This window comes from Duganella sacchari, assembly GCF_900143065.1.
In the GTDB taxonomy this organism is placed as follows: domain Bacteria; phylum Pseudomonadota; class Gammaproteobacteria; order Burkholderiales; family Burkholderiaceae_D; genus Rugamonas; species Rugamonas sacchari.
Genome location: NZ_FRCX01000006.1, coordinates 283,118 through 339,798, shown reverse-complemented (window position 1 = coordinate 339,798; position 56,681 = coordinate 283,118). Strand labels below are relative to the sequence as shown.

At 61.6% G+C, this 56,681-nt stretch carries 53 protein-coding genes and 1 tRNA gene (2 of these 54 running past the window's edge); 26 read left to right on the top strand and 28 right to left on the bottom strand.

Translation table 11 applies throughout. The features are described 5' to 3' along the window. Positions 1–1,330 carry the 3' portion of an AAA family ATPase gene (locus tag BUA36_RS15540; protein WP_072786055.1) on the top strand. It extends 557 nt beyond the left edge of the window, so the window shows 1,330 of its 1,887 coding nt (coding positions 558–1,887); the start codon falls outside the window, past its left edge; the stop codon is at positions 1,328–1,330. 163 nt (positions 1,331–1,493) lie between these two features. Next, a complete protein-coding gene (locus tag BUA36_RS15535; RefSeq protein ID WP_072786054.1) occupies positions 1,494–2,204 on the top strand; it encodes a DUF4386 domain-containing protein in 711 nt (236 codons plus the stop codon). A 34-nt stretch (positions 2,205–2,238) separates the two neighbouring features. Here the strand turns inward: BUA36_RS15535 and BUA36_RS15530 are convergent, their stop codons facing one another. Together BUA36_RS15530 and BUA36_RS15525 are read right to left on the bottom strand one after the other, a co-directional pair. Next, the gene (locus BUA36_RS15530) at positions 2,239–2,511 is read right to left on the bottom strand and encodes an NIPSNAP family protein (protein ID WP_072786053.1); all 273 of its coding nucleotides are present in this window, start codon (positions 2,509–2,511) and stop codon (positions 2,239–2,241) included. 32 nt (positions 2,512–2,543) lie between these two features. Then, on the bottom strand, positions 2,544–4,502 hold the full coding sequence (locus BUA36_RS15525; protein ID WP_072786052.1) for an APC family permease: 1,959 nt from the start codon (positions 4,500–4,502) through the stop codon (positions 2,544–2,546). 155 nt (positions 4,503–4,657) lie between these two features. Between BUA36_RS15525 and BUA36_RS15520 the strand changes: the two genes are divergently transcribed. Both BUA36_RS15520 and BUA36_RS15510 read left to right on the top strand, forming a co-directional pair. After that, positions 4,658–4,742 (top strand) — tRNA-Leu (locus BUA36_RS15520). Between the two features lie 283 nt (positions 4,743–5,025). After that, a protein-coding gene (locus BUA36_RS15510) for an IS3 family transposase (RefSeq protein ID WP_139260585.1) occupies positions 5,026–6,113 on the top strand; the annotation gives its coding sequence in 2 pieces (ribosomal slippage) (positions 5,026–5,287 and positions 5,287–6,113; 1,089 coding nt in all). Positions 6,114–6,199: 86 nt separating this feature from the next. On the opposite strand, the gene BUA36_RS15505 is transcribed toward BUA36_RS15510, so the two are convergent. From BUA36_RS15505 to BUA36_RS15490, 4 genes are all read right to left on the bottom strand, one after another. Beyond that, the gene (locus BUA36_RS15505; protein ID WP_072786049.1) at positions 6,200–7,042 is read right to left on the bottom strand and encodes a response regulator; all 843 of its coding nucleotides are present in this window, start codon (positions 7,040–7,042) and stop codon (positions 6,200–6,202) included. Next, complete coding sequence (locus tag BUA36_RS15500; RefSeq protein WP_072786048.1) at positions 7,039–9,117, bottom strand: hybrid sensor histidine kinase/response regulator; 2,079 nt, start codon at positions 9,115–9,117, stop codon at positions 7,039–7,041. The genes BUA36_RS15505 and BUA36_RS15500 overlap by 4 nt, the downstream gene beginning before the upstream one ends. Before the next feature lie 61 nt (positions 9,118–9,178). Beyond that, positions 9,179–9,892, bottom strand: a complete 714-nt coding sequence (locus tag BUA36_RS15495) for a Crp/Fnr family transcriptional regulator (protein WP_072786047.1) — start codon at positions 9,890–9,892, stop codon at positions 9,179–9,181. A 233-nt stretch (positions 9,893–10,125) separates the two neighbouring features. Further along, positions 10,126–10,341: a cold-shock protein gene (locus tag BUA36_RS15490; protein WP_072786046.1), complete on the bottom strand. Its 216-nt coding sequence runs from the start codon at positions 10,339–10,341 to the stop codon at positions 10,126–10,128. Between the two features lie 346 nt (positions 10,342–10,687). Here BUA36_RS15490 and BUA36_RS15485 point away from each other — a divergent pair, with 346 nt between their 5' ends. Together BUA36_RS15485 and BUA36_RS15480 are read left to right on the top strand one after the other, a co-directional pair. Then, on the top strand, positions 10,688–11,080 hold the full coding sequence (locus BUA36_RS15485; protein WP_072786045.1) for a response regulator: 393 nt from the start codon (positions 10,688–10,690) through the stop codon (positions 11,078–11,080). Continuing rightward, complete coding sequence (locus tag BUA36_RS15480; protein WP_072786044.1) at positions 11,077–12,231, top strand: sensor histidine kinase; 1,155 nt, start codon at positions 11,077–11,079, stop codon at positions 12,229–12,231. Before BUA36_RS15485 ends, BUA36_RS15480 begins: the two co-directional genes overlap by 4 nt. Here BUA36_RS15480 and BUA36_RS31625 read toward each other — a convergent pair. Next, positions 12,179–12,610, bottom strand: a complete 432-nt coding sequence (locus BUA36_RS31625; protein WP_371851454.1) for a type VI immunity family protein — start codon at positions 12,608–12,610, stop codon at positions 12,179–12,181. The two genes, BUA36_RS15480 and BUA36_RS31625, sit on opposite strands and share 53 nt — an antisense overlap. A gap of 452 nt (positions 12,611–13,062) precedes the next feature. Here BUA36_RS31625 and BUA36_RS15470 point away from each other — a divergent pair, with 452 nt between their 5' ends. Further along, positions 13,063–14,163: a trypsin-like serine protease gene (locus BUA36_RS15470; protein WP_072786043.1), complete on the top strand. Its 1,101-nt coding sequence runs from the start codon at positions 13,063–13,065 to the stop codon at positions 14,161–14,163. A 28-nt stretch (positions 14,164–14,191) separates the two neighbouring features. Here the strand turns inward: BUA36_RS15470 and BUA36_RS15465 are convergent, their stop codons facing one another. Next, a complete protein-coding gene (locus tag BUA36_RS15465; RefSeq protein WP_229255720.1) occupies positions 14,192–15,409 on the bottom strand; it encodes an MFS transporter in 1,218 nt (405 codons plus the stop codon). A 146-nt stretch (positions 15,410–15,555) separates the two neighbouring features. On the opposite strand from BUA36_RS15465, the gene BUA36_RS15460 reads away from it, so the two are divergent. Then, positions 15,556–16,023 carry a glycine zipper 2TM domain-containing protein gene (locus BUA36_RS15460; protein ID WP_072786041.1) on the top strand — a complete coding sequence of 156 codons (468 nt, stop codon included), beginning with the start codon at positions 15,556–15,558 and terminating at the stop codon, positions 16,021–16,023. On the opposite strand, the gene BUA36_RS15455 is transcribed toward BUA36_RS15460, so the two are convergent. From BUA36_RS15455 to BUA36_RS15440, 4 genes are read right to left on the bottom strand one after another with little or no spacing between them, the layout of a single operon-like run. Then, positions 16,024–16,746 carry a TorF family putative porin gene (locus tag BUA36_RS15455; RefSeq protein WP_072786040.1) on the bottom strand — a complete coding sequence of 241 codons (723 nt, stop codon included), beginning with the start codon at positions 16,744–16,746 and terminating at the stop codon, positions 16,024–16,026. Next, positions 16,698–17,975, bottom strand: coding sequence for a S8 family peptidase (locus tag BUA36_RS15450; RefSeq protein WP_208861896.1), 1,278 nt, complete (start codon positions 17,973–17,975; stop codon positions 16,698–16,700). The genes BUA36_RS15455 and BUA36_RS15450 overlap by 49 nt, the downstream gene beginning before the upstream one ends. Then, complete coding sequence (locus BUA36_RS15445) at positions 17,972–18,628, bottom strand: zf-HC2 domain-containing protein (RefSeq protein WP_072786039.1); 657 nt, start codon at positions 18,626–18,628, stop codon at positions 17,972–17,974. The genes BUA36_RS15450 and BUA36_RS15445 overlap by 4 nt, the downstream gene beginning before the upstream one ends. Further along, complete coding sequence (locus BUA36_RS15440) at positions 18,625–19,182, bottom strand: RNA polymerase sigma factor (RefSeq protein ID WP_229215610.1); 558 nt, start codon at positions 19,180–19,182, stop codon at positions 18,625–18,627. Before BUA36_RS15440 ends, BUA36_RS15445 begins: the two co-directional genes overlap by 4 nt. Positions 19,183–19,340: 158 nt before the next feature. On the opposite strand from BUA36_RS15440, the gene BUA36_RS15435 reads away from it, so the two are divergent. Genes BUA36_RS15435 through dsbD form a run of 5 tightly spaced genes read left to right on the top strand, consistent with a single transcriptional unit; the run spans position 19,341 to position 23,872 of the window. Beyond that, positions 19,341–19,829 (top strand): TlpA family protein disulfide reductase, encoded by a 489-nt coding sequence (locus BUA36_RS15435; RefSeq protein ID WP_072786037.1) that lies wholly within the window; start codon positions 19,341–19,343, stop codon positions 19,827–19,829. Next, positions 19,826–20,041: a DUF4266 domain-containing protein gene (locus tag BUA36_RS15430; RefSeq protein ID WP_072786036.1), complete on the top strand. Its 216-nt coding sequence runs from the start codon at positions 19,826–19,828 to the stop codon at positions 20,039–20,041. Before BUA36_RS15435 ends, BUA36_RS15430 begins: the two co-directional genes overlap by 4 nt. A gap of 11 nt (positions 20,042–20,052) precedes the next feature. Next, positions 20,053–21,183, top strand: a complete 1,131-nt coding sequence (locus BUA36_RS15425; RefSeq protein WP_072786035.1) for a DUF3570 domain-containing protein — start codon at positions 20,053–20,055, stop codon at positions 21,181–21,183. Next, complete coding sequence (locus BUA36_RS15420; RefSeq protein ID WP_072786034.1) at positions 21,177–22,073, top strand: FAD:protein FMN transferase; 897 nt, start codon at positions 21,177–21,179, stop codon at positions 22,071–22,073. Before BUA36_RS15425 ends, BUA36_RS15420 begins: the two co-directional genes overlap by 7 nt. Continuing rightward, the gene (dsbD, locus tag BUA36_RS15415; RefSeq protein ID WP_072786033.1) at positions 22,070–23,872 is read left to right on the top strand and encodes a protein-disulfide reductase DsbD; all 1,803 of its coding nucleotides are present in this window, start codon (positions 22,070–22,072) and stop codon (positions 23,870–23,872) included. The genes BUA36_RS15420 and dsbD overlap by 4 nt, the downstream gene beginning before the upstream one ends. Before the next feature lies 1 nt (position 23,873). On the opposite strand, the gene BUA36_RS15410 is transcribed toward dsbD, so the two are convergent. Further along, on the bottom strand, positions 23,874–25,406 hold the full coding sequence (locus BUA36_RS15410; RefSeq protein ID WP_072786032.1) for a S10 family peptidase: 1,533 nt from the start codon (positions 25,404–25,406) through the stop codon (positions 23,874–23,876). A 180-nt stretch (positions 25,407–25,586) separates the two neighbouring features. On the opposite strand from BUA36_RS15410, the gene BUA36_RS15405 reads away from it, so the two are divergent. Beyond that, complete coding sequence (locus tag BUA36_RS15405) at positions 25,587–26,045, top strand: hypothetical protein (protein WP_072786195.1); 459 nt, start codon at positions 25,587–25,589, stop codon at positions 26,043–26,045. Here the strand turns inward: BUA36_RS15405 and BUA36_RS15400 are convergent, their stop codons facing one another. Genes BUA36_RS15400 through BUA36_RS15390 form a run of 3 tightly spaced genes read right to left on the bottom strand, consistent with a single transcriptional unit; the run spans position 26,046 to position 29,259 of the window. Beyond that, positions 26,046–27,269 (bottom strand): ABC transporter permease, encoded by a 1,224-nt coding sequence (locus BUA36_RS15400; protein ID WP_072786031.1) that lies wholly within the window; start codon positions 27,267–27,269, stop codon positions 26,046–26,048. Positions 27,270–27,274: 5 nt separating this feature from the next. Beyond that, a complete protein-coding gene (locus tag BUA36_RS15395; protein ID WP_072786030.1) occupies positions 27,275–28,018 on the bottom strand; it encodes an ABC transporter ATP-binding protein in 744 nt (247 codons plus the stop codon). After that, the gene (locus BUA36_RS15390) at positions 28,015–29,259 is read right to left on the bottom strand and encodes an efflux RND transporter periplasmic adaptor subunit (RefSeq protein ID WP_072786029.1); all 1,245 of its coding nucleotides are present in this window, start codon (positions 29,257–29,259) and stop codon (positions 28,015–28,017) included. Before BUA36_RS15390 ends, BUA36_RS15395 begins: the two co-directional genes overlap by 4 nt. A gap of 233 nt (positions 29,260–29,492) precedes the next feature. Here BUA36_RS15390 and BUA36_RS15385 point away from each other — a divergent pair, with 233 nt between their 5' ends. From BUA36_RS15385 to BUA36_RS15375, 3 genes are all read left to right on the top strand, one after another. After that, on the top strand, positions 29,493–30,452 hold the full coding sequence (locus tag BUA36_RS15385) for an alpha/beta fold hydrolase (protein ID WP_084560175.1): 960 nt from the start codon (positions 29,493–29,495) through the stop codon (positions 30,450–30,452). A 165-nt stretch (positions 30,453–30,617) separates the two neighbouring features. After that, complete coding sequence (locus tag BUA36_RS15380) at positions 30,618–33,890, top strand: MHYT domain-containing protein (RefSeq protein ID WP_229255718.1); 3,273 nt, start codon at positions 30,618–30,620, stop codon at positions 33,888–33,890. After that, positions 33,887–34,885, top strand: coding sequence for a response regulator (locus BUA36_RS15375; RefSeq protein ID WP_072786027.1), 999 nt, complete (start codon positions 33,887–33,889; stop codon positions 34,883–34,885). Before BUA36_RS15380 ends, BUA36_RS15375 begins: the two co-directional genes overlap by 4 nt. Here BUA36_RS15375 and BUA36_RS15370 read toward each other — a convergent pair whose 3' ends face one another. The 8 genes from BUA36_RS15370 to BUA36_RS15335 all read right to left on the bottom strand — a co-directional run bounded on the left by BUA36_RS15370 (position 34,886) and on the right by BUA36_RS15335 (position 45,119). Further along, positions 34,886–36,106, bottom strand: a complete 1,221-nt coding sequence (locus BUA36_RS15370; protein ID WP_072786193.1) for an aminotransferase class I/II-fold pyridoxal phosphate-dependent enzyme — start codon at positions 36,104–36,106, stop codon at positions 34,886–34,888. Between the two features lie 113 nt (positions 36,107–36,219). After that, positions 36,220–37,581 (bottom strand): sensor histidine kinase, encoded by a 1,362-nt coding sequence (locus BUA36_RS15365; RefSeq protein WP_072786026.1) that lies wholly within the window; start codon positions 37,579–37,581, stop codon positions 36,220–36,222. Beyond that, a complete protein-coding gene (locus BUA36_RS15360; protein ID WP_072786024.1) occupies positions 37,571–38,278 on the bottom strand; it encodes a winged helix-turn-helix domain-containing protein in 708 nt (235 codons plus the stop codon). Before BUA36_RS15360 ends, BUA36_RS15365 begins: the two co-directional genes overlap by 11 nt. A gap of 48 nt (positions 38,279–38,326) precedes the next feature. After that, a complete protein-coding gene (locus BUA36_RS15355) occupies positions 38,327–39,442 on the bottom strand; it encodes a glycosyltransferase family 4 protein (RefSeq protein ID WP_072786022.1) in 1,116 nt (371 codons plus the stop codon). A gap of 3 nt (positions 39,443–39,445) precedes the next feature. Continuing rightward, on the bottom strand, positions 39,446–40,612 hold the full coding sequence (locus BUA36_RS15350) for a glycosyltransferase family 4 protein (RefSeq protein ID WP_072786020.1): 1,167 nt from the start codon (positions 40,610–40,612) through the stop codon (positions 39,446–39,448). Further along, the gene (locus tag BUA36_RS15345; protein WP_072786017.1) at positions 40,609–41,514 is read right to left on the bottom strand and encodes a GDP-mannose 4,6-dehydratase; all 906 of its coding nucleotides are present in this window, start codon (positions 41,512–41,514) and stop codon (positions 40,609–40,611) included. Before BUA36_RS15345 ends, BUA36_RS15350 begins: the two co-directional genes overlap by 4 nt. A gap of 14 nt (positions 41,515–41,528) precedes the next feature. Further along, a complete protein-coding gene (gmd, locus tag BUA36_RS15340; protein WP_072786015.1) occupies positions 41,529–42,572 on the bottom strand; it encodes a GDP-mannose 4,6-dehydratase in 1,044 nt (347 codons plus the stop codon). A gap of 228 nt (positions 42,573–42,800) precedes the next feature. Next, positions 42,801–45,119 carry an NADP-dependent malic enzyme gene (locus BUA36_RS15335; protein WP_072786013.1) on the bottom strand — a complete coding sequence of 773 codons (2,319 nt, stop codon included), beginning with the start codon at positions 45,117–45,119 and terminating at the stop codon, positions 42,801–42,803. Positions 45,120–45,430: 311 nt separating this feature from the next. On the opposite strand from BUA36_RS15335, the gene BUA36_RS15330 reads away from it, so the two are divergent. Together BUA36_RS15330 and thiL are read left to right on the top strand one after the other, a co-directional pair. Further along, positions 45,431–45,832, top strand: a complete 402-nt coding sequence (locus BUA36_RS15330; RefSeq protein ID WP_072786010.1) for a hypothetical protein — start codon at positions 45,431–45,433, stop codon at positions 45,830–45,832. Between the two features lie 23 nt (positions 45,833–45,855). Further along, positions 45,856–46,830, top strand: coding sequence for a thiamine-phosphate kinase (gene thiL / locus BUA36_RS15325; RefSeq protein ID WP_072786192.1), 975 nt, complete (start codon positions 45,856–45,858; stop codon positions 46,828–46,830). Here thiL and BUA36_RS15320 read toward each other — a convergent pair. Continuing rightward, entirely contained in the window at positions 46,815–49,430 is a 2,616-nt protein-coding gene (locus BUA36_RS15320; protein WP_072786008.1) for an EAL domain-containing protein, read from the bottom strand. The genes thiL and BUA36_RS15320 overlap by 16 nt on opposite strands. Positions 49,431–49,602: 172 nt before the next feature. Here BUA36_RS15320 and BUA36_RS15315 point away from each other — a divergent pair, with 172 nt between their 5' ends. The 6 genes from BUA36_RS15315 (at position 49,603) to BUA36_RS15290 (ending at position 53,624) form a co-directional block, all read left to right on the top strand. Continuing rightward, complete coding sequence (locus tag BUA36_RS15315) at positions 49,603–50,091, top strand: CinA family protein (protein WP_072786005.1); 489 nt, start codon at positions 49,603–49,605, stop codon at positions 50,089–50,091. A 62-nt stretch (positions 50,092–50,153) separates the two neighbouring features. Beyond that, complete coding sequence (locus BUA36_RS15310; protein ID WP_072786003.1) at positions 50,154–50,894, top strand: P-loop NTPase family protein; 741 nt, start codon at positions 50,154–50,156, stop codon at positions 50,892–50,894. Positions 50,895–50,900: 6 nt separating this feature from the next. Continuing rightward, positions 50,901–51,467: a hypothetical protein gene (locus BUA36_RS15305; protein ID WP_072786001.1), complete on the top strand. Its 567-nt coding sequence runs from the start codon at positions 50,901–50,903 to the stop codon at positions 51,465–51,467. A gap of 8 nt (positions 51,468–51,475) precedes the next feature. Continuing rightward, the gene (locus BUA36_RS15300; RefSeq protein ID WP_072785998.1) at positions 51,476–52,132 is read left to right on the top strand and encodes a hypothetical protein; all 657 of its coding nucleotides are present in this window, start codon (positions 51,476–51,478) and stop codon (positions 52,130–52,132) included. 140 nt (positions 52,133–52,272) lie between these two features. Next, complete coding sequence (locus BUA36_RS15295; RefSeq protein ID WP_072785995.1) at positions 52,273–52,599, top strand: ArsR/SmtB family transcription factor; 327 nt, start codon at positions 52,273–52,275, stop codon at positions 52,597–52,599. Then, the gene (locus BUA36_RS15290) at positions 52,596–53,624 is read left to right on the top strand and encodes a cation diffusion facilitator family transporter (RefSeq protein WP_072785993.1); all 1,029 of its coding nucleotides are present in this window, start codon (positions 52,596–52,598) and stop codon (positions 53,622–53,624) included. The genes BUA36_RS15295 and BUA36_RS15290 overlap by 4 nt, the downstream gene beginning before the upstream one ends. Here BUA36_RS15290 and cysK read toward each other — a convergent pair. Genes cysK through tcdA form a run of 3 tightly spaced genes read right to left on the bottom strand, consistent with a single transcriptional unit; the run spans position 53,621 to position 55,979 of the window. Next, on the bottom strand, positions 53,621–54,553 hold the full coding sequence (gene cysK / locus BUA36_RS15285; protein ID WP_072785991.1) for a cysteine synthase A: 933 nt from the start codon (positions 54,551–54,553) through the stop codon (positions 53,621–53,623). The two genes, BUA36_RS15290 and cysK, sit on opposite strands and share 4 nt — an antisense overlap. 42 nt (positions 54,554–54,595) lie before the next feature. Next, entirely contained in the window at positions 54,596–55,093 is a 498-nt protein-coding gene (locus tag BUA36_RS15280) for an FKBP-type peptidyl-prolyl cis-trans isomerase (protein WP_139260581.1), read from the bottom strand. A gap of 46 nt (positions 55,094–55,139) precedes the next feature. Further along, positions 55,140–55,979: a tRNA cyclic N6-threonylcarbamoyladenosine(37) synthase TcdA gene (tcdA, locus tag BUA36_RS15275; RefSeq protein ID WP_072785989.1), complete on the bottom strand. Its 840-nt coding sequence runs from the start codon at positions 55,977–55,979 to the stop codon at positions 55,140–55,142. Between the two features lie 31 nt (positions 55,980–56,010). Between tcdA and BUA36_RS15270 the strand changes: the two genes are divergently transcribed. Continuing rightward, a protein-coding gene (locus BUA36_RS15270) for a hypothetical protein (RefSeq protein WP_072785987.1) crosses the window boundary here: on the top strand, positions 56,011–56,681 show its 5' portion. It continues 124 nt past the right edge of the window; the window shows 671 of its 795 coding nt (coding positions 1–671); it begins with the start codon at positions 56,011–56,013; the stop codon falls past the right edge of the window.

Below are 56,681 nucleotides of genomic sequence, written 5' to 3'. Positions count from 1 at the left end.
CGGCATGGAAGACATCAAGCAGGAAGTGCTGCACCTGGAAGACATGATACGCAACCGTGCCGCCTACAAAGAACACGACATCGACAAGCCGTTCAACGTCATGCTGACCGGTCCGGCCGGCACCGGCAAGACCAAGCTGGCCGGCTACCTGGCCAAGCGTCTCGACATCCCCTTGATCCAGGCATCGGCCTCGGCGCTGGAATCAGGCTACATCGGCGGCGGCTCCAAGGCGCTGCACGCCCTGCACAAGAAAGCCTGCGCGCGCGGCAGCTGCATCATCTTCCTGGATGAGGCGCAAAGCCTGTTCATGCCGCGCGGCCGTGGCGAAAAAAAATGGGAAGACGATACCGCCAACACGCTGTTGGGCCTGCTCGACGGCGTGCGCAGCAACAAGGGCGAAGGCGTGATCTGGGTAGTCGCCTCCAACTTCGACGATGCCTCCACGCGCATGGACGAAGCCATGCTGCGCCGCTTCTCCGTCAAGATCAACTTCCGCCTGCCGAACAAGAGCGAACGCCGCGAGCTGCTGCGCTCCTTCCTGGCGCGCAAGGCAGATGGCTGTGTGGACTGGAACGATCTCAACCTCGACAACGTGGCCGAGATCACCGCCAACCTGAGCCCGGCCGTACTGCAGACCGTGGTGGAGCGCGCCAGCATGCTGGCGATCCAGGAGCACACGGTCATCACTACCGACCTGCTGTTCCGCGCGTTTGAACGCGCCACCATCGGCCTCACCGACCGCGCCACCACGGCAGAGAAAACCCGCCAGCGTGAACGCGTGGCCTTGCACGAGCTGGGCCACTTCTTCATGCAGATCGATCCATGGCTGCGCGAAGGCCTGTCGCTGGCCGAAGTCAAAGAACGCTCGCCGCTGCTGAAAATCTCCACCGAATCCGTGTCCAAGCTGGGCGCGCTCGGCTACGTGCTGTCGGCGTCGGACGACGTGGCCTTGCGCACACTGGAGGAACTGGAGCGCGACGTGATCCAGCTGTATGGCGGCGTAGCGGCGGAAGAATTGTTCTACGGCGCGCGCGGCATTTCCGTCGGCAGCCAGAACGACATCGAGAAAGCCACCTCGATGCTGAACCTGATGGTCAACAAGCTGTCGATGTACTCACGCTCCAAGATCGACCACAGCCAGTTCAAGGACAAGGAAGCCGACCTGGGCCAGGTAGAAGCCAAAGCCGACGAGCTCTACAGCTACACGCTCAAGGCCATCGCCGACTACCGCGAGCAGATCGCCGAACTCAAGGAAGTGCTGATGGACCAGTACGTGCTGTCCAAAGACGCCATCTTCGCGCTGCTGGAGCAGCAACAGGCACACGCTTGACCAAATACCTTTTTACCAATATCTCTTGCATTTATTTCACATGTCAGTTATTTTTGACACATGAAACAAAAATGCTCAAGTGGCCATCAGCCGGTGTTCGCCGCCGATGCCTGCCACTTAACTCAGGCGCAGTCCGGCGCCGCTATTGGAAAAAGGTCACAGCATGCACACGCTCAGCACGAAAGCAAGGATTGCAGGTTTCTTCTATTTACTGGTGATCCTGATCGCACCATTGCGTCTGGTGTACCTTCCCAGCAAATTGTTTGTCACTGGCGATGCGGCGGCGACCATCCATGGCATCACGGCGCATGAGATGTTGTTCCGCATGGGGATCGCCAGCGATCTGATCACGGGCGCTGTCAGCCTGATACTGACCTTCACGCTGTACCGACTGTTCAAGGATGTGAACCGGTACTGGGCCCTGCTGATGCTGATGCTGGGCTTCATGGACACGCCGCTTTATTTTTTCAATACCCTCAATGACATGGCCACCTTGATCCTGGTCCAGGGCCCCGATTTCCTGGCAGCCTTCGATCAAGCCCAGCGCACAGGATTGGCCATGATGTTCCTGCGCATGCACAGCATGATGACCTATGCATCGGAAATCTTCTGGGGACTCTGGCTGTTCCCGCTGGCCGTGCTGACGTACCGCTGCGGCTTCCTGCCGAGGTTCCTGGCTATCTGGCTGGCCATCAATGGTGTTGCCTACCTGGCGCTGAGCTATGCTGGCCTACTGCAACCGGCATACAACGACCTGGTAGCCAGCCTGGCGTTCCCTTGCCAGTTGGGCGAGGTGGCCTTCGCCCTGTGGATACTGATCATGGGCGCGCGTCAGCGACAAGCGGTAGTACTGCCGGCGTCGACCATCGCCTGATCTACTGAAAGACTGGGCGGAAGAAGCTGCGCTCCTAGCTCATGATGCAGCGCGTTTCTTCCGCGTAGTTAAACGCCGCCAGACAGTCGGCATCCTGCAGCGACGACGTCCGATACGTTTCATAGGATGCCAGTGACGGAAACGTGAACATCGCCAGCGCGACGTTATTGGCGCCCTCCGACGGCAAGAAGTAGCCGTGGTGCTGACCGCCGAATTTTTCCACGAGCGGTATCCACAGCTTCCCGTAATGCTCGAACTCGCTGAGCTTATACGGGTCGATGATGTAACGCAGATAGCAGGTAACCATACAATCCTTTCAGTAAAACAGGGGCCGGCGTCCTAGACCTTCATCGGCAGGATCACCATTTGCAGGCCTTCCAGATGCAAACGGCGTTGCGCGGCCAGTGCGGCCTGGTTGTGCAGAAGACGCGTGAACCAGTTGTCGGAGGCGAAGATCAGTTTGCTGGTGAAGAAAATCGCATGCGGGAACTCGTGGCTGATCTCTTCGCACAAGCGCGTGACCTCCTCCACCGCATCCGTGCCAAAGCCCAGATACGACGAAGCCGCCATGCCATGGCTGTGGCAGAAATCGACAAAGAACTCCAGCGTCTCCGCTGCCTCCTCGCGCATCTGCTCGAGTGCGCCCTCGCCGCCGTAAGCATGCGAATCGACGGTGCGCGCATTCACAAACAAAAAATTCTTGAAGTGGTTCGGGAACATGCGCTGCACCCACAGCAACGCATGCAGGCCACCGCCACGCGAAGTGCCCACAATGAACACCGCAGTCTGCTCTTCCGGATTCGGCTCGATCGGCTCCGTCCCCGCGCCAAACGGCTGGCTGGCAAACACCTCATCCACCGAATGGATCGCCTGCTTGGTTGCGCGATAGTGCTTGCGGATGTAAAAGCAGAACGCCGCCATCGCCGCAATAATCACCGCCGTGGTCCAGCCGCCTTCGGCAAAGCGCTCGACCAGCAGTATCGCCAGGATGCCGGCGCAAATCACAAACCCCAGCGCCGACAGCAGCCAGCGCCGCTTCCACTGCGTGCCCTTCTTGCGGTTGCGCGACCAATACAGCACCAGGCCAAACAGGGAAATCGCAAACGTCAGGAACACCGAAATCGAATACAGCACCACCAGCAAGGTCACGCTGCCGCCGGTCCACCACAGGATCGCCAGCGCCGCCACGCCCATGACGAGGATGCCGTTCTGCGTCACCAGGCGCGTGGACAGATAGCGGAACTTGTGCGGCACCCACGAGTCCGCCGCCATGTTCGACAGCACCGACGGGCCGCCCAGGAAACCGGTATTCGCCGCCACAAACAGCAGCCCCGCCTCAAACGCCAGCACCACCACCAGCAGCATCTGGTTCACCATCTCGCCGCCCAGGCCCATGCTGGCAATGATGGTCTTGAAGGTGGACGCGTTCAGCGTCTCGCCCGGCACGGGCTGCGCATCCCACAGCAAATACAGCAGGATGATGCCGCCCGCAGTGAACGCCAGCGACAACGCCATATAAATCATCGTCACCTTGCCGGTGCGTACACGCGGCTCGGCCAGCAGGTTGACGTTGTTCGACACCGCCTCCAGCCCCGTGTACGTACCGCCGCCCTGCGAATACGCCAGCAGCATGCCCGCCACGCCGGCCCAGCCAATGTGGCTGGCCAGGTCAGTGGTCTCCGCCATCGTGCCCGGAATCAGCGCCGGCAAATGCGAGGCATGGGCGAAAATGCCATACACGATCAACACCAGATGGGTGGCCACAAAGCCGAGGAAGATCGGCAGCAGGATCTGGATTGCTTCCTTGAGGCCGCGCAGATTCATCACGATCAGCAGCCCGATGAAAAACGTCTCCGCCCAGAGCTTGTAGGGCTGGAAGCCCAGCGGCAGGAACGAAGCCAGCGCATCGACGCCGGACGCAATCGAGATCGCAATGGTCAGCACATAGTCGAGTATCAGCGCACAGCCGGAGATCAGGCCCATGTACGGCCCCACCAGCTTGGTCGCCACACGGTAGCCGCCGCCACCGGTGGGGAACAGCTCGATCACCTGGTTGTAGGCCAGCGCAATGATGAACACCGTCACCGCCGTGGCGATCGCCATGTACAAGCCCAGATGCGTATGCCCGCCCAGCGCGCGGAAGGTTTCCTCGGGACCGTAAGCGGAGGACGACAAGCCATCCGCCCCCAGGCCGACCCAGGCCAGGAAAGCCACCAGCGCCATCGAATGACGCGTCTCGCTCTTCAGAGGATCGAGCGGCTTGCCCAGGATGATTTCGCGTATCTTCTTATTTTTCATGCGTCTCGGTACCGGCGCGACCGGCAAAGCTGGCGGTAGCCATGATGATACCCGCTCCAGCGGCGTCGATTACTTGCCGAAATAGAAAAATTGTTGTGCAGGGTTGCGGCGGGGTTGCAAATCGGTGATAATGCGGGTCGCATTGCAATACACCTGCCTCGGTGGTGGAATTGGTAGACGCAGCGGACTCAAAATCCGCCGCCGCAAGGCGTGCCGGTTCGATTCCGGCCCGGGGCACCAACAGCTGTATTGCGGGTTTCAGCGCATTTTCTTCACTGAACCCATTCCAAATTAGTTCCGCAAAAAACGGACAGTTCCGCAAAATAGATGATGAACCCAGATTCTGGCTCTTTGGGAATTTCTAGTGAAGCGAAAATCAAGCTGCCGTTGGCGGCTTTTTTTTCGTCCTTTTTCTCACGCATGGAGTACGAATGGTTACTGCAAATGCCCTCCGGTAATCCTCCCACCAAATGATCGCGTTTAAAAGTAGAATTTTTCAAACTCAGATTTTTGAAAGTTCTACATGAAGACGTCCCGTTTTACCGATAGCCAGATCATCGCCATCCTCAAGCAAGCCGAAAGCGGCTCCCCTGTCCCGGAACTATGCCGCGAGCATGGCATCAGCAACGCCACGTTCTACAAGTGGCGCTCCAAGTTCGGCGGCATGGATGCCTCGCTCATGGCCCGCATGAAAGAGCTGGAAGATGAAAATCGTCGCCTGAAAAAAATGTATGCCGAGGAACGCCTGAAGGCAGAAGTCGTTGCGGAGGCTCTGGCAAAAAAGTGGTGAAGCCATCTCGTCGACGTGAGATGGCGAAGCACTACGTGGAGGCAGGTCGCCTGAGCATCAAACACGCTTGCCTGGCCTTCGGCATTAGCCAAACCTGCTACCGCTATGAAGCCAAGCTAAACGCGGAGAACGAAGTCATTGCGGACTGGCTGGTGCGCCTGACGACCAACCAACGTAACTGGGGCTTCGGGCTATGCTTCCTGTACCTGCGCAACGTGAAGTCGTTTAGCTGGAACCACAAGCGCGTCTACCGGATTTACCGCGAACTAGAATTGAACCTGAGGATCAAGCCGCGCCATCGCTTGGTACGGGAAAAGCCGCTGCCACTGGCCGTGCCCACACAGGCCAACCAGACTTGGTCGATGGACTTCATGCATGACCAGCTGGCCGATGGCCGCAGTATCCGTTTGTTCAATGTGATCGACGACTACACTCGCGAAGGACTCGGTATAGAGGTGGACTTCTCGCTGCCAGCTGAGCGGGTAATCCGATCGCTCGATAGGATCATTGAATGGCGGGGAAAACCACTGGTGATTCGTTGCGATAACGGCCCTGAGTACATCAGCGCAGTGACCATGTCCTGGGCTGCCAGGCGCGGTATCCGCATCGACTTCATACAGCCGGGGCAGCCGCAGCAGAACGCTTACGTTGAACGCTACAACCGCACCGCGCGCTATGACTGGCTGGCTCATCACCTATTTGAAACACTGGACGAGATCCAGGATTTTGCAACCCGCTGGCTGTGGACTTACAATCACGACCGGCCCAACATGGCACTTGGTGGCATAACACCAAAACAGAAGCTTGCCTTGGCCGCTTAACCTCTACTTTTAGCGCGCTCTAAAAATGGGGGGATTACCAGAGGATTAAGAGACGGCAGGCTTAGTTTAGGTGACCCGACGGTAATTTACGCATCATTTTGCGCAGTAGGCTGGCGCGCGGTAATGTCAATGCCGATACCCCGATACCCGATGAAACGACCGGCCTCATCAAAGCGAGGTTCGCCGCTGACCTGTAAGAACTGGCGCCTCCCATTCGCGTCTGTGCGATGGTAAATAAAGTCAATGAAGGGCTCACGTTGTGCTATCAAGCGGTCCAGCTCTTTACGCTGTTCCACATCAAAGTCACCATCAGGTATCGCCAATGCAGTAATGCCGTCTTCCTCCAGTGCCAGATCCAACATTTCCAACACCGGCCCTGAGATATTAGTGAAGCGTCCATGTGCGTCCTGTTCCCAGTACCAGTCCGACGACAGCTCGGTAAAGCGCTTGAAGCGCGCTTCGCTTTCCCTCAACTCGGCAGTACGTTGCGCCACCGTCTGTTCAAGCAGCACATTTTGCTGTTCCAATTCCTGATACAGCAGCCGGACCTCCAGCATGTTGCGGATGCGAGTTTCCACTTCAATCAAATCGAACGGCTTACTGATGAAGTCCCGCGCCCCAGCCTGGAGCGCGCGCAGCTTGTGGTTGGGCTGCGCCGTCAACACCAGTACCGGTAGATAGCCGCTTGACTCAATTGCCAGGAGTTGCTCAAGGACGGTAAAACCATCCATGACAGGCATTTGCAAGTCGAGCAAAATCAAGTCGTACCGGTGGGTCTGGTGAAGTGACGTCACCTCGGTCGGATCCATGGTACTGCTGATGCGTTGGTAGCCTGCATTACGCAGCAATTCGCGCAATAAAAGCACATTGGCCTCCTGATCATCAACAATGAGCAGATGGGCGTTGAACATGTCGGCGCTTGCGATCATAAGGTATTCTCCGTTTGCTGGAAGGACTGGCTAGCCGCGAAATCGAGCGCGATATCGAGGGCTAGCATGAATTCGTCTATCTTGATCGGCTTGGTCAAGTAGCGAAAGAACCCCGCCTTAAGACCTTGATCGATATCGTTCTGGATCGCATTGGCAGACACGGCCAATACAGGAATATGGGCAGTTCTGGGGTCGGCGCGCAATACCTTCATGGCGTCGACACCATTCATGCCAGGCAAGTTAACGTCCATCAGAATAACATCAGGCAGGGATCCCCGGGCTACTGCTATCCCCGCCTCGCCATCCAACGCCACCAGCAAGTTCAGATCGCTGCGCCGCTCGATCAGCTGCTCGACCAGCTTCACATTGGCACTGTTGTCCTCCACATACAGCAGCGTACGCAGCGCGGCGTGCGGCGCAGCACTCAGCGGCACGCCCGCGATGGACAGCGCTTCGTCTGGCATCGCGACCTCGGCGACGGCGGTGATCAATTCAAACCAGAACGTGCTGCCGGTATCCACCACACTGTCGACACCGATGGCACCGCCCATCAGCTCGACCAACTGTTTCGTCACCACCAGTCCGATTCCAGTCCCCTCCGTGCTCCCCACCTCCTGCCCCAGTCGGTTAAATGGCTGAAACAATTGCAGCAACTGTGCTGGAGACAGTCCGATACCGGTATCGCTGACACTCACGCGTAGCCGGCCGCCAGACACAGGCTCGCACCGCACACTGGCTTGGCCGTGATGGCGGTTGTACTTGATCGCGTTCGACAGCAGATTGATCATGACCTGTTTGATGCGCGTGCGGTCGGCATACACATAGTGTGGCGTGTCACCAATCGCGAAGGTGATGTCGACGTTGCGGGACGTTGCCTGGGGCGCGATCATGACCTGGCAATCCTTCAGAACGTCGGTCAACGACATCGGCTCCAGTTCCATGGCAAGCTTGCCTGACTCGATCATGGCCAGGTCGAGGATCTCGTTAATCAACCGCAGAAGGTACCATCCCCCTTTGAGGATCTGCTCGATCGATAATTTCTGTGCCGGCGACGGTTGCGGCGTCGCAGTTTCCATTAACTGCGCAAAGCCGAGCACGGCATTAAGCGGTGTGCGCAACTCGTGGCTCATATTCGACAAAAACTCGGACTTGGCCAGATTCGCCTTTTCGGCAGTTGCGCGTGCCAGTTCCAGCTCGACGTTCTTTTCCTGCAGCGTCTGTTCCAGTTGCTTGCGCTCAGCGATGTTGCGAGCGGCAGCGAACACCCCCTGCAGCTGGCCACTGCTGTCATGGTAGGTCGTGGCGTTGTACGAGACCGGCGTCTGCACGCCATCGTGATCGACAGCGATCAGTTCGCAGTCCATGACCCTGCCTTCGTGTAGTACACGGCGAATGGCAGCTTCAGCCAGCCCAGGTTCAACAAAATAGGTTTTGAATGGGGTGCCGATGAGCTGCTCACGGCTGTGCCCGGTTAGCAGCACCATCTGGTGATTGACGTCGCTGATGATGCCGTCCTGATCGCAGGTCATCAACGCGTCGATATTCGATTCGACCAAGCTGCGCGTATAAAACTGCTGGTCTCGCAGGCGCTGGTCCAACAACGCCTGCTCGGCTTCGGCCAGCTTGCGCTTTGTGTTGTCGGTGCCAATCAGCAGATAACCAATAATCACGCCTGATCCATCACGCAGCGCACTGATGGAGACGCTTGCGGCGAGGCGCGCTCCGCCCTTGCAGACGAAGGTTAACTCGACAATATCTTCAACACCGCGCGCGGCCCTCACCAACAGCGTTGGCAACCCGGATGGGAAGTCAGTGTGCAGTTCGGCATACAGCAGGTGCATCCTCGCGCTGATTTCATCAGGATCAACTAGGTGATCTGGCGTGGCAGCGTCCACCATCTCATGCCCGTCATAACCAAGCATGCGTTCAGCACCGACGTTAAAGATCTGAATGATTCCAGCCGCGTCCGTCGCGATATAGCAAAAGTGCGCGTTGTCGAAGATGGCGCGCTGTAGCACGTCAGTCTGGAGCGTGGAGGATAGGTGGCAAGTACTGGTAGGCTCGGGTTGGGTCATTGGGCACTCGCTAAAGGTGATTCAGTCGTGGCAAAAAGGGATGCTGATGGCGGATGGCGTGTCATGCGGTAGCAGGAAGCAGACGCGCGAATTCCCGCTTAACCACGGCATAGCATTCGCACACATCATCTTCCAGCCCACTGCGGTCGACCACGGTAATGTGGCCGCGCCGATAGCTGATATACCCTTTTTTTTGCAGATTGCCGGCGGCGACCGTCACGCCTTCGCGGCGTACGCCCAGCATGTTCGAAATGAGTTCTTGCGTAATTTTCAGCTCATTGGTCGACAGGCGATCAAGTGTCAGCAGCAGCCATCGGCACAATTGTTGCTCTACGGTGTGGTGCCGGTTACAGACCGCCGTTTGCGACATTTGAGTCAACAACGCCTGGGTGTAGCGCAGCAGCAGCCTTTGCAGCGGACCGCTGCGCTCGAATTCCTGAAGCAGGATGGACGCGCTGAGCCGATAGGCGGCACCGCTGGCCTGGACCACAGCGCGGCTGGGCGTTGAATGTCCACCCATGATGAGCGCCACACCCAGCATGCCTTCATTGCCAACCCCGGCGATCTCGGAAGATCCGCCATTTTCGAGCAAATAGTGAAGAGAGATTACGGCGCTGACGGGAAAATAAACATAATGCTGGCGATCGCCCGATTCGTACAAGACATCTCCGACCAGCAGTGCTGTCTGCTCCAGATGCACCGTCAAGCGCGAAAAATCTTCTGCAGGCAGAGCTTTCAGTAGAAAGTTACGCTGTGGATCATTCAAATGAATCATTTAATATTCCAAAAATATGGAATATTTCTTCATGAAAAATTCCTATTATTATTCCCAAAAAAAAGCCCGCGTCATCGCGGGCTCTTAAATAAGCATGTCAATATTGGACTGAGAATTCTATCGTTCTCATTAAAATAAATGGACGGCGATTAAACCATTTTCTACGAACCAAGGCTATCTGCCAAGTGTGCGCAGCCGGTTGGAATCGGCCCATGACAAACTTTATAGATGTTTTAGCTGACTACTTGAATGTTGCCCGCTTTCTCGCCTTTAGGACCAACGCTGCGATCAAAGGAGACCCGTTGGTTTTCCGACAGGCTTTTAAAACCGTTGGACTGGATGTCCTGGAAGTGTGCGAACAAATCTTCACCGCCAGCGTCGGGGGTAATGAAGCCGAAGCCCTTGGCATCGTTAAACCATTTGACAGTACCTGTTTGTTGAGTGCTCATGAATTTTCCTTCAGTTATGAATGTAGGCAAGATCGCCGTAAAGGCACTTGAAACCAAGAATTAAAAACGAAGGAGAGAAAACTGGACGGCTTAAGTTAGAGCCATGCGGAGTTGAGACCAACAAGATTACCACTTGATGCAAGTACAGAAATCAATATACATGGTTCTGATCAAATCACCTACCTTTTTATTTATTTTTATTAGAAAGATCAGCCGCATAATTTACTGAGGGAAATGTACGCTAGCGTACTGAGGAATATCAAGAGTTGCCGGACACTTCGCCGGGGCTTGCTTTCCCCTGCCGGATCATTTTCTTCGGTATCAAAGGCAATAACCGGAGAGAAAGATGAAGATTTTAATCGTAGAAGATGATGTGGATCTGGCGGAAACCTGTCAGATGGTTTTGGAAACTTGCCATGAAGACGTCCAGGTGGCGCACAGCGCCGAAGAGGCGTTGGTCAAAATCGCCGAGCGCAAGCCCGATCTTGTCATTTCCGACTGCGTGCTCCCAGGCCGCTCTGGCTTAGAGCTATGCCAGCAGTTGCGCTCTCATTACCCTCGCAACACGCTCCCCCTTATGTTGATGAGCGGGTCTTTGCGTAGCCAAGTCGCACATGGCGATAGCTACGATGCGTTTCTCACTAAACCTTTCCTTGCGGAATCGTTGCTAGCGGAGGTCGAACGCCTGTTACATCCCAGTGACATAGTCCCAGAGAGCATTGTGCGAGGCGCTCAATGAAATTGTCAGCGTTCATATTAGAAAATCTGGAGCCGATCCTCAATGAATGGGAATCGTTCGCCGCTTCGCTGGCCCCACTCGAAGATGCGACGAAGGTCGAACTTCGGGATCACGCAGCAGCGGTGCTACACGTTATTGCAAAGGATTTGGATACTCCACAGGCAGAGCATCAAAGCATTGCAAAGTCCAAAGGCCTGGCGCTGGCTGCCAACGGCAATACCGCAGCGCAGTTGCACGCTGAGGAACGCGTTGCCGCCGGATTTTCCGGGGAGCAGGTCATGGCTGAATACCGGGCGCTCCGCTCCAGCGTGTTGCGATTATGGGCTCTCGATGCTGCAATCACGACACCCAGCGACATCCAAGATATGATCCGTTTCAATGAATCCATTGATCAGGCTCAAACTGAATCCATGGCGCGTTATTCCAGGATGTTGCGAGAAGCGCAGAACCTGTTTTTGGCCATCCTGGGGCATGACGTTCGCACGCCACTAGGCGCCGTTAGCATGGGCGCGCAAGTACTATTGATGGACCAAACCTTGCCCTCCAAAGCACTGAAGGTCGGGCTACGGATTCTGAACAGTTCAAAGCGGATGGATGCCATAGTCCGTGACCTGTTGGACTTTTCCACAACCCACTTAGGTGAGGGCATACCCATCGATCCACGCACGGTCGATTTATTGGAAATTTGCCAGCACACAATTGACGAGGCAAAAACTTTCCATCCCGACCGCAAGTTTGAAATGACATCAGAAGGGATACTTACAGGTGCGTGGGATGGGCAGCGCATGGGCCAAGCATTTTCGAATCTGATATCGAATGCGATCCAACACAGCACGCCAGAAAGCATCATTAGAGTCTCCATATCGGGTTTCATCGATGAAGTCGTCTATGAGGTTCAGAATGATGCGGAGATGTTCTCGCAGACGAAGTTAAGAACTCTATTCGACCCAATCAAGCGATTTGCCATCCGGCCTGCTAGTGAACGTGTGGGTACACGCATGCAGAACTTAGGTCTCGGTCTATACGTGGTCAAGGAAATCGTAAACGCGCACGATGGAGAAATTTCGGTGGCTTCGACAAAAGATGGCGGCGTAACTTTTACTGTACGCTTACCCCGACAGGTTCCACATCGTAGGAGTGGCGACTGTTAGACATACCACTATACCTTGGCTTACTGGATTCGCTGCATTGTTCGTTTGCGCGCCGAATCCACACACTCCGTTCGCCCCCCTGCATTGCTTGGCCAAAGCCGCCACACGGTCTTAAGCCCCTTTGAACTCCAAGTCGGATATAGGTCAATGCGAACAGGTCGTTTTCTTTCATGCGTTTCACCGTCGCACGGATCGGCGGTGCTTCCGCGTAAGAAAACTTGTCTGGTCCCTCGGACGGTTCTTCACGCCACAACCAGGTCAGGTGGGCCTTGGCCAAGACTTCGTACTCGTCGAAGCAGGCATAGATGGCTTCCCGCACATCAGGTAGGTGTGCATCCACGAAGAACAGTGTTCCGGTAATGGCGGGGACGCCCCACATAGTCTTGCGGCCCCTGCTTGGTCAGCAGTCCGCCAGCGACACGCATCTTTTCTGGACGTTGGCGCATCAACTCGATTGGATCAAAAGGGAGTTCGCTCATTACATTTCCTTGCTTAATATGCCGGTATCCTGCCCAGTGGCGGCTGCTTGATCATGTCGTAATTCACTTCAGGTTTGTAGGGGCTGTGCTGATCGAGCACGCCATCAAGCGCTTTGAGCCCTCCAGATCCTTCTTGAGCCCCATTCATTGTAATTTTTACATACAGTAAAAATATACATATTGGCAATGCCATTTTTGAAAATGTAGCTTTTGACCACAAACGGTATCTTTTTATTAAGCTGGTGATATATTGTTATTTCCTTACCGTTCTCTGCGTAAGCTTACATCGCCAGCGCATGCCAACGGCGGGGGCCATCTAATCAAACAATAATCGCCACAAGGGGTACTGCTCATGATTCAGTCGAAAGCTTTGAAGTTGATTGCTGTTGTTACCGCCCTGCTGGGTGCTTCCGCCGCCCAGGCAAATAATTCCGATCTGCTGACCCCGCTGACGGGGAACACCACGGCACCATCCAACTGGCGCTTCACGCCAGGACAATCGTTTAACGGCGTGGTCGGTGCGCTCGACGGCGTGGCGCGTCTGAGCTTCTCGAACTCGGGCGGCAACTGGGCTTGTTCCGGTTCGCTGCTGGCGGGCGGCCAATATGTGCTGACCGCTGCGCACTGCGCGGATGACTTCACCAAAATGAAGGTGGATTTCGGCTGGGCAGACGGTAAGGCCAGCGTCACCCGTACCGTGGCGGTGACCAACGCCTTTGTGAATCCAAAATGGAATGGTACCCTCGACACCGGCGCCGACATCGCGATCCTGAAGCTGGACCAGGCCGTGACCACCATCAAGGGCTACAACCTGAGCACCACCAACGACGTCGGCAAGGATTACCTGATGGCCGGCTACGGCACCACCAGCCGCGGCGGCAGCAACGTCGATCCGAACTGGAACGACAGCGCCTGGGGCCACTATGGCTACAACACCTTCGATATCGACAGCAAGACCTTCAACAAGGTCGGCGACCAGGCCACTGGCTGGGGCTACGATCCTGCCTTCTACGCGCCAGGCACCACCTATATGAGCGACTATGACGATGGTACGGCTGCCCACAATACCCTGGGCCGCATTGCCGGCGCCAGCGGCAATGCCTGGACCAGCGGCACCGGCCTGGGCAATAGCGAAGCCCTGATCGCGGGCGGCGATTCCGGCGGTGGCGACTTCGTGTGGAACGGTAAAGAGTGGCTGCTGTCCGGCGTGCACTCGTGGGGCTGGCAAGGCAGCGATGCCTGCTCTTACTTCAGCCTCAACGGCTGCGATTCGAGCACCAAGAACTCGTCCAGCTTCGGCGACCTGTCTGGCTCCACCGCGACCTTCTCGCACATCGGCTGGATCAACTCGGTGACGGCAGTACCGGAACCAGAAACCTACGCCATGATGGTATCGGGCCTGGCACTGGTTGGCTTTGCCTCCCGTCGTCGTCGCGCAAAAACTGCGGCGTAATCAAGGCAACCCGGCAAAACCCGCAGGCTTAACGGCCTTGCGGGTTTTTTAGTTTCTGCGCATCGAGCCAAGGCAGCGGCGACATCCACAGCAACACCACTTCGAGCGTAAAAATGCCGGTGACGACGTACAGGCAGGCTTCCATGCCAAACGCGGTGCCAATCACGCCTGCCAGCGCAGCGCCCAGTGGGCGCGAGCCGTAGGTCGCCAAAGAATTAATCGAGGTGACGCGTCCCATCAGTTCATCCGGCGTAATGAGCTGGCGCAGGGTGGTAAAGCTCACGGTCCACAATACTGGTCCGCCGCCCAGCACAAAGAAACACAGGCCGGCCAGCCAATGCGCGGGATGCCACAGCGTGACCAATAGCGCCAGCACCGCCACCAGGCCGGCCATCGAGCCGCCTGCCAGCATCTGCCCCATCGACATGCGCCGCACCATCCAGGGCACGCAGAATCCGGCCGTCACCATACCAATCCCATACATCGACAACGTGACGCCGATCTGCGCGGCGTTCATGTTCAGCCGTGTCACTGCGTACGGCATGAACACGGTTTGCAGGATGAAGAACGCGGTATTGAATACCACCGACAATCCGAACGCCGGCCGCAGCAAGGGATGCTGCAGCGCGAACCGGCCGCCCTCCACCAGCTCGGCGATAAAATGACGGCGTGGTGCGTCACCGCGCGGCGCCTCCGGGATGCCACTCAATAGCACGATCGCCGCCACCGACAGCGTTGCCGCCAGCATGAAGGCCTGGTTCACGCCAGTCCACGCCACCAGGGCGCCAGCCAGCGCGGGGCCGCCAATAAACGCGATACTGCGGGTCAGCTCCAGGCGGCCATTCGCAATCGGCAGCACGTCCCGGCTGACCAGGCCTTGAATCAGCGCCGACACCGACACGCTGTAGGCCAGTGCGCCCATCGAGCCGATAAAGCCCAGCAGCGCAAGAAACGGGATATTCATGGCGCCCATCATCACGATGAACGGCACGCAAAGCAGCGACAGCGCCCGCAAGGTTTCGCCCGAACGCATGAGCCATTTGCGCGATACCCTGTCAGCCAGCACGCCTGCGGGGATGGACAGCAGCAGGAACGGCAGCATCTGCGCCAGCTGTATCCATGCGGTTTGGCCGACATCGGCGTGCAGCGCTGTCACGGCGATCAAGGGCGCTGCGGCCATGCCGACCTGCTGCGCCGCGTGGGCTGATAAATTGGAGATGGTCAGTCGATGAAATGAGGAAGGCAATGAAGACATCCCTCAACAATAACATCCCTGTCGAAATCGTGCGTAACATCTGCTTACGCTAGAAACACTTTTTGTGTCACCGTTTTTTCTTCCTGGTCCGTTATACAGACAAGCGCCATACAAGGCGAACTTCAGGAGAAAACAAAATGGAACACACTGCACGCACCCGTATTCATCCCATGATGGCTGTCGCCGCAGCGTCGGTAACGCTGGTCAGTTTGGTGGGCGCCGCATCGATTGCTGGACTGCTGCCTAGCTCCCATGCGACGACTTCGCCGAATGACGCGGCCGTGCCAGTGGCAGCGGTGAGCGCACCGGCACCCATGGTCGCAGCAGCACCAGTGCCGGCGCCAGAACCACGCCGCGTGGTGGAACACAAAACCGTGGTGCACCACACGTACGCGCCTCCTGCACAAGTTGCACAAACCCAGGCCCCCGCCCCTGCTCCGGTAGCGCAGAATAGCCCGCTGGGTATCGGCATCGGCGCCGTCGTCGGTGGCTTGCTCGGCAATCAGGTCGGCAGCGGCAACGGCCGCAAGCTGGCCACCATCGCGGGCGCGATAGGCGGCGGCTACGCCGGTAACGAAATCGCCAAACGCAACCAGCAGCAGTAATCAGAAAATCCGGGCGACAGTGATGACCACCTTATGGCGGACATCACTGTCGCCGCGGTTGTTGCTGCCATAGATATCGGTGGTGCTCCCGCCGCGCTGGCGCGTGAGGTCGAGCGACAACTGCGCCTGCCAGTCCTTGTACGAGGTAGCCAGGCCAATGCGCGATTCGGCGCGATTGGTGCGCGCGTTATCGCGGGCGTAGTAATAGCCGCCATGCCAGAACGCCTGCAAGCGCGGCGCCAGCGGCCAGCCGCCATTCAATTCGCCGTAAAAGGTGTGATCGCCAAAGCCCAGGTAATTGGGCGAGTAGTGCAGGCGCCCGCTCACGGTGTCGCCTGACAGCCCAAAGAACACTTCCTGGAAATTCCAGTGCGGCTTGTTTGGAAAAGCATAGGCGGTGAGACCCGTTTCCCACGCCAGTCCGGACGGCAGGCGTTGTGCATAGCCAGCATAGCCAGTCCACTGCGCGCTACGGTGCGATTCCACCGCCAGCTGCCCCGTCACCACCTGTCCGCCGGCAAACCAGCCAGACGCGCCATCGTAGTTCAGCGCCAGGCGCGCAGCCGGCCGGTCATCGCTGAGTGTGACGCCGCGATACATGTAATTGGACAGCAGGCCTGCACTGCCGCTTAACTGCGCATGCGCGGCGGGCGCCAGCAACCAGGCCAGCACGCTCAGGGCGAGCGGACGAATCGGCTGTTGGAGCTGGTAGGACAAGCGCATGTACATTTTCCTGTGAGTCGGAGGATGGTGGCACAGAGATCAATGCCGGTCAAAACCGCGCTGGCGTCGCCGGGCACGATTCCTTCCCGCAGCCGGGCAGCGGAGAGCTGCGGTTTCAGTTCATCGAGCAACGCCAGCATACCGGATACATGGGCCGCCGCATATGACGATCCACTGACCACGCCCCAGCGTCCGCCGGGCAGCGTGGTGGGGATATCGCGTCCTGGCGCCAGCAGTGGATGCAGGCCGGCGTGCGGCGCGGCGCCGTCCGAGGCCACGGCAAACACGCCAGGCGTATTGGCAGGGAAGCCGCCGTCGGCGCGCGCCGGATCGACCGCCCCCACCACCCGTATGCCGCGTGCCTGCGCTGCTTCAACCAATTGCAATAGCAGCCTGTCCTGCGGGCCGGACAAACTCAGGTTGATGACTTGCGCGCCATTCGACAGCGCATAGTTCATGGCCTTGGCCAGCGTGAAGCTGTTGCAGCGCGTGGCGCTACCGCTTTGCCAGCAGGCGCGCAATGCCATCAAGCGCGCATCCGGCGCCACGCCTTCAATGCCGACGCCATTGCCGGCGCGCGCGGCGATGACGCCTGCAACCGCCGTGCCATGCAGCTCCGGCACATACTTCTGGCCATCGACAAAATTTTCTTCCACCGTCACCTGGCCGGCCAGGTCGGGGTGGTTGCTCTCGATGCCGCTATCCACCACAGCAACCGTGACCTTGCGGCCAGTCGCGGCCTTGCGCACTTCATCGAGATGCCATGCGCCAGCAGCGGGCTGGGTGCGGTATAACGGATCGCTGCCCGCTTGCGCCACGAAGTCCTGTATCACCTGCGCCCATTCCACGCGGCTGTCGCGCGACAAGACATCCAGCAGGGTGGCCGCGCCCTGCCCTGCGGGCAAACGCATGCGGTAGCAATCGACGTTCAGCGCGGGCATGGCCCAGTCTTCCATCAGCTCCAGCTTGTAGTCCTGCGCCACTGCGGCGGCTATCCGCTGGCGCGCGGCGCGGCCGGCATCTTCGCGGTAGTTGTTGCTGCCATAGTGGTCAGCGCGGAAATGCGGCGCCGGCAAATGGAACATGACGAGGATTTCGGCATTGCCCGGTGCTTGCTGCGTTTCCGCAGGCGCATCGATGCGCGGCACGATCTGCGGCAAGTCCTGGCCTGCCTGTGCCATCACGGCGCCAGAGCACAGGCAAAATGCCAATGCCAGCAGGCGTTTCATGGCTGGCTCGCGGCAGTCAGCGATTCGGCCAGTTCCACCGACGGGTCAGCGCGCAGTGCCGACAGTAGCTGCGCCTGATGGTCCGAGTCCACATCCAGCATGTAAGCGCCCGTGACTGTCGGACCGCCGATGATCTGGGCGCCGTTGGCTTGCAAGATACGCTGTACGTCCTGCAAACGTGCGTCCGGTTTGAAGACCACCAGCACGTCTGGCGTGGAAGCTGGTCCGCGGCCAAGTGCCTGGTAACCTGGCGCTTCGCCATGCGGCAGCAGCTGCGCGGCCAGCACCGCAATCACGGCCAGTTGCGCGGCGAGCGCCCAGCCTTGCCAGCCGGCGTTGCCCAGCCAGGCGCGCAGACGGTTGCCGAAGCTGGCCCGTGCTGATGCGGCCAATGCAGCCTGTGCCGGCGCCGCATCCAGCTGCAGCATCAGGCGCGCCAGTGCCCGCTCCGGGTCCAGTCCCGACGGCAGCGGCCCTTCCGTCTCCAGCAGCTTGCGCTGCCAGGCCAGATCCTCGCGGCAGGCGGTGCAGCTGTGCAGATGCTCCTGCACGCGGCCCGCCTCCTCCTCGCTCAGCGATCCCGAGGCATACCAGGGCAGCAAATCCTGCAAGGCCTGGTGTTCCGCGTCGCTGGTGGTGGTGTGGGTACTCATTGCATCTCTTCCATATGATCGGACAGCATGTCCTTCAACTTTTGCCGTGCATGGAACATCCGGGTTTTCACCGTGTTCACCGGGCATCCCATGGTCTCAGCGATTTCCTGATAGGCCATGCCATGGTAATAGGTCAGACTGACCACCAGGCGCTGCTCCATCGGCAACCTGTCCAGCGCCCGGCTGACGCCACGCTGCAACTGGCGCGCGGCCAGCGCATGTTCCGGCTCCGCGCCGGCTTCACCCGGCTGATCCTCCTGCGGCTCCAGCGGCACGTCGAGGCCGCGCAGCGCCTTCAGCGCCTGCCGGTAGGCGATGGCGAAAATCCAGGTCGACAGCTTGCAACTGCCATCAAAGGTATTTGCCTTCTGCCAGACCACCAGCATGGTATCGTTGATGATCTCTTCCACCAGCGGCACATTGCGCGTCATGCGGTCCAAAAACCGCGCCAGCCGGGAAAAATAGGCGCGATACAGGGTCTGAAAGGCGAGCCTGTCCCCGCCGCACACCCGCCGCAGCAAAGCTCCCTCATCCGTTTCGTCCGACGCCGTCATTCCCCTGCCTGTCCGCATGCATTTCTCCTCTGGTGCCGTGAATACGCAGCGAAGGAAGAAAGGTTCAATCCAAACACAAAAATTTTCTCCAGTCCATTGTGAACCATCCTGGCTTGCGCGGGTATTGACTGCTGCAACAATCAGCCACTGGAGCAACAATGAAAAAAATCATCGCCGCCTACCTCCTGTGCGGCCTGTCCGCCTCCGCCCTGGCACTGGAACCGGGCGCCACGGCGCCAGCCTTCACTCTGAACGGGCCGGATGGCGCGGTCAAGCTGGAGCAGTACAAGGGCAAACTGGTGTATGTCGACTTCTGGGCCTCATGGTGCGGCCCGTGCCGTCAATCCTTCCCCTGGATGAACGAGATGCAGGCGCGCTATGGCGCCCAAGGCCTGCAAATCGTCGGCGTCAACGTGGACGCCAAATCCGAGGATGCCCGCAACTTCCTCGCCGCCATGCCGGCCCGCTTTGCCATCGCCTTCGATCCGAACGGCGCCACGCCGCGCAGCTACGGCATCAAAGGCATGCCAAGCAGCGTCTTGGTCGGTCCGGACGGCAAAGTGCTGTATGAGCACAGCGGCTTCCGCGCCGCCGACCGCGACGCACTGGAAAGCCGCATCAAAACCGCACTGGGAGGCCTCAAATGAAAACACTGATCGCGCTTTGCGCCATGGCAGCCGCACTGTCCGGCTGCGCGCTGCCGCCCGTGCAAGCCTGGGAAAAAGGCCACCTGGCGCGTCCCGACATGCTGATACAGGGCGACGCCCTCGGTACCCGCTTCAATGAACACATCTACGCCAGCAAGGAAGCGGCTTCCGGCGGCAGCGGCGTCGGTGGCGGCGGCTGCGGCTGCAACTGACAAGGAACACCATGGATAACCACAAACCACCAGTGGGTCAGGCGCTGCTGGCCGCAGCCATGCTGCTGCCAGGCCTGGTCCACGCCGAGACGGCGCCCGAACGCGGCGCCATCAGCGTCAAATATCTGGACTACAAAGAGGATCAGCCGGGACTTGACCGCATCCGCGTGCACGCGCCATCGGTCGCCATCATGGCGCCAGTCGCGGGCGAATGGTCGATCGCCGCCAGCGTCACCATGGACGATGTCTCCGGCGCCTCGCCGCGCTATCACACCGCTGTTTCCGGCGCCTCGCGCATGGATGACCTGCGCAAGGCCGGCGATGTCACCGTCACCCGCTATCTGCCGCATGGCACAGTCAGCTTCGGCGCCGCGTTCTCCACCGAGCATGACTACCGCTCGCGCGCACTGTCGCTGCAAACCACCATCGACAGCGACGACAAGAACACCACGTGGGCACTGGGCCTGGGCGGTTCCGACGACGGCATCAATCCCGTCAACCTGATCGTCACCAACGAGAGCCGCCAGACCGTGAGCGTGCTGGCGGGTGTGACGCGCGTATTCACGCCGGTGGATATCGGCCAGCTCACCTACACCCACAGCAGCGGCCATGGCTACTATTCCGATCCCTACAAACTGGTTGACAACCGCCCGCGTGACCGCAACCAGGACACGCTGCTGATGCAGTGGAACCATCGCTTCGTGGACGCCGATGCGACCGGACGTTTCAGCTACCGCTACTACCGCGACAGCTACGGCATCCGCGCGCATACGCTGTCAGCAGAGTGGGTGCAGTCGCTGGCCGATGGCTGGACCGTCACGCCATCCCTGCGCCTGTATTCGCAGCGCGCCGCCGACTTCTATTTCGATCCGGTGTATGACGTCAATCTGGGCGCGCCTTTCCCGCCGGGCTACGTGTTCGGCGGCCCGGCTTACACTTCAGCTGACCAGCGTCTGTCTGCGTTCGGCGCAGCCACGGCCGGCATCAAGATCGCCAAACAGCTCGGCAAGGACTGGAATGTCGATCTGAAGCTGGAACGCTACGAGCAGCGCGGCGCATGGCGCGTGTTTGGCGATGGCAGTCCAGGACTGGCGCCGTTGCGCGCCACCAGCCTGCAGATCGGCTTTACCCGGCTATGGTAGCGGACCTCTACACTGTCTCCTTTGCCGCCATGGGCAGCCGCTGCGAAGTCCGCATCGCCGCCCCCGATGGCGATGCGGCGCGTCACATCGCCATGCACGCCATCGATGAAGTGCGCCGTATCGAGCAAAAGTATTCGCGCTATCGCGATGACAGTGTAGTCAGCCGCATCAACGCGGCAGCCGGCAAGCATGCCGTCGCCTGCGACGAGGAGACGGCAGCGCTGCTGGCTTATGCCGACCGCCTGCACGCCACCAGCGATGGCCGGTTCGACATCACCTCCGGCGTACTGCGCAAAGCCTGGGATTTCCGCAATGCGGTCCTGCCGCAGACCAGCGCATTACGCGACCTGCTGCCGCTGGTCGGCTGGGACAAGGTCCTGCACAACGGCGCATCCGTATTCCTGCCATTGCCGGGCATGGAACTGGACTTCGGCGGCTTCGGCAAGGAGTACGCCGTCGACCGCGCGGCAGAAGTGCTGGCGGTCATGGGTGTCAGGCATGGCTATGTCAACCTGGGTGGCGACATGCGCTTCCTCGGCCCGCGTCCTGACGGCGCAGCCTGGGATATCGGCATCCAGGACCCGCGCGATATATCGGCCACGGTGGCCAGCATTCCCATCAGCCGTGGCGCGCTGGCGACCAGCGGCGATTACGAACGCTTTATTGAAGTGGATGGCCGGCGCTATTGCCATGTGCTTGATCCGCGCAGCGGCATGCCAGTGTCTTACTGGCGCTCGGTCAGTGTACTGGCGCCGCTGGCGATCACCGCAGGCAGCTGCACCACCACGGCCATGCTGCTGGAAGAAGACGGACGCGATTTCCTCGACCGTTCCGGCTTGAGTTACCTGGCCATCGATCACGATGGCCGTATTTTTCGGAGAACCCCATGAAGTATGTTTTCAACTGGCTGTGCGCGCTGCTGCTTGCCGCGTGGTTGCCAGCCGCGTTCGCGGATGATTTCCTGCCACCGGAACAGGCGTTCGTGCTCAAGGCCGAGCTGCGCGATGCACACACCGTCGGCCTGCATTGGACAATGCCCGACGGTTATCACCTGTATCGTGAGCGTCTGTCCTTCAGCGGACCAGGCGTGGCGCAACCGCAGCTGCCTGCGGGGCAGCGCAAGTTCGATGAGAATTTTGGCAAGGAGATGGAAACCTACTACGCGGCGCTGGACCTCAACCTGCCGGTCAGCGGCACCGCGCCGTTCGATCTGACTGTCAGCTATCAGGGATGTGCGGATGCGGGCCTGTGCTACCCGCCGGTCGTGGTGACCTATAGCGTGACCCCCGCCGCCCCCGGTGCGCTGAGCGCAAAGGTAGCGGATGCCGCAGCGAGCGTGGGGCCGGCGACGGCTACAGCTAAGGCGGCCCCGCCTGCCGCCGAAGACGATACCTCCCTCGCCCAGCGCACACTGCAAAGCGGCAGCGCCTGGCGCATCGGTGGCGCCTTCCTGGTGTTTGGCCTGCTGCTGTCGTTCACGCCATGCGTGCTGCCCATGGTTCCCATCCTGTCCTCCATCATCGTCGGCGAAGGTAACGTCACGCGCAAACGCGGCCTGCTGCTGGCCAGCGCCTACAGCCTGGGCATGGCGCTGGTCTACACCGCACTCGGCGTCGGCGCCGGGCTTGCAGGTGAAGGCCTGGCTGGCGCGCTGCAAAAGCCCTGGGTGCTGCTGACCTTCGGCGCGCTGCTGTTCGCGCTGGCCCTGTCGATGTTCGACGTCTACCAGCTCCAGCTCCCGAGCGCGCTGCAAAGCAGGCTGACCGCATCCAGCGGCCGCCAGAGCGGCGGCAAAATCATCGGCGTCTTCATCATGGGTGCACTGTCCGCGCTGATTGTCGGTCCTTGCGTTGCCGGTCCGCTGGCCGGCGCCCTGCTCTACATCAGCCAGACCGGCAACGCCGCCACGGGCGGCTGGGCGCTGTTCTCGATGGCCACCGGCATGAGCGTACCGCTGCTGCTGACCGGCCTGTCGGCAGGCAGCCTGCTGCCCCGCGCCGGCGCCTGGATGAACAGCGTCAAGAAGGTCTTCGGCCTGCTGCTGATCGCGGTAGCAATCTGGATGATCGGCCCTGTCCTGCCGGTGACTGCCAGCATGGCGTTGTGGGGCGCGTTTGCCATCCTGTGCGCGGCCTTCCTGCGCACAGGCGAAGCGCTGCCGCACGGAGCGGGCCTTGGCGCCTATGCCGCCAAGGCAATCGGCGTGGTGATGCTGCTGGGCGGTTTGTTTGAACTGGTGGGCGCCGCCAGTTCCGGCACCGACGTGCTGCAACCGCTGGCGCATCTGCGCGGCGGCAGCGCAGTGGCTGGCGAACAGACCGCCGCACGCGAAGGCCCGCGCTTCAGCCGCATCCGCACCGTGGCGGATCTGGACAAGGTATTGGCGTCTACCAGCAAGCCGGTCATGCTCGACTTCTACGCCGACTGGTGCGTGGCCTGCAAAGAGATGGAGCGCATGACTTTCTCCGAACGCCGCGTTGCCGCCGCCATGCAGGACATGCAGCTGATCCAGGCAGACGTCAGCGCCAACAACGCCGACGACAAGGCGCTCATGAAGCGCTTCCAGCTGTTCGGCCCACCCGGCATCATCCTGTTCGACGCCCGCGGCAAGGAAGTGCTGCAGGCGCGCGTGATCGGCTTCATGCCGCCGGAATCCTTCGTGCGCCAGCTACAGCGCACGGCCAGCTGAATCAATACCTGGCTGGTGCGTTCTGTGCTGGCGTGGCGGAGCGGATGAAGTCGCGCAGGTCGTCATTCGCGGTCGCCAGGTCGGCCGAACGCAGATACATCATGTGGCCGCTGCGGTAGCCTTCAAAACGCAGGCGGTCTTTCATCTTGCCGCTCGGGTCCAGATGCCACATGGTGTACTTGGCGTCGAAGTAGGTGCAGGCACCATCGTAGTAGCCCGACTGGATCATCACTTTCAGATACGGATTGGCAGCCATGGCCAGACGCAGGTTCTCGCCCGTATTCTCGTTCTTGTAATCCCACGGATGGACGTCGCCGAACAGATTGTATTTGACGTCGGTCTTGTAGCCCAGGTCCACGCGCAGGTACTGGTTGATGGCCGGCGTGAACGAGTGCAGCCACGAGGTCAGCTCGGCGTTGTAATCGACCTTGTCGCCCGAATCAGTCTTGTCGATGCCCAGGTAGCGCGAGTCCAGGCGGCCCACGGTCTTGCCCTGCTTGCGCAGCAGCTCTTTCCAGAACTGCTGCGGTTGCACCGCCAGGTTATTCTGCAAAACGTATTCCGCCGACAGGCCGGAATAGCGTGCGACCTTGGCAGCAATCTGCGCACGCTTCTGCGCATCGAGGAAACCGCCCTTGGCCAGCGCCGGCAGGAATTCATCGGTGGTGAAGGCTTCCACTTCCGGCAGCACGTCCTTCAGATCCTTCGCTTGCAGGTCGGCTGGCAGCACTTTCTGGTACCACGCGGTGGCGGCGTAATACGGCAGCTTCAACGCATCATCCACCGCGCCGTCGCGTTTCAGGCCCAGCTCCGTCGGCGACACCAGCACCACGCCATTCAGATACATCCACTGCGCGTTTTGCAGTTCCAGCGCCAGACCGGACACGCGCGAGGTGCCGTAGCTTTCGCCGATCAGGTATTTCGGCGAGGTCCAGCGGCCTTCGCGGGACACAAAAGTGCTCACCCACTCAGCCAGATACTGAATGTCCGCATTCACGCCAAAGAAGCGCGAACGGTCAGCCTTCCCATCCAGCACGCGCGAGAAGCCGGTGTTGACCGGATCGATATACACAATATCGGCGACGTCGAGTATCGAATGCGGGTTGTCCTTGACGCCATACGGCTGCACCGGATAACCTTCCGCATCCAGATTCAACACCTTGGGACCGGTGTAGGCAACGTGCATCCACACCGACGCCGAACCCGGGCCGCCATTAAACGACAGCACCAGCGGACGCTTGCCCTTGTCGCTGACATCCGTACGCTGGTAGTAGGTATAGAACAGCGACGCCGTCACCTTGCCATCCTTGTCCCACACCGGCTGCGTGCCCGCCGTCACCTTGTACGGCACCAGCTTGCCCTTGATCGTCACCTGGCCCGTCTTGCTGACTTGCGCATCCGCCTTGAGCAGGCGCTCGGAAGCTTGCAGTTCGGCGGCGCGTTCTTTGCTGACGGCGGGCGCCTTGTCGGCATCCTGGGAAAATGCTGCTGAGCTTATGGCCAGCAACATCAGTACGGCAAGCTTGGATTTCATGGCATCTCTCAAGGGGGTGAAAAAATCTATGGTAGTTCAACTAAATACCAAAACACAATGAACTACTTGAAGCCGCCCAGCTGAAAAAAGCCTGGGGAAAATCAACACCATGACAATTTCCTTGTGGAAAACTATGAGATAATTCCCGCCGCAATATTGGCGCCCGAAAAAATTGTCGCTATGACCACGCAACACGACCATTCCCCTTATCTCGACCAACTGGACGATCCGCAAGCCTTCTGGGAGCAGCGTATCCGTGCCAGCCGCTGGATGATTGCCAAGACCATCGGTCTGGGCGTGCTGGCGGCCGCCTTGGGCATCCTGGGCCAGGGATGGCTGGAAGACGCTTCCCCCATCTTCCCCTTCATCAGCCAGAACTACGGGCTGTGGCAGGCCGGCTACCTGCTGTTGCTGCTGATGATATTCCTGCTGTGGGCCGCCGCCCTGCTGCAAAAATTCGGCCTGCTGCAAAACAGCAAACAGGGCATGAAGACGCAGCAGCGCATCGACGAGCATAACGCCCGGATCGAAGAACGCCGCCGCGCCAACAACGAACGCCGCGAGGCAGTTCGCAAGGAGCGCGACGAGCACACCATCTTCACCAAAGCATCCTCGCGCGGCAAACGCTTCGAATACTGATTACTCGTAGCGCAGGCAGTCCACCGGCAGCAGCTTGGATGCCCTGCGCGCCGGATAGAAGCCGAAGAACACACCCACCAGGCTGGAGAAGCCGCACGCCACGATCACTGCACGCAAGGTGATGATGACGTCGAACTTGCCGGTTGCCGTAATCCCGGCTGCCGCGCCGCTGGCCAGCAGAATCCCGAAGATACCGCCCACCAGGCAGATCACCACCGCCTCGGTCAGGAACTGCAGCAGCACATCGCGCGGCTTGGCGCCGATCGCCATGCGGATGCCGATTTCACGCGTACGCTCGGTCACCGACACCAGCATGATGTTCATGATGCCGATGCCGCCCACCACCAGCGAGATGGCGCCGATCAGCCCCAGGAGCAGCGCAATGCCGGCGCTGATCTTCTGCGCCGTCTCCGCGAACGACGCCAGGTTATCGATGCGGAAGTCATCCGGCTGGTCGATCTTGATGTGATGGCGGTCGCGCAGCGTTTCACTGATGTCCTGGATGGCATCCTTCAAATCGCCGCCCGACTTACCCTGCGCCACCACGTAATGCACATTGCCGGGGAACTGCACCTTGACCAGGTTGGCCGCAGCCGCCGTAATCGGCACGATCACATACTCGCTCAAGTCGCCACCATCGACCTGCTTGCCCTCGCCGTACAACACGCCCACCACCTGGAACGAGACGTTCTCGATGCGGATGTATTTGCCCAGCGGGTCGGTCTTGTAGAAGAACTGGTCGGCGATCTTGCGGCCGATGACCACCATGCGCGCCGAAGCCCGTACGTCGGCGTCGCTGAAGGCGCTGCCCTTGTCCACCTTCCAACCGCGGATCTTGAACATGGCCGGCGTCACGCCGTGCACGGTCTTGGACGCATTCTCGTTGCCGACGGCCAGATTAAACCCGCCCTGCAGCACTGGCGCCGCCCCCGCCAGCGATGGCAGCTGGTCCAGCGCCGCTGCATCCCTGATGGTCAGCGCCGGCTGTGCGCCGTTGCGCATGCGCTGCTGCTGCGCGCGGTCGCCGCCCGGCGAAACGAACAGCATATTGGTGCCCAGCTGTTCCAGCTCCTTGGCGATAAAGCGCTTCATGCTGTCGCCCACCGCCAGCAGCAGCACCACCGACGTAATGCCGATGATGATGCCCAGCATGGTCAGCAGCGTACGCAGGCGGTTCGCCAGCATGGAGCGGAACGCCTCCACTACGATCTGTAAAAAGTTCATATCGTTTATACCGTAATTGATTCGTGGCTCAGCGCCAGCTGGCGCAAGCCTTCCTCTGCCGGGCCGTCGTATAGGACGCGGCCATCCTTGAGCCGCATCAGGCGCTTGCTGTAGGCGGCGATGTCCGGTTCATGCGTCACCAGCAGGATGGTGATGCCGCGCTCCTGGTTCAACTCCTGGAACGAGCGCATGATCTCCTCGCTGGTTTGCGTATCGAGGTTGCCGGTCGGTTCATCGGCCAGGATCAGCGGCGGATCGCCCACCAGCGCGCGCGCAATCGCCACGCGCTGCTGCTGGCCGCCGGACAGCTGGTTCGGCGTGCGTTTGGCCATCTCCTTCAAGCCCACGCGCTCCAGCTCCACCAATGCCTTGGCATGCGCCTTGGCGCGTGATACGCCCGCGTAGATCAGCGGCAGCGCGACGTTCTCCGCCACGCTCATGCGCTTGATGAGGTTAAAGCTCTGGAACACAAAGCCGATGGTGCGGTTGCGGATGGTCGCCAGCTCATTGCGCGACAGGGTCAGCGTATCGACGCCATTGAGGAAGTAGCTGCCGCCCGTCGCCTGGTCGAGGCAACCGAAAATATTCATCAGCGTCGATTTGCCGGAGCCGGATTGCCCCATCACCGCCAGGAAGTCGCCGCGCGGCACGGCCAGGTCTATGCCATGCAGTACCTGCGTTTCGACGCTGCCGGAGAAGTAGCTTTTGGTGACCTGGCGAATATCGATCAGCAGTTCCGCCGCACTCACAGGCCACCTTCTTTTTCACCGCCTATCGCGCGGGTGATGACCTTGTCGCCCTTTTTCAGCTCACCGCCCACCACTTCGGTGTAGCGGAAGTTGGACAGGCCGATGCGCACGTCCAGCGCTTTAGGCTCGTTGTGCGCGTCCAGCGTGTAGATTCGGAAGGAGCGCGCCAGGTCAGCCTTGGTGCGGAAGGAGGCATCATCATCCTGCGGCGTGTCTGCGGCAGCGGCAGCGGTGGCGCTGGCCGAAGCGGAGGCGGAGGCGGATTTGCCGGCGGCCGTTTCGGCGGCCTTCTTCTGCCTCTCGATTTCCTCGTCGCTCAGGCGGAAGCGCAGCGCGGCAGTCGGCACCCGCAGCACGTTCTGGCGATTGCCCACCAGCAGACGCACTTGCGCCGTCATGCCCGGCTTCAGCAACTCGTCCTTGTTATCGACGTCCAGCACCACGTTGTAGGTAACCACGTTCTGCACCACATTGGCAGCAAGACGGAACTGGCGCATGCGCGCATTGAATTCCTTGTCTGGATAGGCGTCCACCACGAAGCGGGCTTCCTGGCCTTCCTTGAGCTGGCCGACGTCCGCTTCCGACACGCTGGTGTCGATCTGCATTTTGGTCAGGTCGCGCGCGATCTGGAACAGCTGCGGCGTGGTAAAGGATGCCGCCACGGTCTGGCCCAGGTCCACGGTCCGCTTGATGATGACACCATCGATCGGCGAGCGGATCACACTGTTATCCAGATCGGCCTGCGCGCGCGCCAGCTGCGCCTGCGCCAGCTGGATATTCGCCTGCGCCACATCGACCTCGCGCTTGGACTGGTCCAGCGCCAGCGGCGAGATATAGCTTTGCGTCAGCAGCGACTGATTACGCTGGTGCGTAGCCTGCGCCAGCCGCAGCGAGGCCTTGGCCGACGCCAGCTGCGCATCGGCCTGGCGGATCTGCGCGTTGAAGATGGTCGGGTCCAGTTTCAGCAGCACCTGGCCCTTGGTCACGTGGTCGTTGAAGTCCGCTTTGAGCTCGCTCACCGTGCCCGAAACCTGCGAGCCAATGTTAATCAGGGCGACCGGATTAATGGTCCCGGTGGCCGTTACCGTCTGCGTGATATTGCCGGTATCGACCGCCGCCGTGCGGAAGCGTGGCGCCTCCATCACGGGGGTCTTGCTTTTGGAATAGTACGCGGCTGCAGCACCGCCGATCACGAGCAGGCCGACGGCCAGCACCAGCTTCTTTTTGGTCAGGAAAGCCATTGTTTTCAGTGTGTCCCATAGTGAGATCCGGCGATATGCGGATCAGCCCGGCAAGTATCAAACAGATTTGTTTTTAAAGCAACACGTCGGTCCACTAACCCTTCCGGGTCAAGCGCCCATATCCAGCTGGCGGGATATGCAAAATTGCAATCCGGCTTTGCAGGAATGTCCGTTCTCAAGCGGGGAAATTCTGCCTACCATGCGTTCATCTCATCTCACTACGGAGCACCATCATGACTGAACAGATCAACCCATCCCGCCGCAACGCCATGGTCGGCAGCGCCGTCGCCGCAGCCGCCACCGCACTGGCCGCAGTGGGCAGCGAAGCGGTCGCCGCGCCAGCCGGCAAAGTCACCAGGACCGTCGCCACCATCACCACCCGCGACGGCGTCGAGATCTATTACAAGGACTGGGGTCCTCGCAATGGCCAGCCCGTGATCCTGAGCCACGGCTGGCCACTGAGCTCGGACAGCTGGGAATCGGCAGCCTTCTTCCTGGCGAATAACGGCTTCCGCGTCATCACCCATGACCGCCGTGGCCATGGCCGTTCCAGCCAGCCCTGGGAAGGCAACGACATGGACCACTACGCCGACGACCTGGCGCAGCTGATCGAAGCGCTGGACCTGAAGAACATCATCCTGGCCGGCTTCTCGACCGGTGGCGGCGAGGTGGCGCGCTACGTTGGCCGCCATGGCACCAAACGCATCGCCAAACTGGGCCTGATCTCTTCCGTGCCGCCGCTGATGCTGAAGACCGACACCAATCCGGACGGCCTGCCGATCGAAGTATTCGACGGCATCCGCCAAGGCCAGATCAATAACCGCGGCCAGCTGTATCTGGACATCGCCTCCGGCCCGTTCTACAACTACAACCGTCCGGGCGCAAAGCCATCGCAAGGCATCATCCAGGCCTGGTATGCACAGGGCATGCAAGGTGGCTTCAAAAATACCTACGATTCGATCAAGGCCTTCTCGGAAACCGACTTCCGCGACGATCTGAAAAAGTTCGACAAGCCGACCCTGATTATCCACGGCGACGACGACCAGATCGTGCCGATCAAGGCGGCAGGCATCGCCTCGGCCAGGATCGTCAAAGGTTCCAAGCTGCTGGTGTATCCAGGTGCGCCGCACGGCCTGACCGACACGCACAAAGAGAAGTTCAACAACGATTTCCTGGCCTTCGCCAAGTCGTAAAAATTTAGGAAAAACCGCCTCCGGGCGGTTTTTTTATGTGATAAGGTTTCCCTCACCATGATGGAAATCTTCTCCCCCCCGGACAACCCTGTCCTGCTTCAATACGGCACCTACTCACCGGCGCTGGTCATCCTCTCAATCCTGGTTGCCATATTCTCATCATGGATGGGATTACAAGTGGCGGAACAGGCACGCCGCATCAATACGCGCGGGCTGCGCTACGCCATGCTGGCCACCGGCAGCCTGGCACTGGGCTGCGGCGTCTGGTCCATGCACTTCATCGGCATGCTGGCTTTTGACCTGTGCATCAACGTCGACTACGACCATGGCCTGACACTGCTGTCCGTGCTGCCCAGCCTTGCCGCGTCGTGGGTGGCGCTCTACATCATCAGCATGCGCCGCCTGAGCGCCATCTCGCTCGTCTGTGGCGGCGTGCTGGTTGGCGCGGGCATCGGCGCCATGCACTACACGGGCATGGCAGCGATGGTGATGATGCTGGACCTGCGCTACGATCCCTTCATGTTTGGTTTGTCCATCGTGGTGGCGGTGGTGCTGGCCACGCTGGCATTGTGGATACGCTTTGGCCTGCGCACGCTGCGCCTGCCACGCGGGGTGGTGGGCGGCATCAGCGCCACCGTCATGGGCTGCGCCATCGCCGGCATGCACTACACCGGCATGGCGGCAGCGCGCTTTGTCGGCCAGTTGCCACCGGATCCGGTCGCGCAGCAGAACTCCACTTTCCTGGCGCTGGCGATCACGCTGATTACCGTCGCCTTCACCGTATTTGTGATGGCCGCCAATGGCCTGCTGCGCTACCGCGAACTGTATCGCCAGCAGAACGAAAGCCAGGCCTGGATGCGCGCGCTGCTGACCACCACCGTGGATGGCGTGATCACCGTCGACCGCGAAGGCCTGATCCACGAATTCAATGCTTCGGCCGAACGCATCTTCGGCTGGCGCCGCGATGAAATCCTGGGCCGCAATGTCCGCATCCTGATGGCCGATGCGGAGCGTTCCGAACGCGAGGGCCTGCTCAACTACCTGCGCACGGAAAATGCCGCCATTCCCGGCAAGGGCAGCGAGGTGATCGCCGTGCGCAAGGACGGCAGCCAGGTGCCGATACGGCGCGCGCTGGGCCACGCACGTCTGGCCGAGCGCGACCTGTTTGTGCTGTTCATTACCGACATCACGGAACGCCGCGCCATCATGCAGGCGCTGCGCGACAGCGAACAGCAATTCCGTTCGCTGATCGGCAATATCCCAGGCATCTCCTTCCGCAGCAGCATGGCCTTCGATGCACCACCCACCTTCATCAGCGACGGCATCGAGCGCGTCGCCGGTTATTCGGCCAGCGAGTTTGTGGGTGCCAGCCGCACCCGCACGCTGGGCTCCCTGATCTGCGAAGAAGACCGCGAACGCGTGGCGGATGAAATCTCGCGCAGCATCGACGCCTTGAGCGCCTACCAGGTCGAGTACTGCCTGATCCACGCCGATGGCAGCCGCCGCTTCATGTGGGAGCATGGCGCTGTGACGCAGGATGAAAGCCACCCGGACGTGCGCTGGATCGACGGCGTCATCCTCGACATCAGCGAGCGGCGCGAAATGGAGCAGCAGCTGCGCCAGGCCAAAGAGACAGCGGAACAGGCAGCCGCCGCGCGCGCCAGCTTTGTCGCCAATATGAGCCACGAGATCCGCACGCCGATGAACGCCATCCTCGGCTTTACCGACGTACTGCTCGACACGGAGCTCAACGCCGAGCAGCGCCGCCATCTGGATACGGTGCGCAAGGAAGGCCGCTCGCTGCTACGCCTGCTCAATGAAATTCTCGATACCGCCAAGCTGGATAAGGGCGCGGTGGAACTGGAGCCCGATGATTACAGCCTGCTCGGCCTCATCGACGAACTGGCGTCCACCTTTGGCAGCAACGCCCGCAGCAAGGGCCTGACCATCGATATCAATTACGACACGGGCCTGCCGGCCTGGCTGCATGGCGACGAGCTGCGCATGCGGCAGATCCTGGGCAACCTGCTGGACAACGCCATCAAGTTCACCTCGGCCGGCAAAGTCAGCCTGCGGGCCGCCGTGCAGCAGGGCCAGTTGCATATCGCCGTGCAGGACACCGGCATCGGCATCGCGCCGGAACGCATCAACGCCATCTTCGATCCGTTTACCCAGGCCGACGCCTCGATGACGCGCCGCTTTGGCGGCACAGGCCTGGGCACCACCATCAGCCGCCAGCTGGTGGCGCTCATGGGCGGCAAGATCTGGGCCGAGAGCACGCAAGGCGTCGGCACCACCTTCCACGTCATGCTGCCGCTGGAACCGGCGCGCAACGGCCAGACGCAAAGCAGTGAGCGCAGCGACTATCCGCTGCCGGCCCTGCGCGTGCTGGCGGCAGACGATGTGCCGCAAAACCTGGAGCTGCTGTCGCTGCTGCTGGCCAAACGCGGCCACACGCTGGACACCGCGCAGGACGGCGCGCAAGCAGTGCAGATGACGGCGGAACAGCGCTATGACGTGCTGCTCATGGATATGCAGATGCCGCTCATGGACGGCCTGGCCGCGACGCGCGCGATCCGCCTCCGCGAGCAGGACAGCGGCGCTACCGCGCTGCCTATCGTGGCGATGACGGCCAGCGTACTGGCGGCGCACCGCGAGGCCGCCGCCGCTGCGGGCATGGACGGCTTTGCCTCCAAGCCGGTGGACTGGCACACGCTGTCGCATGAAATCGCCAAGGTGCTCGCACTGCCGCCCCTCGCTTCCGCGCCGCCGCCATCCGAAGTGCCACGCCAGCGTGTACTGAACCAGAAAGCCGGCCTGCAACGCTGGGGCGACCAGGAGGCCGCATACCATCAGGCGCTGCACCGTTTTGTCGCGGACTACAGCACGGCCGCCGCCACGCTGGCCAAGCTGCTGGCCAACAGCAGCGAGGTACGCCTGGCCGAGGCGCAGGCCTGGTGCCACAAGGTGCGCGGCGTCGCCGCCAATATCGGCCTGGAACAGCTGACCGCAACGCTGGCGCAGCTCGAAAAGCTGTGCGGCTCGCCGCAACGCGACGGTGCGGGCAGCATCTCTTCCGCCCTGCAGACGGAGCTGGCGCAAGCCCAGCGGACGCTGGTAGCACAGCTGGACGCAGCGCTGAGCGCCATCCATGCGCTGGCGCCGCCACGCGGTGCGCGGCTGGAAGCGCCGCCACCGGCAGCTGCCTTCGATCCGGTTATCGCGCGCCAGAAATGCGCCGCTCTGCTACCATTCCTGCAGCGGGGCGCCTTGAATGACGCCGCTCTGACCGCGCTGACCGCCGCCCTCACCAGCGCGCCCGAGGCACTGGCCCGGCAGCTCGGCGCCGTGCAGGACGCCCTGAACGATTTCGACTTCCCGCAGGCGCAAGCCGCATTACAGACCTTACTGGCCAGCCTGACCACGGAGTACCCATGAGAACCACCCACCAGCCCAACCAGCCGCAGATTCTTGTGGTGGACGATGAAGCCAGCAACCTGCAGCTGCTGCGCCACATCCTGCAAGACCAGTATCGCCTGCTGTTCGCCAAGGACGGCCCGCGCGCACTGGAACTGGCGCAGTCGGAAAAGCCGCAACTGATCCTGCTGGATGTCATGATGCCGGGGATGACCGGCTATGAAACCTGCGCCAGACTGAAGGCCGACCCGGCCACCGCCGCCATCCCGGTGATCTTTGTCACCGCCCTCAGCGACACCGACGACGAGGTGGTCGGCTTTGAGGCGGGCGCGGTGGACTACATCACCAAGCCGGTCAGCCCGCCCATCGTGCGCGCGCGCGTGCGTACCCACCTGTCGCTGGTGGGCGTGGATGAACTCAAGAAGACCCGCCTGGAAATCGTCCAGCGTCTCGGCCTGGCGGCGGAATACAAGGATAACGAAACCGGCCTGCACGTGATCCGCATGAGCCACTACGCGCGCATCCTGGGCCTGGCCATGGGCATGACCGAGGCCGAAGCGGAAGACCTGCTGCACGCCGCGCCCATGCACGATGTCGGCAAGATCGGCATTCCCGACAATATACTGCGCAAGCCCGGTCCACTGGACGCGGAAGAATGGAAGGTGATGCAGTCGCACGCCGTCATCGGCGGCAAGATCATCGGCCAGCACCCGCATGGCATGCTGGCCATGGCCTACGACGTCGCCATGACCCACCACGAAAAGTGGGATGGCAGCGGCTACCCGAATGGCTTGAAGGCTGAGGAGATCCCGCTGGTCGGCCGCATCATCGCGATCGCCGACGTGTTTGACGCGCTGACGTCAGCGCGTCCGTACAAGGAAGCATGGCCGGTAGAGAAGGCCGTCGAGCACATGCTGGCGCAGCGCGACAAGCATTTCGAAGGCCGCCTGGTGGACATCTTCCTGCAACAGATGCCCGCGCTGCTTGAAGTGAAGGAACGCTGGGCAGAGCAATAATCAGGCGGCCAGGCGTTCGCCGCGGCCCACCAGACGCGCCATCACACTCACGGCGTGATCGATCTGCGCCCTGGTGTGGCCCGCGTTCATCATGAAGCGCAGGCGTGCCTGACCCACCGGTGCGGCCGGGAACTGGATCGAATCCACATGCACGCCTTCGCGGCGCAGTTCCACCGCATAGCGCTGGCAAGTCTCCGCATCGCCGATCAGCACCGGCAGGATCGGCGTGGCGGTCGAGATGATGGTGTAGCCCAGCGGCTGCATCTGTTCGATGAAATAGCGCTGGTTGTCCCACAGGCGCTGGCGGCGCTGCGGTTCCTCTTCCAGGATATCCAGTGCGGCCAGCAGCGCCGCTGCCTGGTCCGGTGGCGGCGGGCAGGTGAAGCCGTAGGCGGAGCTGGTCAGGCGGATCACATTGGCCACCTCCTTGTCCACCGCGACAAAGCCGCCGATCGAACCGAGCGCCTTGCTCAGGGTCCCCATCTGCATGATGTTGCTGCTGTAGCAGTTGAAGTGCTCGGAGGTGCCGCCACCGTTGGCGCCCAGGATGCCGGTGGCATGGGCGTCATCGATGTACAGCAGCGCGCCAAAGCGCTCGGCCAGCGCCACCAGTTCCGGCAGCGGTGCGATCGTGCCTTCCATGCTGAACACGCCGTCGCTGACGATGATCGGCGTGGTGCCGTCGGTGGCGCCGGCCTGCAGCAGCGACTCCAGATGGTTCATATCGCAATGGCGGTAGTTGTAGCGCAGCGCGCCGGACATCTGTATGCCTTCGCGGATCGAGATGTGATTGAATTCATCCGAATAGTAGGCGTACTTGTGGCGCTTCTTGGCACGGAAGCCGTGCAGGCGCGCCAGCGTGGCCGCCTTGACGATGGAAGACAGCACACCGATATTGGCCATATAGCCCGTCACAAACAGCACCGCATCGCTCTTGTGCTTCAAGGCGCCGAGGCGGCGTTCCAGCTCGCGGTACACATCCAGGTCGCCGCCCAGCAGGCGCGATTCGCAATTGCCCACGCCATAGCGGTCCAGGCCCTGCTTGGCCGCCGCCACCAGACGTGGATGGTTAGCCAGTGCCAGGTAGTTATTGGTGCTGAACGAGACCACCGTTTCGCCCTGGGTGACGAAGGTAGGGTCGGGCAAGGTGGCGTGTACCGAGGAGTCGTGGTAGATCGGATGGTGCTGCAGCCAGGAGGCGATATCGCTTAAATCGTGCATGATGTGAAAGGCCAATAGAGAACAGCTCATCATAGAACTGCACGGCTTTCCACAAGCTTGCGGCCAGATTACGAAATGGTCACATTACGGATTGGATAGTCAGTAGTCAGTAGTCAGGCCGGCGCCAGCGGCAGCACGATGCGCGCGACCAGGCCCGGTGCGCCGTCCTCCAGCACCAGTTTGCCGTCGTGCGACTTGGCGGTGGCGCTGACGATGGACAGGCCCAGTCCATTGCCCGGCATATGGCGGCTCTTGTCGAGACGATAAAAGCGCTCCGTCACCTTGTCCAGTTCACCGTTCGGGATACCCGGGCCGTTGTCATGCACCGAAATCGCCGCATCGCCCTGGTACAGGCCCGCGCGCACATGGATGGTGGAACCGGGACCGGCGTATTTAATGGCGTTATCCAGCAGGCTGGCCACCGCGCTGGCCAGCAGGTTGCGGTCGCCGTCCACATCCAGCGAAGCTGGCGCGTCCACCGTCAGCGTGATGTTGTTGTCTTCGGCGATGGCCTCGTACATCTCGCCGATGTCGGCCACCACGCGGCCCAGGTCGAGCCGCTCGAACAGGCGCGCGCGCATGCCGGATTCCGCTTCCGCGATCTGCAGCAGGCGCTCGAACAGGCGGATCAGGTCATCGATATCGTCAATCGCATCATGGGCGGCGGTGGACAGCGTCTGCACCGTCATCTCATGGCGCAGCACATCGTCCAGGCGGCCGCGGATGCGGCTCAGCGGCGTGCGCAAGTCATGCGCGATCGAATTGGACACATCGCGCACGCCCGCCATCAGCAGCTCGATGCGGTCCAGCATGCGGTTGATGTCACGGTTCAGCAGCGCGAATTCATCGTTGCCGGTGACGGGAACGCGCGGACTCAGGTCGCCCGCCTCGATCTGCGCGGCGGTGCGGCGGATCTCGCCCAGGCGCGCCTCGATGCTGCCGCGGAACAGCAGCGCGCCGGCAATGGTCAGCATCAGCGAGACGCAGACGCCGGCCGCCAGCGCGCGCCAGATCACTTCGCGCACCGCTTCTTCCTCGCTCAGGTCACGTCCGACGATGAGCATACTGCCATCGTCAAGGGGCCGCAGGTAAAGGCGTGCCGGGGTGTTGCGCTCATCGCGCACCACCGACGCCGTGACCATTTCCGGCCCATCTTTGACGACGGGCCAGGAGCCCAGGTTGCCCACCACCGGCGCCCCTTCGCTGTCCAGCAGCTCAAAGATTTCACGGTCACTATCGACGCCGTCGCTCAGCAGTCTATGAATTTCCGCCATCAGTACGCGGCTGCTGCCGTCGCCGACATGGGTCATCAGGCGCTCGGACTGCGCCATGATCTTGCCGTCGATGTTCTGGTCGATCACGCCGATGGTGCCGCTGTAGAACACCGCCGATACCGCCATGATCGAGGCCAGCCCCAGCAGGCCATAGCCCGCCACCAGCTTGGCGACGATCGAGGTGCGGAATCTAAACACCATCAAGCTCCGCTTCGTCCGGCGGCGTCACGCCCATGCGGTAGCCGACGCCGCGCAGCGTGTGGATCAGCTGCACCGGGAAGTCCTTGTCCACCTTGGCGCGCAGGCGGCTGATCTGCACATCGATCACATTGGTCTGCGGGTCGAAGTGATAGTCCCACACGGATTCCAGCAGCATGGTACGCGTGACCACCTGGTTCTCGTTGCGCATCAGGTATTCGAGCAAACGGTATTCGCGCGGCTGCAGCGTGATGACCTTGTTGCCGCGCGTGACGCGCAGCGTACGCAGGTCCAGCCGCAGGTCGGCGACTTGCAACTGTGTACTGTCGGCGCCGGGCGCCGTGCGGCGCAGCAGCGCTTCCACGCGCGCCAGCAGTTCGGAAAAGGCGAAAGGCTTGGACAGGTAATCGTCGGCGCCGCCGCGCAGGCCGGTCACACGCGCGTCGATGGTGGTCAGGGCGCTGACGATGATGACCGGCGTCTGCTTGCCCAGCGCGCGCAGCTTGTCGACGATCGACAGGCCGTCGATACGGCCCGGCAGCATGCGGTCGAGGATGATGATGTCCCAGTCCTCGATGGTGGCGTAGTCCAGCCCATCCGGGCCATTGACGGCGGCCGTCACCGTGTAGCCGGCTTCGCGCAGGCCCTTGCAGATGTAGTTGGAGGTTTCGGCTTCGTCTTCAATAACCAGGCAGCGCACGCGAGTCTCCGGAATTCAGTGATAAGCGCGTATTCTACCTTGGCGGCGTTACCTTGGCTTGGTCGTCAGCTCGCGATAAAGGGCGTGGTAGTTCTGCGCCATCTTCTCGGCGGTGAACAGCTCCCAATAGCGGGCTTCGGCGCGACGGCCCATTTGCGCCGCCAGTTCCGGGTTCTCCCACAGCGTGCGCATGGCCGCGCCCAGTGCTGCCGGATCGTCCGGCGGCACCACCAGGCCGGTGTCATTGTCGATATTGATGTAGGTGGTGCCGGTGCCGATCTCGCTGGAGATCATCGGCTTGCCGAACATCGCGCCTTCCAGCAGCGAGATGCCAAACGCCTCCGACCGCAGGTGCGACGGGAACACCATGGCGTAGCTCAGCGCCAGCAGCGCGGCCTTGTCTTCTTCCTCGACGGCGCCGATGAACTGCACATGCGTGAGGCCGAGGCGCTGCGCGTGCTCCTTGAGCTCCTGCTCGATCGGCCCGGCGCCAACGATCACCACCGGGTAATCGACGTTGGCCATGGCGTCCAGCAGGATGTGCAGGCCCTTGTAGTAGCGCAGCACGCCAACGAACAGGAAGAAACGCTCGCCGACCTGTGCACGCCATTTGGCTTTCAGTGCTTCCGACGGTACCGGATAAATCGACTTATCCAGGCCGTAGGTGATGGTGCGGGTCTTGTGCGCAAAGCGTTTGAGCACCGGCGACGACGCCAGGTAGTTGGGCGAGGTCGCCACCACCGTATCGACGCTGCGCAGGAAGCAGCGCTTGAGCGGGCTATACACGCGCAGCAGGTTCTTCTGGCGCACGATGTCCGAGTGATAGGTCACCACACTGGGCTTGTTGATGCGCGCCACAAAGTGCGCGATGTCCATGAACGGCCACGGGAAGTGATAGTGGATCACATCCGCATCGCGCGCCAGGCGCGCCAGCTTGCGGAAGGCCGCAAACGAAAAGCCGGTCGATGCCACCTCAAAGTCCAGCGGCACGCGGTGCACCGTATGGCCTTCAAATTCGATTTCGGCCGGACCGCTGCGGCTCAGCGTCAGCACTTCGTTGGTCACGCCCAGGTGGCCCGTTCCCACGCACAGCTGGCGTATCACTTGCTCGATGCCGCCCCAGGAATCGGGATAATAAGTCTTATAAAAATGGAGGACGCGCATAATTCAGTGTGACAGTACGTCGTGATACACGGCCGCGGTGCGGCGTGCGGCTTCATCCCAGGTCAGCTCCAGCGCACGGCGATGGCCGGCCGCGATGCAGCGCGCGCGCAGCGCGTCATCGCGCGCCAGCGTCGTCATGGCCGCCGCGATATCACCCACCGACAGCGGATCGAATTCCACCGCCGCGCCGGCCGCCACTTCCGGCAGCGAAGTCGTGCCCGAGCAGGCGACTGCCACGCCACTGGCAAACGCCTCCAGCAACGGCAGGCCAAAGCCTTCATGCAGGGATGGGAAAATGAACGCGCCAGCGCCCGCGTACAGGTGGCGCAGCTGACGGTTGTCGGTCAACTGGTTCAGCCACACCACATGCTCGCCCTTTTGCTGGGCGGCCTTGATGCGGTTCACCAGGTCTTCGCTGCGCCAGCCCGGCGCACCGACGATAACCAGCTGGCGCGCGGAGCGCAGCACCGGCGGCAGCGCCAGATAGGCGTCCAGCAGGCGCTCGACATTCTTGCGCGGCTGCAGCGTGCCAACGAACAGGAAATATCCTTGGCGCAGCTGATGCTGCGCCAGCGTGGCGTCGCGTTCTTCGGCGCTGGGCTGGTCATGCCATTCGGCGCGCACACCGTGGTGCACCACGCTGATCCGGTTTTCATCCACACCGAAGCACTCGACCAGTTCGCGGATCGAAAACTGCGAACCGGTGATGACATGGCGGGCCTTGCGCGCCGCCTTGATCTGCAGCCAGTTCTTCAGCTTGCGCAGCTTGGGGCGCACCCATTCCGGATGCGCGACCGGCACCGCATCGTGCAGGGTCGCCACCACCGGGCAGTCCATCCGCACAATGCGGTAGTCGGTGGCATGGAACAGGTCCAGCGGCTGCGCGTCCTTGCCCAGCAGGCGGTTCACGCTCAGGTGCACCGACGACGGCAAGATCAGATCCCCCAGGGCCGCCACCGGATAGGACAGCGGCAGCGCGCGGCTGGCGGTCAGGCGGTGGGCATGGCCGGGCGGCGCAAACGAAAACGGCAGCACTGCCACACCGGCGTGCGGCAAATGCTCCTGCAAGGCGTGGGTGTAGACACCGATGCCGTCCATGCGGCCGCCGGTCAGCGCCGGCTCGGTGGTGGTAGCCGACAGGCCGACCCGTAAAGAAGGGGAATGCGTCACGCGGTGTACATCCAGCGCAAAGTGTCTGCCAGCGGCACGATATCCAGGGCGCCGATGACGCCAGCCAGGCGCTGGTTGTCACCCACCAGGCGCACCACCTCATTGGCGCGCACAAAGGCAGGGTTGACGTGGACGTTGATCTTGTAGCCGGCGATGTCGGCCATCATGTCCAGCGCTTCGCCCAGCGAATAGCCGTGCCCCGAGCAGATGTTGAAGGTAGACCCGATCGCTGCGGGCGCCGCCAGCAGCTTGCGATAGCTGTGCGCCACCATGCGCACGTCGGAAAAGTCGCGCCACACTTGCAGGTTGCCCAGCTCGATGTCACTGGCCTGGCGGCGGAAATGCGAGACGATTTTGGGCAGCAGGAAATTCTCATGCTGGCCGACGCCGGTGTAGTTGAAAGGACGGACGACAATCAGCGGCAGCTTGTCCTGCCACAGCCGCGCCATGTATTCCATGGACAGCTTGCTGACAGCGTAGTCGTTGGCTGGCGCCGCCGGCACCTGCTCGTCGATCACGCCGACATCGGCATTGCCATAGATATTCGCGCTCGACGCCAGCAGCACGGCCGCAGGCTTGTGCGCCAGTCCGGCCAGCGCCTCCAGCAGATTGCGGGTACCGGCCACGTTGACGCGGTACATCTGCTCGGCGTCGCCGTGGGCGACAAAGGCGATCGCGGCCAGGTGCGCCACCACATCCGGCTGCACCTGCTGCACCACGGCGGCCAGGCCGGCGCGGTCGTTCAGGTCAACCGCGAATTCGCCGGCGCCCGGCGCGTGGCCAGGCGTGATGGTGCCGAAGACTTCATAGCCCGCATTGCGCAATTCCTGCGCAACGTAATGGCCGGTGAAGCCGGACAAACCGGTAATCAGGGCACGTTTGCCCGCACCTTCAGCGGCCATGGAGACTCCTTGAGTTAGAACGAGAAGCCCGCTTGATTGCGGCGCAGGTCGGCTTCCACCATCATCTGGCACAGCTGTTCCAGCGTGGTCGATGGTTTCCAGCCCAGTTCCGTGGTGGCTTTGGCCGGGTCGCCGATCAGCAGCTCCACTTCCGCCGGACGATAGAACTTCGGATTCACGCGCACCAGCACCTTGCCGGTCTTCTTGCAGGTACCGATTTCATTGTCGGCCGCGCCGCTCCACGCCAGCGATACGTCGATCGCCTTGAACGCCATCGACACGAAATCGCGCACGGTTTCCGTGCGGTTGGTGGCCAGCACATAGGTGTCAGGCTGGTCGGCCTGCAGGATGCGCCACATGCCTTCCACGTATTCCTTGGCGAAGCCCCAGTCGCGCTTGGCGTCGAGGTTGCCCAGCTCCAGCACGTCCAGCTTGCCCAGATGGATTTTAGCCACCGAATCGGTGATCTTGCGGGTCACGAACTCACGGCCGCGCAGTGGCGACTCATGGTTGAACAGGATGCCCGAGGAGCCGAAGATGCCATAGGACTCGCGGTAATTCACGGTCATCCAGTGGGCATACAGCTTGGCCACGCCGTACGGGCTGCGCGGGTAGAACGGGGTGTCTTCTTTCTGCGGCACGGCTTGCACCTTGCCGAACATTTCCGAAGTCGACGCCTGGTAGAAGCGGATCTTCGGATTCACGATACGGATGGCTTCCAGCAGATTGACCGGACCCACGCCGGTGATTTCCGCAGTAGTCACCGGCTGCTCAAACGAGACACCCACGAAGCTTTGCGCGGCCAGGTTATACACCTCGTCCGGCTGCACGCTTTGCATCAGGCGGATACTGGAGCTCAGGTCGGTCAGGTCATACTCCACCAGCGTCAGATTCGGGTGCGACTGGATCCCCAGTTCCTCGATACGCCAGAAATTGACCGAGCTGGTGCGGCGATAGGTGCCGGTGACGGCATAACCTTTTTCCAGCAGCAGTTCAGCCAGATAAGCGCCGTCCTGGCCGGTGATGCCCGTAATCAGGGCTTTTTTTGTTTTCTGCATGATGAATGCCTATCCAAATCGTGGGTAATCTTAGTAGCCCGATATTGTAACAGAGCGCTACTTGCGCATTTCTAACGAAAACCCTCGTTTTACATCACTTACATCTTGTTACAGGAGAAATAAAAACGGGGTCAGGTCCGTCATTTCTACACGAGCTGGACTGTAGCGCCTGCTACAGTCCAGCTCGTGTAGAAATGACGGACCTGACCCCGGATGGTTAAAACAAGTTTAGGCTTTGCGTTGGGCCACTGCGTCGACCACGCACAGCGCGGTCATGTTGACGATGCGGCGTACGGTCGCCGATGGCGTCAGGATGTGCACCGGCTTGGCGCAGCCCAGCAGGATCGGACCGACGGCAATGCCGTTGCCGGCGGCGGTCTTGACCAGGTTGTAGGCGATGTTGGCGGCCTCGATATTCGGCATCACAAGCAGGTTGGCGTCGCCGGTCAGGGTCGAGCCTGGCATGATCTGGTTGCGCAGCTTGGAGTCCAGCGCAGTGTCGCCATGCATTTCGCCGTCCACTTCCAGCGATGGATCGCGTTGCTTGATGAGTTCCAGCGCCGCGCGCATTTTTTGCGCCGAGGCGTTGTTGTTGGAGCCGAAGTTGGAGTGCGACAGCAGCGCGGCGCGTGGCGACAGGCCAAAGCGGCGCATTTCCTCGGCGGCCATGACGGTGATCGCCGACAGTTCGTTGGCGTCCGGGTTTTCGTTGACGTGGGTGTCGACCATCACCAGTTGGCGCTGCGGCAGCACCAGCACGTTCATGGCGGCGTACACGCATGCGCCTTCGCGGCGGCCCAGCACCTGGTCGATGTAGTGCAGGTGCAGCTGGGTGGTGCCGAAGGTGCCGCAGATCATGCCGTCGGCGTCGCCCTTCTTGATCATCATGGCGCCGATCAGCGTGTGGCGGCGGCGCATCTCCAGCTTGGCGTACTCCTGCGTCACGCCTTTGCGGGCGGTCATTTCGTAGTAGGCGTGCCAGTAGTCGCGGTAGCGGTCGTCGTGGTCGGGGTTGATGACGTCGAAGTCGACGCCCTGCTTCAGGCGCAGGCCGAACTTGGCGATGCGGGTTTCCAGCACGGCCGGACGGCCTACCAGGATCGGCCGCGCGAGTTTTTCATCGACCACCACCTGCACCGCGCGCAGCACGCGCTCTTCTTCGCCTTCGGCGTAGACGATGCGCTTGACGTCCAGCGGCGCCTTTTTGGCCACCGCAAACAGCGGCTTCATGAAGGTGCCCGAGCGGTAGACGAACTGCTGCAGGCTTTCTTCGTAGGCTTGCAGGTCTTTGATCGGACGCGTGGCGACGCCGGAATCTTCGGCCGCCTTGGCCACGGCCGGGGCGATCTTGGTCAGCAGGCGCGGATCGAACGGCATCGGGATCAGGTAGTCCGGGCCGAACGACAGGTTGCTGAAACCATAGGTGGTGGCGACGATGTCCGACTGCTCGGCGTGGGCCAGCTCGGCAATCGCGTGCACCACGGCGATTTCCATTTCACGCGTGATGGTGGTGGCGCCGCAATCGAGCGCGCCGCGGAAGATGTACGGGAAGCACAGCACGTTGTTGACCTGGTTCGGGTAGTCCGAACGGCCGGTGCACATCACGGCGTCGCCGCGCACGGCTTTGACGTCTTCCGGCAGGATTTCCGGATTCGGGTTGGCCAGCGCCAGGATCAGCGGATTCGGCGCCATGGATTTGACCATGTCCTGCTTCAGCACGCCGCCAGCCGACAGGCCGAGGAAGATATCCGCATCGGGAATCACTTCGGCCAGCGTGCGGGCCGGGGTGTCGCGCGCGAAGCGTTCCTTGTCCGGGTCCATGAGTTCGGTACGGCCCTGGTAGACCACGCCTGCCAGGTCGGTCACATAGATATTCTCGATCGGGAAACCGAGGTCGACGATAAGGTCGAGGCAGGCCAGCGCCGCAGCGCCGGCGCCGGACACCACCAGCTTGCATTGCTTGATGTCTTTGCCGACCAGCGAAATGCCGTTCAGGATGGCGGCGCCAACGATGATGGCGGTGCCGTGCTGGTCGTCGTGGAACACCGGAATCTTCATGCGCTCGCGCAGTTTGCGCTCGATGGTGAAGCACTCGGGCGCCTTGATGTCTTCCAGGTTGATGCCGCCGAAGGTCGGTTCCAGCGCGGCGATCACTGCCACCAGCTTGTCCGGGTCCGATTCATTGATCTCGATGTCGAACACATCGATGCCGGCGAATTTCTTGAACAGCACACCCTTGCCTTCCATCACCGGCTTGGCGGCCAGCGGGCCGATATTGCCCAGGCCCAGCACGGCAGTACCGTTGGTGATCACCGCCACCAGGTTGCCGCGCGCGGTGTATTTATAGGCATTGGCCGGGTCGATGACGATTTCTTCGCACGGCGCGGCCACGCCCGGGGAATACGCCAGCGCCAGGTCGCGCTGGTTGGTCAGTTGCTTGGTCGGCGTTACGCTGATTTTGCCCGGTGTAGGGAATTCGTGGTATTCCAGCGCGGCAACGCGCAGTTGTTGACGAATTGCTTCTTTTTTCTCAGGTGACGAATCCATGCTTTACAGCCTTCCCATATTTTTGCGATCGAAGGCCTATGATTTTATCAGACCAATTCTTTCAATTAAGTAGGTATTTTCACGCACAGCAATAACGGTTATCAGCATTTTTTATAGACATGTATGCTGATAGCCGAATTTTTGCGTCAATAAAGTCGGGATAGAGCCAACATAATCAATTTTCCCCATCTATTACATTTCACTATCGATTGATAAAAATTGATTGAAATTGTCAATATTTCACCATGCGGAGCAGTGCGCGGCGGATTTCGACTAAGCTGATGTTATCAGCCGTTCATCAGGAGAGTGCCATGTCCGCCTTGATCGTTTCCAAGAGCCTGCCCGAACCAGCCGGCGCTTCGCCGCAGGGGGCCGTCTGGCAGCAGCTGCTGCGCTGGCACGAAAACGGGCAGCAACTGGCGTTTGTCTACAGCCGCTCGCTGGGCGGCCTGGTGCAGACCGGCCAGGGCAAGCTGGGCCAGCTCTCGCTGGACGCCGCCACCATCGAGGCGGGCAGCAGCCGGCTGTTCATCGTGCTGGCCGGCGCCACCTATGAGGCGGGGCCGCAGCTGTTCTTCACGCCCAACCTGCTGAGCCGCTTCCATGTCAACGGCGTAGCGGTGCGCCTGGCCAACCATGACTGGTTGTTCCTGTCGGACGAATCGTTGCCGGCCATCGGCATGGAGCATCTGACCAAGCGCATCGAGCCCTGATGGCAGGCAGTACAATACTGCCCATGCTCTCCGAATTTGACCTCATCCAGGAATACTTCCAGCGTCCCCACCATGCCACGCGCGCCGCGCTCGGCATCGGCGACGATTGCGCGCTGATCGCGCCCACGCCCGGCCTGCAGACCGCCATTTCGTCCGACATGCTGGTCGAGGGCCGCCACTTTTTTGCCGGCGAAGATCCGCTGCGGCTGGGCCACAAGGCGCTGGCCGTCAACCTGTCCGACCTGGCCGCGATGGGCGCGCGCCCGGTCGGCTTCACCCTGGCGCTGGCGCTGCCGGCCGCCGACCGCGCCTGGCTGCAAGGTTTCTCGCAAGGCCTGTTTGCGCTGGCGGATGCCTTCAATATCGAACTGATCGGCGGCGACACCACCAAAGGCCCGCTGAATATCTGCATCACCGTGTTGGGCGAACTGCGCCCGGACCAGGCCCTGCGCCGCAGCGCCGCCCGGCCCGGCGACGACATCTGGATTTCCGGCACGCTGGGCGATGCGCGCCTGGCCCTGGCCGGCTACCGGCTGGAACTGCCGCAGCCGCTGGACGCCGCCAGCCAGCGGGCCGCCGCCGTCCGCATGCACACGCCGGTGCCGCGTGTGGAGCTGGGCGTGCTGCTGGCGGAACAGGGCATCGCCCACGCGGCCATTGATATTTCGGACGGACTCATCGGCGATCTCGGTCACATCCTCAAGCGCTCCGGCGTGGGCGCTACGCTGGATGTGGATGCGCTGCCGGCCGGCGCCATCCTGGCCACGCAGGACCTCGCCCTGCGCCGCGCCTACACGGCCGCCGGTGGCGATGACTACGAACTGTGCTTCACCGCGCCCGCCTCGGCGCGCACCGCGGTGCTGGCGGCGGCTGGCAGTGTGGCGACGCCGGTCACGCGCGTCGGCACCATCGATGCCGCAGCGGGACTACGCCTGGTCGATGCCCATGGCGCGGCGCTGGACCTCAGGCTGTCCAGCTTTGATCACTTCACGTCCTGAAGCGTCGGCAGCGCGGTGACATCCTCGCCGGGCTGCCCCGCCAGCTTGCCGCTGCCATGCATGAGCCAATAGTGGTGGAACGCCAGCCGGATGTTGTCGCGCAGCTGGGTATCGTCCCACGGCTTGGTGTAAAAACGGTAGATGGCGCCGCGGTTGATCGAGTCCAGCACTGACTCCAGCCCCGTGTAGCCGGACAGGATGATGCGGATGGTTTCCGGGTACATCTCCTTGACCTTGCTGAGAAATTCCGTGCCGCTCATGACCGGCATGCGCTGGTCGCACACGATCACCTGCACCGCATGCAGCGCCAGCAGCTCGAACGCTTCGGTGGGCGAGGCGGCGGTCAGGATCTGGTAGCCGTCGCGGCGGAACAGCCGGTGCAGCGAGGCCAGCACATTCACATCGTCATCGACAATCAGCAGCGTCTGCGCCGGCTGGCTGGCCGTGCCCGGCGCGGGCGGCACGCTGCGGCCTGACTTCACGAGTTCGCCCAGCTCCTGCGGCGGTAGCGGACGGCTGAAGAAATAACCCTGGATTTCATCGCAGCGGCTGCGTCGCAGATACTCGAGCTGGGCGCGCGTCTCCACGCCTTCGGCAATCACCTGCAGCTTGAGGCTGTGCGCCATGCTGATGATGGCCAGCGCAATCGCCGCATCGTTGGGGTTGGTGGTGATCTCGCGCACGAAGGCGATATCGATTTTGAGCTTGTCGATCGGGAAGCGCTGCAAGTAGGCCAGCGAGGAATAGCCGGTGCCGAAATCGTCGATCGCCACCTTGATGCCGATGGCTTTCAGGTTTTTCAGCACGGTGATGGTGCGCTCGGCATTGGACATCAGCGCGGTTTCGGTGAGTTCCAGTTCCAGCAGCTCCGGCGCCACCTGGTGGCGTGCCAGCGCGTCGCGCACCTCCTGCTCCAGGTCACCTTCGATGAACTGGCGGCTGGCGACGTTGACGGCCACCCGCACCGGCCCCACGCCGTCGCGCTGCCAGGCGGCGATCTGCTTGCACGCGGCGTCGATAATCCACGCGCCCACGCGCACCACCAGCCCTGTATCTTCCAGCACCGGCACGAATTCGGCCGGATACACCAGGCCAAAGCCCGGCCGCTGCCAGCGCAGCAGCGACTCGACGCCGGCCACCGCACCCGTCAGCAAGTTGACCTTGGGCTGGAAGTGCAGCAGCAGCTCCTGGTTGTCGAACGCGCGGCGCAGCGCCAGCTCCATGTCCAGCCGCGCCAGCACCTGCACGTTCATGCCGGCGGTGAAGAAACGGTAGTTATCGCGGCCGGCCTGCTTGGCGCGCTCCATGGCGGTTTCCGCGTAGTTAATCAGGGTTTCCGGATCGGTGGCGTCGTCCGGGTACATGGCAATGCCGATGCTGGCGCTCAGCACCGCCTGATGGCCGTCGAGTTCGAACGGCTGGCGCAGCGCCTCGCGCACTTCATTGGCGGCGTTGACGGCGTCCTGCTGGTCGCGGCTCATGGTCAGGATCAGCGCGAATTCGTCGCCGCCCAGTCGGCCCACCGTGTCGCGGATGCGTACCCGCTGCACCAGCCGGTTGCTGAACTGGCGCAGCAGCTCGTCGCCGCGCGCACCGCCCAGCGTGTCGTTGATGCTGCGGAAGCGGTCCAGCCCGATGAACAGCACGACGATGCGCCAGGACTTGTCCTGCGCCAGGCCGATGCAGTCGCCTAGCGATTTATAGAACAGCGTGCGGTTGGGCAGGCCGGTCAGGCTGTCGTAGTGGGCCATGTGCTGCAGCAGTTCCTCCGCCTGGCGGCGTTCGCTGATGTCGCGCGCCACGCCCAGCATCACCGACGGCTGGTCGGGCCGCTGCAGCAGCTGCCAGTACAGCTCCACGGGTACGGCGATCAGGTCGCGCCGCATGAGTTCCAGTTCGGACAGTTCGGGCGAGCGGGACGGCCCGACGGCGGCGGCATAGTCGGCCAGCCGTTCGGCGTGCGCGCGCAAGTCGGCCGGCGCGCCCAGGCCCAGGCGGCTGGTGCTCGGCCCCAGCATCTCGGTGCGTGGGTAGCCCAGCATGCGGCAGGCGCCGTCGTTGACGTCCACCACTTCAGCGCTGTCGGCGTCAAGCAGGAAGATGGCGTCGGCCGTGGCGTCCATGGCGCTGCGGAAGCGTTGCAGCTCGGCGGTCCGCTCGCGCACGGTCTGTTCAAGCCGCGTGTTGTAGCTGCGTTCGCGCGCATGCAGCAGACGCATTTCCAGCATATTCCGGATCCGCATCAGGGTTTCGATGGGATCGAACGGCTTGCTGATGAAGTCGCGCGCGCCCGCTTCAAACGCGCGCATCTTGTGATCGGGCTGGGCGGTGACCACCAGCACCGGCAGCCAGCCATCCGGCTCCAGCGGTTTCAGCGCCTCCATCACCTCAAAGCCGCTCATGCCCGGCATTTGCAGGTCGAGGATGATGAGGTCGTAATGGTGCTGGGCATGCCAGCCCGCCACCACGCGCGGATCGGTGGTGGCGCTGACCGCCTTATAGCCGGTGGAATTGAGTAAGTACTCCAGCAACTCGACATTGACTGGCTGATCATCAACGATCAGGATACGGGCGTAATTTATATCGTTCTGGCTGATCATGACGCCTCCGTCAGGTTCGGACTGCTTCTTCCAGGCAAGCATACCAGCCTTTGTGTATGACGGCGCACGGCTGGGAGATGTTGCATTTGAGGCAAACAGCGGTACACTACTGGCATCCATTACAAGGTGCATGGTACAGTGCTAGCAAGCCCGTATCAGAGAAGGAGAAGCCATGAGCAACAGCGACACCATCCTCGATCTTGCCGCGCAAGTCGGCAAAGCCTTGCAACAGAAAGGCTTGATACTGGCCACGGCCGAGTCCTGCACGGGCGGCGGCGTGGCCCAGGCCATTACCGAAATCGCCGGCTCCACCGCGTGGTTCGACTGCGGCTTCGTCACCTATTCCAACGCCTCCAAAACCGAAATGCTGGACGTCTCCGCCGCGCTCATCGCACAGATGGGCAGCGTGTCGGAAGAAGTCGCGGGCGCCATGGCCAGCGGCGCGCTGGGCTCCAGCAACGCCCACCTGGCCGTGTCCACCACCGGCATCGCCGGACCGACCGGCGCCGTGCCCGGCAAACCGGTCGGCACCGTCTGCTTCGGCTGGGCCAACGCCGACACCGTGCATACCGAACGCCTGGTGTTCAGCGGCGACCGCCGCGCGGTGCGCGAGCAAACCGTGATCCATGCGTTGCAGGGCTTGCTACGCTTTATTAACTAGGCGTTGCCTTCGGGCGGCAAAACAATTACCCTCGTCGCATTCAAGCGATTCAGGAGTAATTGATGCAAAACACGGTACATTTTATTCTCCAGGGTAAGGGCGGCATCGGCAAGACGCTGGTCTCGACCATTCTTGCGCAATGGATCGCCAGCAAGGATTTGGCCGAAGGCCAGCAGCCGCTGCGCTGCTACGACACCGACCAGGAGAATGCGACCTTCTCGCGCTACAAGGCGATGGACGTCAAGCATGTGCCGGTGATGACCGACAGCCGCACCATCGATCCCAAGCGCTTTGACGCGCTGATGATCGACATTCTGGAAGAAGAAGGCAACTGCGTCATCGACAATGGCGCCAACACCTTCTCGCCGCTGATGGGCTACCTGATCGAGAACGACTGTTTCGCGCTGCTGCAGGAATCCGGCCGCAAGGTCTACATCCACACCATCGTCGGCGGCGGCGACACGCTGCACGACACCGCCATGGGTTTCGTCTCCACCGCCAAGGCCACCAATGTGCCGCTGGTGCTGTGGGAAAACGAACACTTCGGCCTGCTGCAATCGGCAGCCGGCAAACAGTTCATCGAATCGCAGACCTATGCCGACAACGCATCGCGCGTGGTGGGCCGCGTGGTGCTGTCGGCGCGCAATGCCGACACCTTTGGCGCCGACATCAAAAAGATGAACACCGCGCGCCTGACCGCGGCCGAAGTCAAGGAAAGCGACAAATTCAACGTGATGGAAAAGCAGCGCATCAAGGTCGTGTTCCGCGACCTGTTCGAGCAACTCGACAAAGTGCAGTGGTAAGCAGCCATGGACCAGCAAAAGCTGCGCACCCTGGTTTTTGAAAAAACCGGCGTCCGGATCGACGTTGACGATCCGGTGTTTGCGCTGGTCGCGCTGAACGAAGCGGTGCTGGAAGAAGCCGTGCAGCGCCACGTGGCGCTGATCGACGCCGCCTCGCTGGCACTGGCGCAGCAGGCGCGGCTGGCGGGTGGACTGCCCGCCGTGCACGAAGGCAAAGCCGCGCTGGACGCCGCCCACGAAGCGCCGTCGAACGCCGCTGCCGCCCATGGCCACGCGCACGCGGCCGAAACGCCGCCCGGCTACATCCCGACGCCGGCGTCCGGTCCGGTGCGGCCGATCGCCACCCAGTCCTCGCCGTCCATTGCGCCGCGTGAACTGCGCTTGCTGGGTGCGGCGGCAGCCGTCGCCATCCTGAGCGCGCTGATCGTGCTCGGCGGCCAGGCCGCCTTCCGCTCATCTGGCCTGACGCCCGAACAGACCCAGGCGCTGCAACGGGCGGAAAAACTGGACAAAGCCATCCAGAAACTGGACCCGAAAATCCGCGCCGAACTGCAGGCAGAATTGCAAAAATAAGGAGACGTATGCATTTCGAAGTACCGAAAGCCAAATCCTTCAAGGAATTTGGCGGCGAATATCTGATGATCGTGATCAGTATCATCACCGCGCTGGCGCTGGAACATGCGGTACAGACCTGGCACCATCGCCATCTGGCCCACCAGGCGGCGACCCGCATCGACGCCGAAATGCAGGCCAACGTGCAAGAGCTGGACAAGGTACTGGCGCACAACAAGGCCGAAGTCAAAAAACTCAACATACTGCACGACCAGTTGCTGGCAGGGCTCAAAGCCAAGGAAGACAGCCGCGCGCTGGGCAGGCGGCTGACGGGCGACGGCAAATTTGGCGGCTTGAGCATCCAGGTCCCCGCCCTGCGGCGCGAAGCGTGGGAAGTGGCCATCGCCAGCCAGGCGGCCAGCTGGATGACCCAGCCACAGCTGGAGCGCTACTCTGGCATCTACGCCAACATGCGCGACATCCAGACCCTGGCAGCGGGCGGCGGCACGGTCTTCCTCAACGGTCCTGAAATGCTGAACGTGGTGGGCGATATCAACATCGGCGAAGGGGACGCCAAGGCGGTCTACCACATCGTACGGCAAATGGTCAGCGCCTACGACAGCATCGACGGCAACCTCCAAAGCCTGCGCGACGACCTCGCCAAAGCCGCCGACACCTCCCGCTAAACCCATTCCGGGGTCAGGTCCGTCATTTCTACACGAGCTCTGCCTTAGTCACTTGGCTACGGCAGAGCTCGTGTAGAAATGACGGACCTGACCCCGGATTTTGTGCTAACATGTGAACACCTATTCATATGTTGGTAATAATGAGCTGTCAACACGACTATACCGGCGTCGAGCCGGCCATTGCTCAGCTGGCGGACCTGTTCCACCTGCTGGGCGACCCTACCCGCTTGCGCATTGTGCTGGCCTGCCTGCCTGCGCCGATCGCCGTGAGCGATATTGCCACTACACTGGATCTGAGCAGCTCGCTGGTCAGCCACCACCTGCGCCTGCTGCGCGCGGCCCGCATCGTCAAGTCTGAACGCCAGGGCAAACAGGTTTTCTATTCCGCCGCCGATGCCCATATCACCGGCGTCCTCAACGATATGCTGGAACATATCGCCGAACCTTCCACCGGGACCGAAGCATGAGCAAGCACCACGATCACGACCATCATGATCACGACCACCAGCACGACCATGGCCACCACCATCGCCACGCGCATGGGCACGATCACGGCCACGGACATCACCACCACCATCACGGCGATCCCAACACCATGGGCCGGGCGTTTGTCATCGCCATCGTGCTCAATACGGTGTTTGTGGGAGTCGAGTTCTTCTACGGTTTCCTGGCCAACTCAACCGCGCTGATGGCCGATGCGGGCCACAATCTGTCCGATGTGCTGGGCCTGATGCTGGCCTGGGGCGCTGCCATCCTCGCCAAGCGCGCGCCCAATAGCCGCTATACCTACGGCCTGCGCAGCTCGTCGATGCTGGCTGCGCTGTTCAATGCCATGCTGCTCATGGTCGCGTGCGGCGGGATCGCCTGGGAGGCGGTGCAGCAGCTGATCCATCCGGATCCCGTGGCGGGCCTGACGGTGTCGGTAGTGGCCGGTATCGGCATTCTGATCAACGGTTTCTCGGCCTGGCTGTTCATGTCGGGCAGCAAGGACGATATCAACATTCGCGGCGCTTACCTGCACATGGCGGCCGATGCGGCGATCTCGCTGGGCGTGCTGATTGCCGGTGTGGTGGTGCGTTACAGCGGCTGGAATTGGCTGGACCCGCTGGTCAGCATGCTGATCGTCGCCTTCATCGTGATCAGCACCTGGTCGCTGCTGACGCAGTCGCTGCGCATGGTGATGGCGGCGGTGCCGGACAATGTCGACCGCACCGGCATCGAAGCTTTCCTGCGCAAGCAGCCCGGCGTAGCCGACGTCGCGGACCTGCATATCTGGGCCATGAGCACCACGGAAAACGCCTTGACGGCGCAGCTGGTGACGCCCGCCGGCTACCCTGGCGACAGCGTGATGGATGCCATCAGCAAGCAATTGCGCGAGGAGTTTTCTATCCAGCACAGCACGCTGCAAGCGCGCACTGGCGCCGCTGACCAGGAATGCTGCCTGCAGTCGCCGCCGGCCGTCCCGGTCTCAGCCCACAACCACGCGCATTAATCCGCCAGATTGGCGTACAGGGCGGTACTCAGGTAGCGCTCGCCAAACGACGGGATGATCGTCACGATGATCTTGTTGGCATTCTCCGGCCGCCGCGCGACCTGCAGCGCAGCCCACAGCGCGGCGCCGGAGGAAATCCCCACCAGCAGTCCCTCTTCACTGGCCGCGCGGCGCGCGGTCTCAAACGCGTCCTCGCTTCTCACGCCGATGATCTCGTCATAGATGTCGGTATTCAACACGGCCGGCACAAAGCCGGCGCCGATGCCCTGCAGGGGATGCGGTCCTTTGATGCCCTTGGCCAGTACGGGCGAGGCTTCCGGCTCCACTGCGATGCAGCGGAATTCCGGCTTGCGTTCCTTGATGATTTCGCCTACCCCGGTAATCGTGCCGCCGGTGCCGACCCCGGCCACCAGGATGTCGATGCGGCCATCGGTGTCGTTCCAGATTTCTTCGGCGGTGGTGCGGCGGTGTACTTCGGGGTTGGCGGGATTGTTGAACTGCTGCGGCATCAGGTAGCGCGGGTCGGACGCGGCCAGTTCGTCGGCGCGGCGGATCGCGCCCAGCATGCCTTCGCCGCCCGGCGTCAACACCAGCTCGGCGCCGTAAGCGCGCAGCAGCATGCGCCGTTCGCGGCTCATGGTGTCCGGCATGACCAGCGTGCAGCGGTAGCCGCGCGCGGCGCACACCATGGCCAGGGCGATGCCGGTGTTGCCGCTGGTGGGTTCGAGGATGATGGTGTCGGGACGGATCTGGCCGGCGGCTTCGGACGCTTCTATCATGGCCAGGCCGATGCGGTCTTTGACGCTATGGGCCGGGTTGCAGTATTCGAGCTTGGCGAGAATCTGGGCAGTGGTGCCCTTGGTTAGCCGGTTCAGCCGCACCAAAGGCGTGCGGCCGATCAGCTGGGTGACGTCGTTGGCAATCTTCATGGAAAACCTCCGAGTTCTGGACGGAGGTTCCAGTCTACGCTTTTATTTGACGTCAACGAGCTCGACGTCAAAGATCAGTGCAGAATTTGGCGGGATGTTGCTACCTGGAGAAGGACGCGAGCCATACGCCAGTTCCGACGGAATAATCAGCGTGCGTTTGCCGCCCACTTTCATGCCCTGGACGCCCTGGTCCCAGCCCTTGATGACGCGGCCGGCGCCCAGCACGAAGTCGAGCGGCTCGCCGCGCGGGTAGGACGAGTCGAACAGTTTGCCGTGCATATTCTTGGCCAGCGGACGGTACAACCAGCCCGAATAGTGCATATAGATGGTGGCGCCGGTGGTGGCTTCCTTGCCGGTGCCGATTTTGGTGTCGGTGACGATCAGCTGTTCAGCCGCAGGGCCGGGCGTGGCGGAGCCGACCACCACGGGCGCGGCTGGCGCCGGGGCGGGAGCTGCAGCTTCCGGCTGGGCCTGTGGCGCTTGCGCCTGGGCGGCAGCAGCGGCAAACAGCATGGCGATGAAAACGGAGCGACGCTTCATGTAAATTCTTTCGATGAGTCTGTAGACAGCTTGCAATGATAGCAAACTAGGCCGGGTCGGTGGCTGTTATGGCGAGTGCGTCATCGGCCAGCCTGCGCAGCGCGTGGCCGGCGGCAACCATGCCAAAGGTGGCGGTGACCACCATCGCCGAGCCGAAACCGGCGCAGTTCAGGCCGGTGACGCCACCACTGCGGTCGTCGCCATCGACCGTGCACACTTCGCCGGTTTCCGGGTATTTCAGCGGTTCGGTCGAAAACACGGCGTCGATGTGGAACTTGGTTTTTTCGCCGCGCGGGAAGCCGTATTGGGCGCGCATGATCTTGCGCACCTTCTTGAGCAGCGGTTCCTGCTCGGTCCTGGCCAGGTCGCGCACCGAGATCTGCGCGGCGTCGGTCTTGCCGCCGGCGCTGCCGATGGTGACCACCGGCAGGTCATGCTGGCGGCACCAGGCCAGCACCGCCGCCTTGGCCTTGACTGAGTCGGTGGCCTCGATCACGTAGTCGTACTTGCCGTTGCCGATCATCTGCGCCACGTTGTCCGGTTCGACAAACTCTTCGATCTGGTGCACCTGGCAGAACGGATTGATCTGCGCGATGCGCTCGGCCAGCGCGGTGATCTTGGCCATGCCGACGGTGCTGCTCAGGGCCTGGATCTGGCGGTTGATATTGGATTCGGCAACGTTGTCGAGATCGATCAGCGTGAGCTGGCCGATGGCGCTGCGCGCCAGCGCCTCGACGATCCACGAGCCGACGCCGCCCACACCGACCACGCAGATGTGGGCGTTGCGGAAGCGGTCCAGCGCATGCACGCCGTACAGGCGGGCGATGCCGCCAAAGCGCCGCTCGAAGTCGACGTCGTTAAATTCAGGGGGTGTAATGCTGTTCATCCCGCCATTTTACCGGAGCGGCCGATCCTGCATGCTATGCTGGCCGCGTCGCCAGGAAACCTGGCAGAAAGGCCCGCAATTGCTCCGATTATTCAGCGTCCTGCTGCTTGCTGTCGCCGCCCCTGCCTGGGGCTGCAAACTTGCGGCCCGGGCCTACGACTTGAAGGCTTTCTGGCAGGTGGAAAGTGCCAGAAAGGTGGTCTTCATCGGCGAGGTGGTGGCGGTGGAGGATGTGGCGCCTCCGCCGGAGCTGGAACGCGACCAGCGCATCACGTTCCTGCCATATCGGTGGTGGCTGGGCAAACCGGAGCGTAGCGTGCCGGCGCGCGGCGCCATCGCCAAGCCCGTCGGCACCGATTGCGACGGCAACTGGGATTTCACGGTGGCCAAGGGGCAGCGGTGGCTGATTGCTGGCTATGAGGAAGAGATCGATGGCGAGACCGTGGTACTGCCTTCAGCCATGCTCAGCCGACAGCTGGACGGCGGCGAGCTGCCCAAGGAAATCGCGGATGTCCTGCAGACGCCGCAGTTCACCGGCATGCCGCTGGCCGCTGCGCGCAAGTCCATCCTCAGATCAGGCTGGAAACCCAGGCCGACCTCTCAGCGCAACGCCAGTGCGGCCCCGTTCTTTCGGGCCGGTTATCGCGAAGTGGAAATATGCACCGGCACCGGTCTGAATGACTGCATTTTCAACTATACAAA

Excerpts from the sequence above, each read along its gene's own strand:
- BUA36_RS15535 (WP_072786054.1), top strand. The coding sequence starts at position 1,494 with ATGCACACGCTCAGCACGAAAGCAAGGATTGCAGGTTTCTTCTATTTA.
- BUA36_RS15530 (WP_072786053.1), bottom strand. The coding sequence starts at position 2,511 with ATGGTTACCTGCTATCTGCGTTACATCATCGACCCGTATAAGCTCAGC.
- BUA36_RS15525 (WP_072786052.1), bottom strand. The coding sequence starts at position 4,502 with ATGAAAAATAAGAAGATACGCGAAATCATCCTGGGCAAGCCGCTCGAT.
- BUA36_RS15505 (WP_072786049.1), bottom strand. The coding sequence starts at position 7,042 with ATGATCGCAAGCGCCGACATGTTCAACGCCCATCTGCTCATTGTTGAT.
- BUA36_RS15500 (WP_072786048.1), bottom strand. The coding sequence starts at position 9,117 with ATGACCCAACCCGAGCCTACCAGTACTTGCCACCTATCCTCCACGCTC.
- BUA36_RS15495 (WP_072786047.1), bottom strand. The coding sequence starts at position 9,892 with ATGATTCATTTGAATGATCCACAGCGTAACTTTCTACTGAAAGCTCTG.
- BUA36_RS15490 (WP_072786046.1), bottom strand. The coding sequence starts at position 10,341 with ATGAGCACTCAACAAACAGGTACTGTCAAATGGTTTAACGATGCCAAG.
- BUA36_RS15485 (WP_072786045.1), top strand. The coding sequence starts at position 10,688 with ATGAAGATTTTAATCGTAGAAGATGATGTGGATCTGGCGGAAACCTGT.
- BUA36_RS15480 (WP_072786044.1), top strand. The coding sequence starts at position 11,077 with ATGAAATTGTCAGCGTTCATATTAGAAAATCTGGAGCCGATCCTCAAT.
- BUA36_RS31625 (WP_371851454.1), bottom strand. The coding sequence starts at position 12,610 with ATGTGGGGCGTCCCCGCCATTACCGGAACACTGTTCTTCGTGGATGCA.
- BUA36_RS15470 (WP_072786043.1), top strand. The coding sequence starts at position 13,063 with ATGATTCAGTCGAAAGCTTTGAAGTTGATTGCTGTTGTTACCGCCCTG.
- BUA36_RS15460 (WP_072786041.1), top strand. The coding sequence starts at position 15,556 with ATGGAACACACTGCACGCACCCGTATTCATCCCATGATGGCTGTCGCC.
- BUA36_RS15455 (WP_072786040.1), bottom strand. The coding sequence starts at position 16,746 with ATGCGCTTGTCCTACCAGCTCCAACAGCCGATTCGTCCGCTCGCCCTG.
- BUA36_RS15450 (WP_208861896.1), bottom strand. The coding sequence starts at position 17,975 with ATGAAACGCCTGCTGGCATTGGCATTTTGCCTGTGCTCTGGCGCCGTG.
- BUA36_RS15445 (WP_072786039.1), bottom strand. The coding sequence starts at position 18,628 with ATGAGTACCCACACCACCACCAGCGACGCGGAACACCAGGCCTTGCAG.
- BUA36_RS15440 (WP_229215610.1), bottom strand. The coding sequence starts at position 19,182 with ATGACGGCGTCGGACGAAACGGATGAGGGAGCTTTGCTGCGGCGGGTG.
- BUA36_RS15435 (WP_072786037.1), top strand. The coding sequence starts at position 19,341 with ATGAAAAAAATCATCGCCGCCTACCTCCTGTGCGGCCTGTCCGCCTCC.
- BUA36_RS15430 (WP_072786036.1), top strand. The coding sequence starts at position 19,826 with ATGAAAACACTGATCGCGCTTTGCGCCATGGCAGCCGCACTGTCCGGC.
- BUA36_RS15425 (WP_072786035.1), top strand. The coding sequence starts at position 20,053 with ATGGATAACCACAAACCACCAGTGGGTCAGGCGCTGCTGGCCGCAGCC.
- BUA36_RS15420 (WP_072786034.1), top strand. The coding sequence starts at position 21,177 with ATGGTAGCGGACCTCTACACTGTCTCCTTTGCCGCCATGGGCAGCCGC.
- dsbD (WP_072786033.1), top strand. The coding sequence starts at position 22,070 with ATGAAGTATGTTTTCAACTGGCTGTGCGCGCTGCTGCTTGCCGCGTGG.
- BUA36_RS15410 (WP_072786032.1), bottom strand. The coding sequence starts at position 25,406 with ATGAAATCCAAGCTTGCCGTACTGATGTTGCTGGCCATAAGCTCAGCA.
- BUA36_RS15405 (WP_072786195.1), top strand. The coding sequence starts at position 25,587 with ATGACCACGCAACACGACCATTCCCCTTATCTCGACCAACTGGACGAT.
- BUA36_RS15400 (WP_072786031.1), bottom strand. The coding sequence starts at position 27,269 with ATGAACTTTTTACAGATCGTAGTGGAGGCGTTCCGCTCCATGCTGGCG.
- BUA36_RS15390 (WP_072786029.1), bottom strand. The coding sequence starts at position 29,259 with ATGGCTTTCCTGACCAAAAAGAAGCTGGTGCTGGCCGTCGGCCTGCTC.
- BUA36_RS15385 (WP_084560175.1), top strand. The coding sequence starts at position 29,493 with ATGACTGAACAGATCAACCCATCCCGCCGCAACGCCATGGTCGGCAGC.
- BUA36_RS15380 (WP_229255718.1), top strand. The coding sequence starts at position 30,618 with ATGGGATTACAAGTGGCGGAACAGGCACGCCGCATCAATACGCGCGGG.
- BUA36_RS15375 (WP_072786027.1), top strand. The coding sequence starts at position 33,887 with ATGAGAACCACCCACCAGCCCAACCAGCCGCAGATTCTTGTGGTGGAC.
- BUA36_RS15370 (WP_072786193.1), bottom strand. The coding sequence starts at position 36,106 with ATGCACGATTTAAGCGATATCGCCTCCTGGCTGCAGCACCATCCGATC.
- BUA36_RS15365 (WP_072786026.1), bottom strand. The coding sequence starts at position 37,581 with ATGGTGTTTAGATTCCGCACCTCGATCGTCGCCAAGCTGGTGGCGGGC.
- BUA36_RS15355 (WP_072786022.1), bottom strand. The coding sequence starts at position 39,442 with ATGCGCGTCCTCCATTTTTATAAGACTTATTATCCCGATTCCTGGGGC.
- BUA36_RS15345 (WP_072786017.1), bottom strand. The coding sequence starts at position 41,514 with ATGGCCGCTGAAGGTGCGGGCAAACGTGCCCTGATTACCGGTTTGTCC.
- gmd (WP_072786015.1), bottom strand. The coding sequence starts at position 42,572 with ATGCAGAAAACAAAAAAAGCCCTGATTACGGGCATCACCGGCCAGGAC.
- BUA36_RS15335 (WP_072786013.1), bottom strand. The coding sequence starts at position 45,119 with ATGGATTCGTCACCTGAGAAAAAAGAAGCAATTCGTCAACAACTGCGC.
- BUA36_RS15330 (WP_072786010.1), top strand. The coding sequence starts at position 45,431 with ATGTCCGCCTTGATCGTTTCCAAGAGCCTGCCCGAACCAGCCGGCGCT.
- thiL (WP_072786192.1), top strand. The coding sequence starts at position 45,856 with ATGCTCTCCGAATTTGACCTCATCCAGGAATACTTCCAGCGTCCCCAC.
- BUA36_RS15320 (WP_072786008.1), bottom strand. The coding sequence starts at position 49,430 with ATGATCAGCCAGAACGATATAAATTACGCCCGTATCCTGATCGTTGAT.
- BUA36_RS15315 (WP_072786005.1), top strand. The coding sequence starts at position 49,603 with ATGAGCAACAGCGACACCATCCTCGATCTTGCCGCGCAAGTCGGCAAA.
- BUA36_RS15310 (WP_072786003.1), top strand. The coding sequence starts at position 50,154 with ATGCAAAACACGGTACATTTTATTCTCCAGGGTAAGGGCGGCATCGGC.
- BUA36_RS15305 (WP_072786001.1), top strand. The coding sequence starts at position 50,901 with ATGGACCAGCAAAAGCTGCGCACCCTGGTTTTTGAAAAAACCGGCGTC.
- BUA36_RS15300 (WP_072785998.1), top strand. The coding sequence starts at position 51,476 with ATGCATTTCGAAGTACCGAAAGCCAAATCCTTCAAGGAATTTGGCGGC.
- BUA36_RS15295 (WP_072785995.1), top strand. The coding sequence starts at position 52,273 with ATGAGCTGTCAACACGACTATACCGGCGTCGAGCCGGCCATTGCTCAG.
- BUA36_RS15290 (WP_072785993.1), top strand. The coding sequence starts at position 52,596 with ATGAGCAAGCACCACGATCACGACCATCATGATCACGACCACCAGCAC.
- cysK (WP_072785991.1), bottom strand. The coding sequence starts at position 54,553 with ATGAAGATTGCCAACGACGTCACCCAGCTGATCGGCCGCACGCCTTTG.
- BUA36_RS15280 (WP_139260581.1), bottom strand. The coding sequence starts at position 55,093 with ATGAAGCGTCGCTCCGTTTTCATCGCCATGCTGTTTGCCGCTGCTGCC.
- tcdA (WP_072785989.1), bottom strand. The coding sequence starts at position 55,979 with ATGAACAGCATTACACCCCCTGAATTTAACGACGTCGACTTCGAGCGG.